We start from the raw sequence: 57,671 nt of genomic DNA on the forward strand, positions 1-57,671 counted from the left end.
TATTTATATTCGTTTATAATCGGTTTCAAACTCACGCCGTAGCAGCTCATCAAGCGCCGGATAAGATTCTTTACATAAAAATCGGGAGCGGAAAACACAATCCCGGTCTCTTCAGTGTATCTGAAACTGATACCGTCCATCATCAACACGTAAGCGACTTTGTGCTTCACGCTTTGTGTCTGCCATTCTTTAATCTCGTCATTCATATCCTTTGCCTTTTTTAAGTTTTACTTCTAATATTCGTTTATATGCTGCCCTTTTTGTATATTTGGGGCGTGTTCATATTCTGAATACACTGCAAATATAAGGACAAAATTTTAACCTCAAAATAAAAATGGGAGATTTTTTAACCATAAAGGACAAAATAGTTGCTTTTTTGCGATTGCAGAACATAAAGAAGAGTGACTTCTTTGAAGCCACAGGTATTCAACCGAGTAACTTTAAGGGGAAAAATATGCTTTCACAACCCGGAGGAGATATGCTGGTTAAAATTCTAACCATATATCCCGAACTTTCTGCAGAATGGCTTATGAGGGGAGATGGCGAAATGTTAAGAGGAAGCAGATATGCAAAAATAGTAGATTCTACATCCACTCAACATTCAGCCAATAACACCAATGAGATTTTAGATAAGCAGAATACAACATCTGGCATACTTAATAGGCTGTTTGATTCATTATCAGAAAAGGAAGATATACTGCGAAAACAAGCAGAAGAAATAGGCGGACTCAAAGAGCGTATAAAACAGCTTGAATATGAACTTAAAAAACATGCTTCGGTTGTGTCAGATTCAAGTATTGCGAATGCCGTATGAGATCTATTAGAAAGAAATATCTATAATATATTGACTAAAAGCATGATAAAGTATAAAACAGAGGATTAAATACTAATAAAACATGGTATTTTATCCCCTGCAATATTTGTAAAAATAGCATTATATCACGAAATACAAGTCATATATATAGGTGAATCCACCCTTATATATACACATTTTGTATCTCCAAATGTATCTCCTTTCAATACATTTCGTTTTTGCAGACCTCCAAATGTATCTCCAAGTATATCTCCAAGCGTATCCCCAACACCAAAAAAGCGGTATTTCCGACCGTTCAAACCGGCAGGAAACCCGCGATCACAAAAAAAGTCGTTTGAATACAACTTAAACACTAATAAAACAACTACTTACAACTTCTTATTAGGTGCGACTGGATAATCATCGCCCGTTTGGTAATCTTGCAGCCACCATCCGTCAATCCAGCATGCAAAAGGCTGCTTTTGGTAATCCCGACTTCTGCCTCCGTCAACACGTCAAAGATGGCTGAAAGACTGCCGAAATAATAGTTCTTCTTCTCATAGATCAAATGTACATGGATAACTTTTGTCATAATGTATTTAGTATTTTATTTCTCGCAAATATACCAAATAATAATTATATGGAATAATAAAAGAAATATTTTCCACCATCACAGCCAAAATCAGGCAAAAGAAAAGAGGGCGTTTAAAACCTCTTTACCACTCCGGCAATCAAATGCCCATCCGAGCCAACAAAACGCCCCTGTGCGCCTCATTTGCGCCCGTACAGGCCCAATATTAAACCGGTGTAAGCTCCAATGTAAAGCAACCGTTTAAAAACCGTTCAAAACAGGCCACCGATGTAAGCCCAGTGTAAAGCCTGTGCCACTTTTCGTTTTGCACACTCTTCTTACCCTTCACCCGTCTAACTTATTGATATTCTTATTGTATGGTCATTTTCCCTATCAGTAGGTCTTTACACATTTCGTTTTACCCCCCTTACAATAATAAGAGGTGAAAACCATTGAGCAATCAACGATTTCCACCTCTTATCATAGTTTGCTAATTATCTATCAGATAGATAATTACATTTCTTCTACGCTGGCCTGCGCCGCTGTTAATAACAGCTACTTCTGAGGTACTTGTGAATTGTCATACAACAATTTGACAACAGCGTCTTTCTACTTGATTATTTCATATTTTTCTATTGCAATTATGGTTTTTGTCCATTTATCAAAGAACTCATCGTCTGATACCTGCATATATCGCCCATTAAGGGCAAAAAGAAAGGCTACAATCAACGCAAATACGAAAAACAATACTTTTATCGTCTGCGTGATTTGAATGCGTGTAAATCGTTTATTTGAGTTCATTCGTCTGTTTCGCTTTAACCAGTTCATCATAGATTGTGTGGGCGAATTCTCCTGCGAAATATTCTGCCCAATTCTGATAGGTTAGGCAAATACCAGTTCGAGGGTCTTCGTAATCCACGGTTTCCCATATATCTTCCAACTCTGCATAAACCTCATTGGGATTATTCCCAAGAGCGTCCATCACTTCTTCTGAATAGCAATTTACCAATGTGTCTATCCAGTCTCCGCAATCATCACAGCCGTCTTTGTAGATGGCTTCAAATGCAGCTCGTTTCAGTTCATCCGTAAAAGAACCTGTTCCGCAATATGGGTACTCTCCGTTCATTGTTTTTCTAATATGCCGATATTTTTATTTTCAGGAGATAACTCCATCAATTTGCATTTATTACCATCAAGAACGGCTTCAAACATATAATCACTATTTGACAGAGTTATGTTTCTACCATTGCTTTTGCAGGAGAATATTCCCTTGTAATTTTCAGTCTCTACATCTTGTTTTGAGTATTTTTCTCCAATTGGTTCAGTACGTATTAGTGCAAATTTTTGAAGTTTACAATATGGATATCCGTTGACCGTAATAGCATTTTCTGATATTTGAATCACTCCGTAAGTTCCCTGTTTAAAAACATATTTATAAACACGAGTTGCCTCAAACATTTTATCTGTTCTTTTTTCTGTTTTTATATACAAGTCAGCTTCGAATTCTCGCATGATTAAGTCATAAGTAGTTTCTGTCTTCATAGTGTAACCACCAACTTCTACAGGCTCTCCTTTTCCTACTTCCTCTTTTTCAAACTCAACATTATGTAATATGACATCAGAAAATAAATCTTCCGGAGTAATAGCATCTATAGCCTCCATACTCAAAAACACACCCGAATAGTGTTCAGAACCCTTATCGGCATCTTCACTACAGGCAGCCAATACAAGTGAAGCAAAGAAACATAGCATTCCAATAGCATATTTCATTTTCTTCCCTCCACCATCTTTTCGTAAACTTTAATCAATCTCTCTTTCTCTGCGAGCAACTCTTCCAAATGCTTCACACGCTCTGCAAGAATAGCATCGCCACCGACTGATACATTCCCATTCATAGAGGCTGGGCTGAAATCTCCGTTTGTATGCACTGTATTATTTGCGTGTTCAAAGAGTTGCTCATCAAAGAAGACACGGATGTCAATTTTTAACAGCAACGCTATTTTTTCTAAGTCAGCAGCCTGAATTTTGTTGTTATTCACGCATCTATGCAAGTTGGCTTCACTCATGCCTATGTCGGAGGCTAATTTTCTCATGCCTCCAACTCTTTTTTCGCTCAAATTTCTAATAATAGATAAGTCCATAATATATAGCGAGTTATAAATTTTAGACTATAAGATAATACAGACAGTATAATTTTTATGACTTAATTATTTGCAAGTGTCTGTATTTTTGTATAGCTTTGCACCATAAAGTTAAACATTAAACTTCAAACGACCGAAGATATGGCTAAAAAAAAGACGATTACAGGCGAATTAGAGCCTATGAAAATCGGAGAGAGCAAGGAGTTTCCTGCATCACTCTGTACAACTGCAAGAAGTATGGCGAGTATGCTCGGTTTCAAGTGGAACAGAGTGTACAAGACAGAAACCGACCGTGAAAGACGTGTTGTCATTGTCAAACGAATAAGTTAATCAACCATGTACACATTCATCGACAATTGGTGCGGCGACCATTACGAATTTTCCACCCTCCGAGAAGCGAAAAAAGAAGCAAAGAATCACACTTGCGGATTCCCTGTTTACATCTACAAAGGTTCTCAAATCGTGGCGATTGTACCACCGAAAGAAAATCCGTTACCATAACCATTAAAAACGAAATTATATGAAATCATCAGTAAAAAACAATCTCAAACATAGGATTGAACAGGCAGAAGATTATCTGGATGACCACTTGGAAAATATCACGAACATAACCCAGCTTGTGCTGACAGTCATCATGTTTTTATGTGTTATCGCAGGTGGAATCGCACATCTCGTAATGGGAAATCTTTCACTTATCGGCATTCTTGTCGTAGCACTTTTTGCCTATCTCGTTTGGCAGATGTGCAAAATTGCGTGGACTGAGTATCAACAGGATAAAAAGTAAAAACTATGACAACCCTCGATTTCTCCGACAAATCAGTAACCTATGACACATTTGTCCACGATGTGGCAAGTTCGGTGGTTCGTATGCTTTCAGAGGCACACAACGACCCCGAAATAATCAGTCAACGACAAGCATATGAAATGTTCGGGCGTGGAAATGTTGACAGATGGCGCAGACAGGGCAAGATTGAGTCTTACAAACGCCCCGGAAAGGTGGAATATCGGACAGCGGAGTTGAGAGCCTTGCAGAAAACTCGACAGGATTATTTCAAATAACGAGATAAGGGAGTGTAGCTCAGTGGACAGAGCGGCGGTGTACACCCCAATGACCAAGATGTAGCAGGTCGCAGGTTCGAATCCTGCCACTCCCTCAACATAACAAACTGTATTAATAACTTAAAGTATTATCATTATGAGCAATGCAATCTCATTAGCGAAAGAATTGCAGTCAATGAAAGCCATTGATGTGATACGCAACGAACGTGTGCGGAGTCAGTTCATCAGCGTGTACAACTCCATTTGGAAAGAAGGAGGCGAACAGGTGTATGAACGTGAAGCTATTTATTTTAATCAACAGTTGCGTGACAAACAGAACCTCCGTGAGTGTTCCGGCACATCCATCTTCTATGCCTTTATAGACCTTGCTGTTAAGGGGCTTACACTTGCCACGGGCGCACAGGCTCTTTGCTACCTCATCCCTCGTTCTGTCAAGTTCGGCACAGACCAAAGCGGAAAGGACGTATGGGAAAAAGTCTGCAACCTCACCATTTCAGGGTATGGAGAGTTGGTACTTCGTAAGAATGCCGGGCAGATACGACATGCGGATAATCCAGTAATTGTGTACGAGGGTGACACCTTTCAATATGGCGAACAAAATGGTCAAAAGATTGTGAACTACATGTCGGCTTTTCCTCGCAGGTCAAACAAGATTATCGCCTGTTTCCTGAAGATTACACGTGCTGACGGAACTATAGACTATTCTGTGATGACGGAGCAGGATTGGATGCGTCTTAAAGGCTATTCCGACAAGCAGAACACCTACTACGATTCAAAAAAAGGTCAGTACGTAACTAAATCCAATGAACTTTACAGTAAGGATGGGCAGATTGATACGGGCTTCTTGATGGCAAAATGCGTAAAACACGCTTTCAAGACCTATCCGAAACTTAATATCGGACGTGGTACTTCGCTTGAAACAGAAATTATCGAGCAACAACCTACCGATTTTGACCCATACGGAGGAGTGGATACCAACGGACAATCTGAACAACAAGAACAGCACTTTGCACCGGCACCGGATATGTCTGCAGGAGTAACCATCGACCCTGCACAGCAATCAGATAACGATGGTGATGATACTTTCTAAACCTCTACCACTATGTCACAGGAAACAACATTCGGCGAAAGCCAATTGGCAATCATAAAGCAGGAGAACATTCAGACCATCGTATCTGCTGCTCCCCAATCATATCAAGACAATAAACTCTCTCGTGACAATTGTACGAGAGCGGGACAAGCCCTCCTTGAAACAATACAGGCACAGGGCATGACAGACGAACTCGACCAACAGGCGGCGGTTTTCATTGAGAAAGCACGTAAGACTGTCCGCAAGATGAACGAACGCCGTTCACCTGTAACCAAACTCTTTGACGATATACGCCGTGAGTTCACGGTAATGGAGAATGCCATAGACCCGACTAAAGTCGATACGATTCCATTCAAGTTGCAGCAGCTCCGCAACCAGTATGCAGCAAAGAAACGTGCTGAAGAGGAAGAACGCCGCCGCAAAGAATATGAACGCCAACAGGCGGAAGCGGCTCGCAACAAGATGAAGCAGGACATTGAAGATGATTTCAATGCGCAATTCACGACATTCCTCAATCAGACAATAAACTATTTAAGCCAACAGGACAATGGTGTGACACTCAAAAACTATCAGGCTGTATTTGATTCAATAAAAGGTTATGCTACAGAATTACCTGCTGATTGGCTGTTCAATCTTCATACGCTTATCCGCATTCCTGCCGGGGTATCGGTAGATGAGGTGCGAAAGGTGGAGATTGAAACGAAAGAACGCCTTGGCAAAAAATTCAAGGAAATGTATTCATGCGAAGTACAGGACAACAAGGATTTCATATTGGACCGCTTGCCGTCTAAAAAGGCAAATCTTGAGCGTATCGCGCAATCTAATGCCGCCGAAGCTGCACGTATCAAGGCGGAAATGGAAGCTCGTCAGCGCAAGGAGGCAGAAGAAAAGGAAGCCGAACGCAAACGCAAGGAAGAGGAAGAAAAGCAAAAAACTGAAATGGCACGTCAGCAGTCCGAAATGGAAACTCTGTTTGGTCAGCAATCCATCATGCAGCAAGGCTATCAGCCCAAAGTTAAAGTTGCTCAAAAAATCAATCTTCTCAACCCTGAAGGCATTTTGCCGATACTCTCCATGTGGTGGAGCAAGGAGGGATGTCAACTTTCAGTGGATGAACTCTCCAAGATGTTCAAGAAGCAGATTGCATTCTGTGAGAAACTTGCCCAAGAGAGCGTGTTCATCAGTGATGAGAGTGTAGAGTATGTAGAAGATGTAAAAGCCAAGTAATCATGTACGAAAGCGGATACTACCCACCCGGAGCAGAATATGACCCGCGTGCCCCGTGGAACGAGAAAGAACCTAATATGGTTAAGTGTGAAGCCTGTAACGGCAAAGGTTATCATTGGTATGCCTATAATATTGAAACAGACAAGGAAACAGAATGCACTGAAGAAACGTGGCTTTGTCTGCCCGAAACAGAAGAAGTGGCCGAAGCCAAGAGACAACACTATTGCCGAGGCGAAAAAGAAGCCTGTGAAGTGTGCGGTGGTATCGGTGAAATTGAATATGAAGAAGACTACGAACCCGATTACGATGACTATTATGAGTAACCCGGATACATATTACAGCAGAAGTGAGGTCAGCAACTCTGACCTCACTGAACTGAAAAACATTCTGCACCCACGTATGCAATACGGAGATAAGGAGTCTGCGTTTCGGTTTGGTTCTCTGGTTGATGCGATTATCACGGAACCGGCTCGGGTGGATTATTATCACCTTACGGTAGATGATGTGCAATATACTGATGACGAGTTCCGTCACGCACAGGAAATGCATAAATCCCTCCGTATGGAGGCACGTAAAGATGCATTTCTCGCCAAGGTTCTTGAATGTGCTGAAACGCAACGGTTCATGGTCAATAGGTCACAACTATTCACATATTGCGATTTTCAGTTCTCACTTGATACCCGGTGCAAATGGGATTGGTGGCTTGGTTCGTTTGGTGGAGACCTCAAAACCACATTTGCCTCTACAGAGCAGCAGTTTGAGGAAGCAGTTGATTTCTTCGATTGGGATAGAAGCCGTGCCTGGTATATGGACATCGCTCATTCAGACCATGATTTCATCTACGCTATCAGTAAGAAGAACTGCCGTGTGTTTAAAAAATTCATCAACCGTTACGATGAGGTTTACAGACGTGGACGAGAGAAATATGAAGAACTGGCATTCCAGTTTTGGTGTCTAACCCCTCAAACTTAAACTTATGGATATATTCTGCAAAGTAACCCCTTGCGGTCTTGTGCCGCTCCACGACAGCGACCTTGATTTGAAGAAACGGCTTCGTGTCGGTTCTGTTGTCAGGTGCAAAGTGAGTAACCCTCGAAACTACGAGCATCATAAAAAGTTCTTTGCACTGGTTCGGCTCACGTTCGACAATCTTCCGCTCCCTTTGGTTGAAAAATGGAACATACGCAACGAATACGATATGCTGCGTCGGTTCAAACGTGATTTAGGATATTTCACCAATACAATCAACGAATACGGAGAGCATGAGATAGAATACCTTTCAATTTCTTTTGCCGCTATGGAGCAGCACGAATTTGAGCAGTTCTACAATCAGTGCATCGACCTCGTACTGTTCAAGTACATAAAAGGAATAGACAAACAGGATTTAATAACAGAGATAGAGAACTTTAAATAATGAGCAACATACTGAAACATAACCTTCGTGTCGAACCTTACGAGTATCAGCGTGAGGGAATCTGCTTCGGGTTAGAGCATAAGCGCATAATCATCGGTGATGAGCCGGGTTTGGGAAAGACTTTGCAGTCTATTGGCATTGTCGATACTGCCAATGCTTATCCATGCCTTGTCATTTGTCCTTCATCATTGAAAATCAATTGGCAGCGCGAGTTCGAAAAGTTCACGGACAAATCAGCCCTTGTGCTTGACAACAGTGTGCGTACAACTTGGGGTTATCTTCTCTCAATGGGAGTTCATCAGGTCGCCATAGTCAATTATGAAAGCCTGCGTAAGTTCTTTGTATGGGACATCCGAGGAGGAAAGCAGTTTCGGTTGAAGGATGTTGTTTTCAATCCGCAGATACAGGCGTTCAAGTCCATAATCATAGATGAAAGCCATCGTGTCAAAGACCCGTCAGCACAACAGACAATCTTCACAAAAGGGCTGTCCGTAGGCAAGGACTGGTGCATTCTCCTTTCAGGTACTCCAGTGGTTAACCGTCCCGAAGATTTAATCGCACAGTTGTCCATCATGAACCGTTTGAGCGAGTTTGGTGGGCGTGCCAAGTTCATTGCTGACTATTGTACCGACCCTAAAGACAAGACTGCCGAACCTGCTGTTCCTCTTTCCGAACTGTCAAGACAGTTATACGATACATGTATGATACGCAGAGAGAAAGCAAAAGTGCTTCCCCAATTGCCTGACAAGACAAGGGTGGATTTATATATTGAGATTTCAAACGACAAGGAATATAATCTTGCAGCCGAAGACCTTGCCGCTTACTTGCAGGAATACACAGAGTGTACTGATTGGGAAATACGCCGTAAAATGCGCATGGAGGCTCTTGTCAAGTTTATGACTTTGCGCTCCTTGGCCACAAAAGGAAAGATTGCACAGGCGGTTGATTTTATCCGAACATTCCTTGATAGCGGAAAGAAACTCATTGTATTCTGTTCGCTACACGAGATTGTGGATGAATTGCAAAAGGTATTCCCCCGTGCCGTTACGGTTACAGGGCGTGATAGCGCAGTAAACAAACAGGCTTCGGTTGACGCTTTTCAGAACAATCCCAATGTGCAGCTTATTATCTGTTCCATTAAAGCTGCCGGTGTCGGACTTACGCTGACCGCAGCGTCCGATGTGGCATTCATTGAACTGGCTTGGACATATGCCGATTGTTGTCAATGTGAGGACAGGGCGCACCGTATCGGACAGAAAGATAATGTAACCTGTTACTATCTGCTTGGTCGTGGCACTATCGACCATACGATATACCGCCTCATCCATCGCAAAAAATCCATTGCCAACGAGATTATGAATGCTGATGATGAAATCCCAACCGATGAAATGTATTTCAATGAGTTGGTAAAATCATTCTTAAACACTTCGGGGTGATGGAGATTTGTAAAACAGATATGCAGAAGATTATCAAGTATCTCGATGACGCTGCCAAGGTATATGACACTCTCCCCGGACAACGCAACACGTGCCGGGCATGGGTTATCAGACAACATATAAAAAAGTTACAAAAGAAATTATTCACTATTAATCAAAAAAAGAAATGATAAAGACTGACATCGTTGATTATATCGTCAACAACACGACTTTGAGTCGTTCACAGGCAATTAACGCTACTGACAGCGTGATAGAGGCTATAAGCCATTCACTCATCAAAGGCGAAAGTGTGTTTATCCGTGGTTTCGCTACCATCAAGGCGATTGTTACAGCCCCTAAAAAGGCTCGTAATATCAACAAAGGAACGGCTGTTACTATTCCGGCTCGACATTCCGCTAAACTCGTGTTAAGCAAAGATTTAAAAGAACGTATGAACTTGAAAAAATGATGGCAAAATATTTTCTCTCAACAGTCCGCTACGAAAAAGTAATGGAGAACGGACTACAAAAGGCTGTCAGCGAACAGTACCTCTTTGATGCACTCTCATTCACCGAAGCAGAGGCACGCACAATTGAGGAACTCAAACCCTTTATGAGTGGCGAATTTAGTATTCCTCAGATAGTGAAACCTCGTATCTCCGAACTGTTCCTGTCTGATGATACAGCAGCCGACCGCTACTACAAGGTAAAGGTTGCGTTCATCACACTTGACGAAAAGACAGGTGCCGAGAAAAAGACCAACAGTTTCATTCTCGTACAGGCATCAGACTTCAAGAACGCATACGACTGCTTCACCGATGGGATGAAAGGAACAATGTCAGATTACGAAATAGTTTCCATTGTAGAGACACAGATATTGGATTATTACCCTGCAAAGTATGAAGAAAATGACATTTGATGAGTTGATGGAAGCGCACAGGAAAGCAGCCAAAACTCGTAAACGCCCATCGGATGAAGAACATCGTATACAATGTACATGTGTACGGTGGTTTTCTCTCCAATATCCACAACTTGATGGTAGGTTGTTCGCTGTTCCCAACGGTGGAAGACGGGATGCCGTTACAGCTGCAAAACTCAGAGCAGAGGGTGTTGTGGCAGGGGTGGCAGACCTCATCCTGTTAAAGAGCAACCGTGATTACGGAGCATTGCTCATCGAAATGAAAACCACCAAAGGCAGACAGAGTGAAAGCCAAAAGAAATGGCAAAAGACTGTATGCTTCAATGAGGAATACAAATATGTGGTGTGTCGTTCCTTTGATGATTTCAAACGAGAGGTGGACGAATATTTGAGAAACGAATAAAATAATGATAGATATGGCAAACACCAAAACAGGTCTGAATTATTTCACGGTTGATTGTGATAGGTATCAGGACCGGCGCATTAAAAGGTTGAAAAAAGATTTTTCTTGTCGAGGTATTGCTGTGTACGATTATATACTATGTGAGATATATCGGGTACAAGGCTGTTTCTTGGAATGGGATTCAAATACTGTCTTTGACGTGGCTGAGTATTTCGGGTTGAAAGAAAACGTGGTGCAAGAAATTGTTGCGTACTGCGGAACAGTGGGGCTGTTTGATAAAGAACTACTTTCTCGTGGGATTATAACATCCGCATCCATTCAACAACGCTACATAGATATGTGTACACGTGCCAAGCGTAGAAATATCATCATACCTGATAAATGCAAACTCAATATGGAGTGTACAGAACAGGTGGAAGCCTCTAAGCGTGAAAACGAAATTGACTATAGTAAGACACAGCCCCATTATGAACCTTATTCACTCACGCTTGACCAGGAAATTGAAGAACTGAAAGGCGATGAATGTTGGCTTGACCAATTACAGGTCATTCATCACATGGAAATTTCTATGCTCCGCAACAGATTGGATGATTTTCGGGTGCAATGTCTGGCGGACGGCAAAGAGAGAGGGCACCAATCATTGCAGGATGCCAAACAGCATTTCAATGCATGGTTACGTATAGTGAATAAAAACAAGACGAAAGATGATAAAGATAGAAGCACAGGACGAAATCAGCGTAGAGGCAATGTTCTCTCGGCTGATGAGCAGAAAACGTACGGCGACTCGTTTTAGACTACCATATACCGCCAAACAGGTTTATGCAATGCTCTATGCAGCTTGTCAAGTGGAGGTTGTTAACAGACATCGGGAGTTCGTTGCTACTGATGAATACAAGAAACATCTTTGGGACATTTCCCAATGGCTGACATCAAAAGATTCAACATTCGGACTGTTCCTTTGCGGTGGAGCCGGTAATGGAAAGACAACCATTCTCCGTGCCTTGCAAAATCTCACAAACTATTTGCGTAGCGATGAGTCATATACCAGTAGGCAGGATGATTATCCAGCACGTGGCTATACCTTCATCACAGCGAAAGACCTTGTACTGCTTGCCAAGGCATATAACAATCCCACTCGTGAGAACGAGAGTGAGGCGTACCGGTACAAAAAAATACGCAGCATTGAGATACTGGCGATTGACGACCTTGGTCAAGAACCCAAGGAGAGCATTCACTATGGCGACTTCGTTACGGCGGCTATGGATATTATCTCTTATCGTTATGAGGAACAATTCTGCACTTTGGTGTCATCTAATCTTTCTGCTACCGAGATTGCCACTTACTACGATGAACGTATTGCTGACCGATTCCGTGAAATGATGCATATCGTAAATTTCAGTACGGAACAATCATTTAGAAAATTAAAATCAAACAAATAGAAACTATGAACAAAGATTACAGTTATTGTTCGGGCGTTACCTGCCCCATACGAAACGAGTGCAAAAGATATTTGCCTGACCCTCCCGATGTACCGCTATGGTGGATACCACCTGCCTACAAAGAGAATCTTAAACAGTGTCCTCACTTTGAAAAAAAATTAAACAAAAAAGAAAATGAAAAGAGAAGATATTAAAGAAGCCGCTGTAAAATATGATTCAAGGCTTGTTGCTTTTAGAGCTTTCATGAAAGGTGCAGAGTGGCGCATCAACAGCGTGTGGCATGATGCAAACGAACAACCTGATAGAGGAAAAGACATCATAGTTATGTATTCTAATAAATCTTGTAGAGTGTTTCTCCCAAATGGAATATGGGATAATTTAATTAAGGTGGATAAATTTATCAAATGGGCATACATCGAAGATTTACTACCTAATACGGAGGATTGAGAAATGAGAACGATAAAATTCAGAGGGAAACGCTCAAAAGACGATGAATGGGTGTATGGGGGATTAGTTTACCGATTGCCTAAACACCCCGAAATCATCATCAATGAATATATAACGCATCAGAATGGAGAATGTGAAGATAATTTTGTGTTCTATCAAGACATCTATGAAGATACCGTAGGTCAGTTCACGGGATTGCACGATAGGAACGGGGAAGAAATCTATGAGGGCGATATAGTTAATTTTGACGATTCCCCTTACAGCGTTTATGCCCATCCATATACAGGTAAAGTTGTGTTTTACAAAGGTCAATTTTGTGTAGAACACTACGAAGATTGCTTTACGACCACATTTTATACACCGCTTTTCAAAGATGATTTTGCGGATAAGAAAACGACCGTATTGGGAAATATCTACGACAATCCCGAGCTATTGAAATGATGCAACAAGAGAATCCCTCCTATTGTTTCGGATACATTCGGTTTTATCGGTATGCGACAATCAGGTTTAACTAATAATCAAGACAAAAATAATGAAATTTAAATCAAAAATATGCACTACTCGTGAGCAGTCGGAAAGGTTACTCGCTTTGGGCTTGAAGCCCGAAACAGCAGATATGGTATATCATTATACAAAGAGTAGAGTTCCTGCATTGGAATGGGAGTTGCAAACCAAGCCGCCAACATCAAGAGGTGAGTTTTGGACACCCCAAAGAATAGCAAAGTTAGCATTTCCTTTTCATAAGCATCCAGATGGAACACCAATGACCGGTGAAGAGGTGTTCGATAAATTGTGGGGAAAGGATGTTCCTGCCTGGAGCCTTAGCCGTTTGTTGGAATTGATTCCTAAGTGCATCAAACAAAGTAACAGACCAAATGCCGATTTAAAAATAGATACCGATAATCAATATTGGTTCATTAGCTATGAAGAGCTTGGATTTGACATAAAACACCAAATAATGAACTCTGATTTATTTGAATCCATTATTTCCATGATTGATTGGCTGATTGACAACGGACACTTTAATAAAGATTATTTATTATGAACTTATTATACATTGACTTGTTTTGTGGTGCAGGAGGAACATCTACGGGTGTCAATTCTGCACGAATATCTGGCGAACAATGTGCTACTGTTATTGCCTGTGTTAATCACGACAAGAACGCTATTGCTTCACACGCCGCCAATCACCCCGAAGCGATGCACTTTACGGAGGATATTCGTACTCTCGAACTATCGCCACTTGTAAAGCATCTGCAGAGCTGCCGCCGTCAGTATCCCGATGCGTTGGTCGTTCTATGGGCATCGTTGGAGTGTACTAATTTCAGTAAGGCGAAGGGCGGTATGCCTCGTGATGCAGATAGCCGCACACTCGCAGAACACCTTTTCCGTTATATCGAGGCTATCAATCCCGATTATATTCAGATAGAGAATGTAGAGGAGTTTATGTCGTGGGGCGATGTGGACGAAAACGGTAAGCCTGTTTCAATGGATAAGGGCAAGAGTTACACACGTTGGGTACGCAATGTGAAGAAGTACGGCTATAATTTTAATTTCCGCATACTCAATGCTGCCGATTATGGTGCGTACACCTCACGCAAACGATTCTTTGGTATCTTTGCCAAGAAAGGTTTGCCTATCACGTTCCCCGAAGCCACCCACAGCAAGGAGGGTGCAACATCGCTATTTGGCTCATTAGAAAAGTGGAGACCTGTACGTGAGTGCCTTGACTTCGATGATGAGGGAGATAGCATCTTTGGACGTAAGAAACCGCTTGTTGAGGCTACATTGGAGCGTATATATGCTGGGTTGATAAAGTTTGTTGCAGGTGGCAAAGATGCGTTTCTTGTCAAGTACAATTCCGTTAATAAAAGAACAGGAAAGCATATACCTCCGTCCATTGATGAACCTTGCCCTACTGTTGCTACACAAAATCGCCTCGGATTGGCAAAGGTTACGTTCCTGTCAAAACAGTTCAGCGGCGACCCGATGAGCAAGAATGTGTCTGTTGATGCTCCTGCAGGAACAATTACCTGCAAAGACCACCACGCATTTATATCAGCGTATTATGGTAATGGGCATAACCATTCTGTTGATGATGCTTCACCAACGCTAACAACAAAGGACCGCCTTTCGCTTATACAGACAGAGCGGTTTATTGATATGCAGTACGGCAACGGCAAAGCCTCATCAGTAGAAGACCCTGCCAATACAGTAACTACAAATCCGAAGTTCAACCTTGTGTCTGTTAAGAGGCATTATCTTCTAAACCCACAATACAAGTCAGCAGGAGGCTCTGTCGATAAACCATGCTTTACGCTCATCGCTCGAATGGATAAAATGCCACCATATTTGATTGCTACGGAGAGTGGCGATGTAGATGTGATAGTGTATGACACCGACAGCCCAATGACGGCTAAAATAAAGGAATTTATGGCACTATACGGCATTATAGACATAAAGATGCGTATGCTCAAAGTTCCCGAACTTAAAAAGATTATGGGATTCCCCGAAAATTATGTGTTGGTAGGGACACAAGCGGAGCAAAAGAAATACATCGGCAATGCTGTTGAGGTTACTATCGCACGTCGTTGGTGTGAGTCCCTTTGTGCAAAGCTCAAAGAACATTTCAAAAAAGCCGCTTGATATGGACGCTAAAACATTCTTCACGAAGGTTACCCTTATGCGTAAGGCTCAAAAGGAGTATTTCAAGACACGCAACCAAACAGCCCTACGGAATAGCAAGGCTCTCGAAGCCGAGATTGACAAAGAGATTGAGCGTGTGAATAACATTATTGGTATAAAACAGCCCAAGCAGACTAAATTATTCAATGATTAAAATCGAAAAGTTATGTATTCTACAGTATTAAAGGAAATTATGGCATTTTTACTCGGACGAAAGTATTATGCAAATATAATAGCAACAAGAGGTACAACGAAACAAGAAATTTGTTCCTACATCTTCGCTACAAAAGAAGCCGCTGAGCGGCATCGGGATGAAATTGAAACAACTCTGTCATTCCGGTATATCGAAACTATTTCGTTCCGTTCCCGAAAAGTCAGTTTGGAAGCGACAGTTAAAAGTTAAACCATCCGTGTACCGTTCACTATTTATCTTTGAGCTATGATTTTCAAGAAAGTAAAAAAATGGTGGCAGTCACTTCGGTACTACGTCATTGCCGACCCTGCCGACAACTCTGTAACACTCTCAAAAGTGTTGTTCAATCATATCAAGAACGAAGCCTTTGGGAGTGATGAGGCTCGCGTGTTTGTGTTTAAAATTACGGATTCAGGATGCTTCGGGTTCATGACAAACCCAAGCATCGAGCAACCTACGCAAATGTGCAATATTCAGTACAATGGGAAATACCGTTGTATCGGTTTTGAAACACTCTGTCCGTCTGTTGGGCAAATCTTATATACATACGGATTAAATGCTTCACAGTGTGTCAAATTATCCGTTTCCGTATGCCGTACAGGGCAGGGTAAAGTTTACTATCAAATAGAACGACCCCATGCAAAGCATATTAGGAAATACACGAAAGGCTGATATTACTTTCCACGACAATGGACGTATCAATATATCTGCCAGAGTGTCCAAGTTATTGGAATTGTCACATGGTGATGTAATTGATATAATGGACGGACAGGGTGAAATATATCTGTATGTCAAGCACCGTGTGCCGGTTGTCGGTAGGCACGAGGGGATGGTATTCCGTTCCAATAAGAACGGAAATCATTGTATAGCCTCATCCGTGATGCTCTGCCGTTACATAATTACAAGGTGCGGAGGAAGTGGAAAGGTACGGTTGTGTTGTGGGACTCCTGTAGAATTGCAACACTACGGGAAAGCATTGCCGATTATAATTAAATACATATTGTGATATGATTAAAGAGATTAAATACAATGGTTATACCGCCAATCCGTCCGACTACGCATGTCCGGACGGAGATTTGGCAACATCCATAGGCGTTATTCCCGAAGATGGTTCACTTAAATCTATATTGCCACCATCTGAGGTGTTCCGGCTTGAAAGTGGGGCATCTGTCATGTATATCCATGAAACGGCAAACATAAAACATTACATCATCTTCAAAAACAATGCGATTAGTTGGTGGGACGGCACAGATGAGCATGAACAGGTATCTCTTCGTACATTCAAAGAGATATACCAAATAAATGCCATTGGAAACACACTTCTCGTTTTGTCGGAAGATGGTATGCATTATTTCCTATGGAAAGGAAATGACGATGGGTATTTGTACCTCGGTACTAAAATTCCCGAATGCCCTTTGTCATTTGGTTTGCAAGGGGAAATGGTTCGCACGGATGAGTTCTCCATATCATTTGATGCCATTAACGAAGGTAGTATTTGGAATGAATTTTCAGATAGTAATAAAACACGAATAACAGACCAAGTACTTGCACATGTAAACAAGTTTATTGCAGAGAGGTCAACCAATAAAGGAAAATTCCTTTTCCCATTCTTTGTCCGATATGCCTATCGCCTATACGATGGAACTTTGACAATGCATTCTGCCCCTATTCTGATGATTGCTTCATCTGACCTCGCACCGCAGGTTTTTTGGACGCACCTAACAGGAAAGGGGAAATATACGGATGCACAGCTGCGTGTATGCGGAATGCTACACGACCTTGACTATGCAGTCATTCATAATTCACGGCTTGAAATGATTAAGAATTGGAGAGATATTGTTCGCTCGGTAGATGTTTTTGTTTCAAAACCGATTTATACATACGACCAAAACGGGAAATGCACACGGTTTGCTCAATCAGAAAGTTATAATTCTTATTGCGTATGCAAGCATACCAATCAGGCTGCATCAACTTCAAAATACCCTCTTCGTTATCAGCGTCATACATTCAATAAGCTGTATGCTTTTACTTTTGACCCGAACGGATTGACATATCCTGCCGGACATTTGATGATTCCTCGTAGGAGCATTGATGATGTCAAAGAGGATATTCGCTCCACATCACAGTTCTATTTACTTGAGAGTATTCCTGTAGAGCAGCTTACAACGGCACGGACAAAATTGGTTGTTGAGGAAGACTATTTGCAGTCACTTGTCACTCGTGAGGTTATGACGGACGATTATGATAGCCATGATAAATTGTTGCCTAATTATTCATTTGTGTATAACTCAAGGCTCAATCTTGCCAATATCAGGAAAGAACTATATGACTTATATAATATTGGGGCAATGATACCATATACCAATGGTTATGTCGCAATCTGGAATGGAATGCCACCTACTCAAATGGATGGGACGATGGGGGCGACCGTTTACTTTTACATAAAGCAGGATGGCCGGGACATTGTGGTTAGTGGAGAATCCTATCAGGTTTCATTTTATAGTCCTCCTTTCTTATTTTTGTTCTATCCCAATATAAACGCATATAAAGCAGTCATTGTAACTCATTATGGCGTTCCTATGTATTATGAGGTCACGTTGGAACAACATAAATTCCTCAATGGTTCTTTCTATTTTGCCGGTTGGGAAAATCCGAAAGAAGGTAGTAGCAGCTATCCTACTACAAGCCCATTGGCGGAAAGAATAATTGATTTGCCCAACAAAATATATACATCGGAAGTGAACAACCCGTTTCATTTTCCGGTACTCGGCATCAATACGGTTGGAACAGGAACTATTCTCGGCATTTGCGCTGCTGTGAAAGCATTGTCTGAAGGTCAGTTTGGACAGTTTCCTCTTTATGCCTTTACTACGGAAGGAGTATGGGCGTTGGAAGTGTCTGCTACAGGAACATACTCCGCCAAACAACCGATTACTCGTGATGTGGTCATTAATCCCGACAGCATTACCCAGATTGACACTGCCGTCCTGTTTGCAACCGATAGAGGTATTATGCACATCAGCGGCTCGTCCACACAATGTATATCCGACATCCTGAATACGGAGGATTTATTCAGCATTGCCGACCTGCCTAAGTCTGATGCGTTGATAAACATCTTCAACGAAAAATCCGATGAAAGCGAAAAGATTACACTCGCAGACATCACGCTGTTGCCGTTCAACGAATTTCTACGAGGTTGCCGTATGGTGTATGACTATACCCACCAGCACATCATCGTATATAACAGTGCAGTGCGTTATGCTTATGTTTTCTCTTTGAAGTCAAAATTGTGGGGTATGATGTATTCCGATATTGTGGCTAATGTCAATTCCTATCCCGAAGCATTTGCCATGGCGGAAGGTTCGAGATTGGTCGATTTCTCCAAGTCTAATGCTGAGAATATAACAACTCTCATTATAACTCGTCCATTCAAGATGGACAACCCTGATTCGTTTAAAACTATAAACGCCGTCATACAGCGCGGTATGTTCCACTCGACCCATATTCAGCAGGTGCTGTATGGTTCAAACGACCTCATACATTGGCACGTTGTATGGAGCAGCGTGGATAACATTATGCGAGGCTTCCGGGGGACACCCTATAAAGCCTACCGTCTTGCTCTTGTCTGCCGTTTTGATAAAGCGGAAAGCATATACGGATGTACCGTTGCGTTCGAGCCACGTATGTCAAACCAAGTACGATAGTTTTCAGGTAAAACAGATTGTTTATAAAGGAGAAAGAGCCGGGATGCGTGATGCACCTCGGCTCTTGTCTATTAAAACGGCTTGCATTTCCGTCTTATCTTGCCTTTCCTTGATACAAGCGATGTCTGTATCTTGCTTTTCAGTTCTTTGAATTTCCCCTCCCAATTCGCTTGACTACCTGGATTGGTGATGCTCATCCAATCGGCAAGCACCCTGCATACAAGATATTCATGTATCAGATGATTTAGTAACTGCACGGTCGTCATTGAAAAGCCAACCGGCAAATTCAGTACAATATCGTATGCTTCAGGAGCAGTCAGTACATTATCGAAATTTTCTTGCGTCTCGCCTATTTCCGTTTTTGTATAGGGAAAAAGCATTTCCACACATTCGGCATGGGCAAGATTCAGTACCCTTGTTACCCGGTCGATATTTCCTTTCTGACCGATGTCGAATACCTGATGCCGGGCGTGTACATCGTCTGTTTTCATGATGTCGCCCTCAACAAACGAATAGTTCTCGGCATCATATATCAGTTCCGACCGTTTGAATGTCAGCGTTACAGATTTAGTCTGTAGCTGATTATCACTACAGCAATACATTATCAACTATATGTAGGGCGTTCAGGGCGACTGCGCTTATACAAAGCACGCTTCACATTCTCTAACGATACTCCTGAATGGGAAATATAGGTTTCTGCATCCTCCTTGTTTGTAATGGCGAACCAATCTCCAAGAGCCATGTCCACAAGGTAAGAATGTATGCCGTTTCCCAATGCGTCTGCCGATGAGTTGTTGTAGTTGCTTGGCAGCTCAAACGAAAGTTCAAGCACTCCGTCATTGTCAATCTGTTCGGCAATTAGGTTATCGCTCGTGGTTTTGTCTTCCGACAGATACTCTCCGAGCAGACTTTTCAAAGCCGAGAAAGCGTTGGCCAAGGAACGGCGGATTTGGTAGCTGTTCTCATCATCATCACTTGCTTGCATGTTCGAGGCAGCTTCGTATGTCTTTTTGCCTTCTGCCTCTCGTGCCTGTCCTGTCAAGTATGCCTTATTCTGAATGTCATAGATAAGTTCTTTAACTTGTTGCGTGACGGTCAATGTCTTTTTATTCTCTGCCATAATACATTTATTTAATTGTTACTCGTATCGTATGTAGGGCGCATTGGCTTTTTCTTGAAAAACGCTTTGCGCATGATGTCTTCCAAATAGGTGGCGGCTTCCGAAGCATATCCGGTTGCTTCACTCTTGTTGGTAAATGTGTACCATTTGGCCGTAATGTTCATCACAAAAAATGAAAATAGGCTGCGTTGCATACTGGCAGTCAGACTGTCATCGAATGCTGTTGATAGACCTAATGTCAAAGAATACTCACCGTTCGTTTCTTCCTCCGATATAAGTACCTTTTTCAAACTGTTGCAAACCATATTCTTGCACTCGTTCCAAAAGCGTTCAAGGATGGATTTATCCTCTTCGGTGGTTGAAATGGTCTCGTAGGCATGTTCATCGTCCATCTTTGCCCCTGTGTATTCCGTAGTCTTTGCCACTTCCTCATACACGGTTTCTTTATTTATTGTCAATACTATTTCCATATTCAAAAACTAAATAGATTATATGATATACCTACACCAACGTAGGGGGCGAACTGTGGCGTTCCTCTCAAAGTCATCCCGTAGCCCACCTGTATGCCGATGCTCCATCGCTTTGTCTTCGGGCGTTTGGTTATGGTCATGGTTTCGTGCGGCATACGTAATATCAGGCTGTCAAGACTTGCATTGTACCCGCTCACGTATGCTGTATAGGTGTCGCCCTCATATTTGGTTTGCGTGATGGGTACCTGCACCTCTACACTGTCGGCTGAAATCTTTTCGCCCATATCCTCGAAATGGTCTTTGTTTAGGAAATTCACTTCCTCATCATCGGGAACGCTTTTGCAGAAATTTTGTACACTATCCTGCAATATTTGGGGCTTTTCGGGAAATTTCTGTACGCTTTTTGGCAATTTAGGAACGCTTACAGGCAATTTTGCCGTAATGCTACCAAGCGGCTTTTCTTCTTTCGGGGCAGGTTGGTGGTAAGCGATAGTATCAAATATCGTTACCCTCATCGTGTCCGGCACAGGCGTTCCGCTTTTGTCGCCGATGATACCCCTGCCGCCGTTCCACAGAACAGAGCCGATAAGCAGCACCAACAGCACGCACAACAATATGTTTTTAGTCCTTTCCATACTTGTAATCCCAATCCATCAATGCTGCAACGTGAGTTCGCACAATAGCATCACGCCCCTTGTCTGAAGTAAGGTAAGCTACATCCTGTTCATTGTCCATGAAAAAGTTTTCCGTAAGGACGGCGGGGCATTTTGTTTTGCGTAGGATATAGAAAGCCTCTTCCCAGTCAGGGTCACCGTCCGATAAATCCTTACGGATTGTAAGTCCGGCAAAATTCTTTTCCGCTTCGGCATACAGCATGGTGGCAAGTTCATCGCTCTTGGTTTTGCCTTTGCTTGTGTAGGCACTCCAACCACGAGCCTTTCCCCATTCACCGTTTTTCGATGCGTTGCAATGAATGGAAACAAGCACCACATTCTCTGCGCCAAAACGTCCGCAAATCTCATTCACACGCCTTACTCGTTCTTCAAGGGGTATGTCTTCGCTTTCGGTTACAATGCGTTCCGCATCAATGCCCAAAAATTTCAACTCTCCCTCGATGCTTTTTGCTATTTCTCGTGCGTAGCTGTATTCTCTGAACTTACCGTCAGGACTACGCTTTCCCGTAGTATTCTCGCCATGTCCGTTGTCAATCAATATCTTCATGCTTGGTAATTTATTGGGTTAGTATTCGCTTGGTGGAATCCTGTCTGCACAACCGTGTTTGTTGCATTTTCTAAATTCCAGTGCCTGATTCTGAACGGCAAGCTCGCTGTTCTTTTCGCTTAGTTCGCGGATAGTGTCGCGATATTTGGTTATCTCAGTATAAAGGTGGTCAATCTTTGCGTCCAGTTCGGCAACCCGCTTTTCTTTCTTCTCGTACAATTCTTTCCACTCCGCAGCATAAGCTGTGATGTTGTCTGCCTCGGTTTTTTTCGCCTCGGCATCTGCTTTTTTTGCCTTGCTTTTAATCAATAGTAAGGGCAATATCACTAACGTGATGAGAGAACCGATAACTTGTATAATCGTGCTTAATTGCTCCATATCAAAGTTCCTCCAATTAAACATCCCAAACAAACTCCGGCTATCGTTAAACCGAAATCAATCCAATCCCATTTGCCGCCATGCGCCTTGTCCTTATATTCCAATGCACCTGCCGTCAATACTCCGGCATACATTGCAGTAAACCAACCGAATGCAAAAATGCCGATAATCAGTCCTCCAATGAGGTGTTTCCACCTGTTGCTCATTCCGAGCCAATCAATAAACTTTTTCATTGTCATCGCTATTTTAAATTAAACATAGTCCAATCCACACTGTCTTTTTCCCTCCATCCGTCCTGAACGGTCTTTATCACATAGGCACACACCGATTGGGAGAACGCAATAAAATCATCTGCATTCTCGAAAGTGTGATAGATGGGCGTACCATCTTCCTGTTCGTTGATTTTTAGGGTAAGCGGATAAGGGATGTTTTCACTTCGCTCTATGGCGGAAAAGTTCAGTTGGTTCTCAGGAGAAAGGTATATCGGCTTCCCGTTCCAAATAAAGCCGTTTATAATCTTCTCCTCCGTTGTCTTGTTTATAGCGGACACGACAATCTCTTTGACCTCGGAAAGTGTAGGCTTGCGGTTGAATGTATGCCTGTATTCCCAACCGCTTTCACTCTTTTCATCGTCTTTCCAAAAGCCAAAAAACAATATCCACTTGGAGCGTCCTGTACGCACAAGACAATCCTGCCGCTGCTTTGTGCCGTAAATCTTTTCCATTTTTGTGAGTTTTGATTTCAGGCAAAAATAGCGGAATCCAAGTGGATTGATATGTTATCCTTTTACCATCAGGTAAAATTGTATTTTCTCTTTCCTCCGTCAAATACCTCGCATTTGAGAACCGTTTCAAATGGGAAACCATCTTCAATATCGCTGATTTGGTCAAGAATGCCTTTCATCTCAACTGAAGCGGTAAAAAACTTTCCCCATTCTTGGGTCGTAGGATTTCGGAAAGATACGAGATAACGGTCTTCTCCCTCTTTGGTATCTATACCCGTTTCAAAATCATGTATCTCAATAGGTATATTTACGATGTCACTCAATCTCATTACTTTGCCGGGAAAGCGTTTCTTTCCGTCAGCAGGAGTATATGTAACTCCCATTTCTGAAAATTTCTTCATTTTCTTGTTTGTAAGTATATAAAACAAATGTTTGCAATCAGCATGGCAAGCCATACCTTTGAATGAGCCTATGATTTCCTGCCTCCTTTTGCGTGATTTGACTTTGGCAAGATTTCTGGCGGCATTCTGTTTCGTCCGTTTCCTTAGCAAGGAATAGTCACCGAAATTCACATAACCCAAAGCATCCATGCCGGATGAAATGGGGGCGACTTTCTCGCTGGGCTTGATGGTCAGTCCAAGTTTGGCACTTTCTTCATGTAGGCAATTCCTTAGTCTCCACAACTCCTTTTTGCTCTCGCCGAGGATAAAGGTGTCATCACAAAAACGGAAATAATATGACGCACCGTGCAGTTCTATCATCGCATGGTCAAGGTCATTTAGATACAGGTTGCCGAAAAACTGGGAGGAACGAAGCCCCTTGCTGATACCGGCATCTGCATCGGGATATAAAACTTTGACAAAATTCTCCAATATCGGTAGTAAAATCGGGTCAGCGATGTATTTTCTGATTTTGTCTATCAATATGCTATGAACGATATGGTCATAGTAACCTTGATAATCTGATTGATAGAAGTATTTTAGGTTTGGATTTGCTTTCATTGCAGCTTGAATGGCATGAAACAAGCCTTGCGGACCTCTTCCCTTGATGGAAGCCGCTGTTGTTTCTATCAAAATGGGAGTAAGTTTTTCCTCTATGATTTCCATAATGGCATTGCTGCCCATCCTTTCAAAGACAGCAGGGGCTTGGACTGTCCGTATTTTAGGACCGTCTTTCGTTTCAAAGGATTTTAGCGTGTTGACTCGGAAAGTTCCATTTCCTATCTGTTCTTTCATTTTTGCAAGTATGGTATCTCGATTGAGTACATATCGTACTTGGCGTGCTGTGTACTTCTTTCCATCTATTACAATCGAGTTCCTTTTTTCTGCTTCGGTAGAGGATTGGCTGAGGTTTGACAGCACACGCTTGAATGACGACAATAGGTTTTCTTCCGTTATTATTTCGGGGATGAGGTTGTATAAAGGATAACTGACCGAAGGTGTTCCCCCGGTCAGTCCTATAAAATTGTCCGTATCATCATAGACCGCCTTCCGGTCCCGTGAGGAGGATATGAAACCCTCCTCACTTGTGGTTAAAGATATGTTCCGGCTTTCCATAAATAATATATTATAATGCTTTTGCCGAGGCGCGAACCCCTCGGAGAATATAATTGCCCAACTCGTAGGCGTATAGGGTCTCCGATTAGTTAACCATCAGAATTTGAGCCGACCACCGTAGTTCGTGTTCGAGTTCGAAGATGCGTTGTTCGCGTTCGCATAAGCGAGACCGGAGTTCGCATTCGAGTTGTTGCCAGACCGAAGAACACAGCGGCGCGCGGGGTTGTCTGCCTTTATGTATCAAATGGCGAATTTCCCTAAACCTACTATTTCAAGGTTGATACTCATTCCCATTGCACGAAATACTTTTCTGATTGTCTGTATGGTAAGATTGCTTCCTTTCTCAATGCGAGAAATCTGCGCTTTCTTAACTCCAATCATTTCGCCAAGCTGTTCCTGAGTGATGTTTCTTGATTCACGGGCTTGTTTGATTGCCTCACCAATCAAGAACGCATCAACCTTTGCTTCATATTCATCACGTCTTGGAGTTCCTTTAACCCCAATTACGCTGTCCAGCATTTCTTTGTGAGTGTAAAGTTTCATATCTTCTGCTTTTTATCGTTAAAATACTGTTTTCTAATATTCTCTGCCTTATCAATTTCTTTTGATGGGGTCTTCTGCGTTTTCTTTATAAAGCCGTGAGTGGCAATTACCAAAGTGTCCTCTTCTGTATCCCAAAATGCCAAAAGCCGATAACAGATGCTATTGTAAAGCGTTCTGAACTCCCAAATATCCGTACCTTCCAATTTCTTAAAAAGTTCTTTGTCTATGACAACTCTACTTTTGAAGATATTATAAGCGATTTTATCTTGTACCTTCTCCGGCAAAGAATGGATAAATTCATAAGCTTCTTCTGTATAAACTATTTTGAATCTCGTTTCCATTATTAACTTGATTTCCTTTTGCAAAGGTAATAAACAGTTTACATATAAAGAAACTTTTCGCTGTCTTTTTACATGAATGATTTATAATCGACTCGCTTCGCGAGAATAAAGAAAGAGGGAGCAGCCTTACGGCTCTCCCTCTGACGCTTTTTACAAACTCACGAGTTCCGCTCTATTCTATAATGACGAATTTTCCGCGGAAGGCGAGCCGACCACCGCAGTACGTGATCGAGTACGAAGACGCGAAGTTCGCGACCGCATAAGCGAGACCGGAGCTCGCACTCGAGTTGTTGCCAGACCGAAGAACACAGCGGCCTTTGCTGCTGTTTATCCAGAATCCTGCAGCATAATTGGTCACAAACATACTGGTATCACTCGCATGTACTCTTCGCGGCAGAATGTCACATTTTGCTCCATGTACCAAACGTACAATATTATGCCCGTTTGCCGAGTTCGCAGTCATTACGGTACGCTCTGTTTTCTTTATCGGATCATAAATATGCGCTGTGTAGTCAGACGGATATGAAGAATCATTTTCCGGACATCTCGCTTTGTAGAACTGCTCATAATTACTCACATTGATGGCTATATTATCCATCCATTCTGACTGACAGCCCACATACCCTTTCAACCCCATGATTGAGTTCAGCGAGTTTCCTGTATTCTTGCTGTCTGCCATACCTATATTGTCCAGCTTGTTCAGGTTGCTGCCAAAGCCACCGTTACCTACAAGTGCCTGCTCATTTGTTGTCCCGCTTAGAGCCCACCACAGATTGCTTATTTCCTTATTCTGCTCATAGTCTATCAGCTGATACCCGTCTTCCCTGAGTCTGCACAGATTCTGGAAATCCTTGAATGTGTAGTTCAGGCTACCTTTAGGAGCCTCGATAGGATTCCCCTCGCTGTCGTACTTCCACTCACCGGAAGTGGATGAGACATTGTTGCCGACTTTCGCTGTGACATTTCCCGATAAACTTCTTGCTCTTTTCATACCGTCCGTAGTTACCGGATATATGCCTACCAGACTGTCATTGTCACCTACCTCATGCTCTGTCCATTCCGGTTCTATTGCTTCAATATTACTGCTGTCTACAGCAAGACATTCAATATCTTTAATATCCCGGAACGAAGTAAAATAAAACCATTTTGAGCCTCCGGGCACGTCACAGAACAAATAGTCTCCTGTCAGGAAATCAAAATAGGCGTGGCTCACGTTCATGATAAACGTACCGGTCACCCGGTTGTTTTCGTCTGTGAACACACCTCCTAGGCGAGCGTGATTCACCCCAGGCCATCTCACCTGTTTCATTCCCTTCACGTCCATCCTGTAGCTGTTCGTGTTCGCAGCCGTGCTTATCACGTCTTCTCCCATGAGTTCTCCAGCAACTGCATCACTTGCATATACGCCCGTGTTCTCCCTGTACAGCATTTCCGACAGCTTCTGCTTACGGGTGTTCTGTGCGGTCGACAGCGGTTCCTCCTCCGTAGTCGATGGTATGAAGTATTTTGCCTGGTTCTTATAATCATTCACTCCCTTGTACCAGTGGTGCGGTGCATGCCAGAATATGTCAAAGCCTTCTCCGGCTGAGTCCGTAATGTCGAAGCTGTTTCCGTTCTTCAGATAGTTGAAGTCTTCATCACTTAGCTGTACGCCTTCAAGCTGCTTCAGTTTGGTATTATACGAACATTTGTACGCATGACATCCTTCTCTTATTTTGAGTATGTGTCCGCTTGCCACATAGCTGTTCCCGTAGTCTGCTCCTGTCTTGTTCTCCGGATTGCTGTACCTTTCACAAGAATCACTCTCCACAACATCGCTGATTTTTACGATGGAGAATTGAGAGTTGTGAAGTTCAAGTTGGGGAAAATAGGCAGCAAACGCATTTATTTCGTCTGTTTCCACAAGTTCGCTCAATATCCAACGGCCGGTAATACCACTGCACTGTTCCTTTTCATCGTAGGCATTTCCGTTTGCATCAAGTCCGATAGCACCGCTTTCCTTGATGGAACGCAACAGTCCGACACTGGCGGTTGCATTCACATTGGGAATCCGGACGGTCTTTAGCGCACTCGCATTGACTATCTGTTCCAATAGCGTCATGGCATCTACATACGGACACTCATTGACAAATATCTTTGTTATCTTGGCTACACCACCGAGCGTCAGTCCACCGGGATAGGTAAGGTTGGGCAGGTTGTTCAGCACGAGTTCCGTTATTGTTTCCGGAAGCGTAAGTTTGTCTATCGGCGATGTTTCAGCCAGTGTGATGGCAGAAAGTCCAGTATTGTCGGCATATACGGAAACCAGACGCGGACACTTCGATGCGTTGACGGTCTGCACTTCTGTGTTGCGCACATCAAGAATGCGCAAGAACGGCATATCACCCAAATCAAGGTTGGTCATATAGCCTGTGTTACCGGGCGACATCGTCCAATTGCCATGAGACTCTCCACCCACATACAATTCCTGCAACAACGACATCTTGGGCAATGTGTTTCCAAATTGGGGGTCGATACTGACTTCACTCAAATCAAGCATACTCATTCGGTCTGCCTGATAGATGTATAGCATAATGTTTTCTCCGTGTTGAAAGTTTGTGAAAACACCTTCTTCTCCGGCTTTAAGGTAAATGCCTTCCGTGATATTTCCGCTGTCGTTACCAATGCCGAAATATCCGCTCTTTGCTGCCTTGAAGCGGATGACGGCACCTTCTTTTGCACCGATACGTCCACCGATATAACCACTCTCCGCCTTGAAGTCGCCGCAGCGGTAGTAGCCGTCACGGATGCGCCAACGTTGTTCAATAAATGCCGGTAGTGAGGTTAGACCCAAGCCTTGCAGGGCATAGAAATAAAGGTCTCTGTACCCTGTATATTTAATATACTTGCGTTCTCCGTCATAGCTTGATACCACTTTCTGCCATTTCTTCAGGCGTTCTGTCACGAAATAGTGCATAGCCCCTTTAGGTGAGAAAGGACCCGCGCCTATACCGAGCGTGTCAGGCAGGGAGCGCATGGTGTCGGCTATGGCCGGCAAGGTAATGGTATTGCCGTTTTGGTCAACTTCCATTGTCTGCTGTCCTCTTATATCGTTCCATAGCACAGAACCTCGTCCTGCGTATGCACTGTTTGTCAAATCGCCGGGGTCAACTTCCGGGTCAATGGTTTGTCCACCGTCATTATCCTTTCCGTTGCAGGTGTCGCAATCATATACCTTGTTGCAGTACATTCGTCTTGCCTCCATACCGTTTGCTCCACTATATATACCGTCTTTCACGCTGCATCCGTCCTCCAAGAAGAACATGGGCTGCATATTCTTTGCTTGTTGGTCAACAGCGGCAAGGTAGTCGGTAAACAGGTAGTATGATACCAACGAATAAGGACTGATGTATTTCCACATTTGCGTCTTCCATATCTCCTGCCATTTCCCTACAAGTTCTTTCTTGGCATAGTCGCAGCTGTCGCAGAATTTAAGTACTTGGTACAGGTCGAACGGTACTTTCCGTCCCATGGCCAGGTCTATCTGCAACTGGTCATCGTCAATCATACACTCGAAGTAACGTGTCCACATCGGGTAGGTTTCCTGTCCGAGTTTCAGTTTGGTAACCCAAGAGGCCTCGGCGGTGGTCGGCTCCATCATGTCGGCAACACTTCCCACTCCCTGCCACCAGTTCATGGCATCATAGGTCAGAAGTTCGTAACCACTCACGGGGTTAAGTACTTTCCCGGTAATCTGCCATTTGCCGCCAACCTGTTTCATTTCTCCGGTTTGTGCAGTCCATTCACCTCTCTCATATGCCATAAAGCGATAATCCTGTCCGCAATACAATGATAAAAGATATAGTTTATCCTTATTTGTTGTTCCATCATTCTTGAAACGAGTTTCTATCTGGTCAAGATTCTCTTCTTCTTTACCAAAGTATTCTACAAAGTCTCCATAATTGATGCAACCTTTATTGTATCCGGGAGTATCTTTAAAACCAAGCGCAACCTGCTCGCCTTTGTCTTCTTTCCAGTTTCCTTTGGCGTGAAACCATGCATCGGTAAGGCTTTCTTGTGTCGCACGGAATGCGGCAATGGGATGATTGGCTGTCGAATGGTTCATCTGCAATCCTTTCAACGAGACATCGCTTTTTGTCCAAGTGCCGTCAAATGCACGCTGTGCCGGAGTAAGGTAATCACTTCCAAGAGCACGGAAAGTGGCATTCATCAGGTCGCATACACCGCAGTCGTTTGCCCCGGAACTGTCAGAATAGTCCACCTTTACTGTGATAATCTTCACAGGAATAGTATTTTCTCCTACACGCACATAGCCTATTTTCATAAGTTCGTATGAAATTCGGGCATCTTCGTTGTCATAGTCCGGGTAGATAGGTGTAACTTCCCAACCTTCATTTTTCTGAAGATAGAAGCGGTCGTTCTTGATAGGTCGCTTTGCCGATGTTGTTCCCTGTCTTCTCCATTGTACATTGATTGCCTTGAAACTTCTCCATGGTCGTTTCGGGTCATAGTAGAATAGTGTACATTTGAATTTCTTGCTCGTATCTATGTCACCGTCAAATGTGTCAAAGGTCTGCTGGTCTGCCACCACTACATAATAAGGCATTCCCTTGGCAGAAAGGGCTTCTATGGTGGGGCGGTTTTGCGTGTCAAGCACGTTCTCTTTCTCGTATTCCACAACCATGGCAGTGGTGTCTGTCAGTTTGCACAAGTAGTTTTGGAACGCCTGTGCCCATTCATAATGACTCTCGTAGGCAAGCATATAGTACAGGTATAGGTCTCCTTCCGTACCGTTGAACGTAACGGTTCTGTTGTTAAGGATTGCACCACTGTCACTGATATAACCGATACAGCCCACTTCTTCTCCGTTCAAATACAACTTCATGCAGGAGTAATTGCTTCCACCCCGTGATACATAAATGGTGGACGGTTCGACAACTACTGCCATCGTGATTTTCTCGCCAGAGCGAAAGCTGCGCTCAACTAAGGCAGGCTGTCCTGTTTTACAGTAGATAGCAGCTTTGTTGCCGCATACATAGAAACCTGCACCGCTATCAGCATCATAGCACTCTATGAGTTTTGCATCCGCTTCCTTGATGTTCTTGGTGGCAAATGCGAATTGGACGGCACAACCTGTAGTCCGTTCGGTGGCGGAATTCCCGAAAGGGTGGTAGTCCAATATCTCCGCTTTTACATTCTCTGCTATGCGTAGGCATCGTTCGCCCAAGTAGTCCGTAAAACCGTTACTTGACCAGTTTGCACCCCTTACATCCATCGTTATGCCGTTGTTCTCTATGGTATGGTCGCTCTCGCTGTTGCTGCGTGCGGAAAAATCATATCCGAACAAAGCCCCGTCCTTGATTGCCATGTCAATGGCACTCCCTTTTACAATCACCTTGATTTCATTGGTGGACACGTTTCCACTTTCTGCATGTACGGTAATGCTCTGGCTTCCGTCCGTGCTGTATCCGCTTATCTGCTTGTTCACGGTAAGCGTTTCGGCAATCATGGCTTCCACGGATGTCACTTTCTCATCGTCATAGAAGACATCCACGTGCGTTTCCGTCTTGCCCGATGTGTATGCGGCGACTTCTACAGTCAGGTTGTCATACAGACGGAGCGTACCGTTGTTGGTGTCGTTGAACCGGATTGCCACAATAGGAGTGGTGTTGTCAGCATCAACGCACATGATGGCGGAGTAAATGGTATTGCCCCTTACCCCGGATTTGGCTTCCGTTCCGTAGATGCGTACCTGGTATGCTCCGTGTGTCATCCGCTCGCCGCCGCCGAACACGTTGCTCGGATTGACGGATATGCTTTTGGTGTAACTGTCATTGACTGTTGCTTCGCCCAGTTTCTTCCATTCCCCGTTGTAAAGCATTTCCACCGTGGCACGTATGGATGAGGTGTTGTTGGGAAACTTGTAGAATTGTCCTATATTCTTTGCCGTACCTCCTACGGTCAATGCGGTACTGCTTGTGTAGTTGAGCGGCATAGGCTGTTCCACGGTAATATCCACAGCTACAATGGTAATGGCTTTCTTTTTGGTATTGCCGTCCGCATCGGTAGCCTGAACAAAGAAACTCTTGGATGCGGCACTGCTGAAGTACTCAGTAAAGTCAAGTTCAAACTTGTAGTCCGTTGCACTTGCTGAGCCGGTTTCGTTCATTGCCTCGCTATACAGGGTAAGTCCTGTGCTTGCATCAATGATTGAAACATTACGGATAACGCCAAGCACTTCGTTACCGTCCGGGTAACTGACACTACGCAAGGCTACATTGATTTTTATCTCAGAACCGAACGCCACAATGGGGGCGGCTTCCTCAAAGTAGATGGATAGGGTGCTGTCTTCGCTCGAACCGCCGCCTCCGCCGTTCTTCGGAATCTTAAGTACTACATCTTCTATTTGTCCTCCATTCAGATTCACGGCTTTGTAGTAGATATATTCCTCATCACTTTCTTCATCAAATCCACCGATTGATTTTTCCTGCATGGCGTATGCGCCTCCTGTGGAAAGGGCATCTTTTCCTCCTTCTTCCGGTTTATCGGATGTTTCCACGTTGCTTCCTCCGCCACCGAATGCTACCCATGGTTTCAAGTCCTCCGGTGTTATGTCGCTCGCTTCACGTGTAAATTGGTAGGTGAGCCACACGGGTGCACCGTTCTTGTCGCTTTCTGCAGTCTTGAACGTAAGGATGATACCGCTTTTAAGATAAACTTCCCCATTCTCCTTTTCAAAGTCTGACACGGCTTTGATGGCTGTTGACAAAGTGTATTCCACATTTCCGCACAGGGCATTTACATTGATTATATCGCCTATGCCCTTGCCTCCACCTGCGCCGAAATCGCTCCAGTTGTTTTCTTTAAACCAGTCCGATGTATCAGTCCATTGTTTGGAAACCCATCCGGATTCCGTCAGGAAGGTCAATACAACACCTGGTATTTTCAATGCCGGTGAATATTCGGAGGCGGAACATCGGTCAAGGGCAACGGAAAATGTTATCTCCCTGTCTGCAAGGTCAAACAGCTGGTTGACATTTACAATACTACGTGCCACGATTTGCTTGTTTTGCGAAAGAATGTTTTTTCTGTTTTCTTCCACCTGCTTCATATCCTCCTGCAGCTTTGCACCTTCATCGCCGGGAAATGCAGTAGAACTTGTGTGACCAAGTGCAAGGTCTGAACCAATTGAAGTCAGTTGCTTACCGCTCCAACGATAACTTTTTCCATCTTCTTCACATAGAAAGACTTTGCCGGAAGAGGGTATTCGCCCGTTTGTACTTGCCGTACCGAAAACATCTGCATTCAACCAGTTGTTATAATAAGTAGCAGCCTCGGATTCTCCGATTGTCGGAACGAATGCAAGCACAAAGCAACCATGTTCCTTATCATATACAACTTTACAACCCTCATCGTTGGAATTTTTGTCTATGGATTCATTTTTTACAGTAATGCCTACGGAAATGCCATAAAAATCTACCACGTCATCAATGTATCCGGGCAAGTGTCGACTCGGTACTTTCCCTTGTTCGTCAAGAGGGGCGATTCCTCCGTTTTCACCTTTTGAATCTTTGAAAGAGTTCAGTTGGCTTCCAACTTCATTCGCCTTGTTGTTTGCCTTGTTTGCGGTATCCTTGGTTGTGTTTACTTGGTCTTGCAACGAGTTGACGCTATCACCAAGCGTGGTGAGGTTGGTGTCTTGCGCTTTGTTGCGGGCCTCTATATCCGTAATGTCGTCCTGCAGTTTGGTTATATCCTCTTGCAGTTTTTCCACAGCCTCATTATATTGACCGCTGTCTATAGTTGGGTTGCCTCCACTTTGTCCGGTAGGCACCCATTCTCCACCATCTGCAACATAAATGGGGGCCGGCAATGAAACTCCTACAAGTGCCCACCAGCCATCATGCGGAAAAGGATAGGCTGCTTTTAGTTTTTCAACGGTAGTGTACAGACCTTTTCCTGCTCCTTTGATATTTTTGGCTTCAAGCCAACCATCTACGACAACATTTCCTTTCAGATGGGTTTTTCCTTGGACAGTAGCATCGCCTCCTATTGCCGTATTGCGACCTACTGATACATCACCATCTATATGCTTTGATTCGTAACTCATATTAATACAGATTTTGCCAATTCGTTCAATGCGGCACTTTTCTCCGCATCACCGAATGTAGTTAATACTAATGCTGCTATGGTATATACCACAGCGTTGTAACATCGTCCGCAAATTTCTATCGCGCCGTATTTGTCAATCTTCGGATAAGGTAGATACACGGCACGGCTTACTTTTGCTTTTGTCGTCTTGCATGAATAAAATTCCATCACTCTTCCTTCCGGGCGTATGGAAATGGCACAGACAGGGCGTTGGTACGTACCCCTGATACCTTTAAATCTGGAAGATTGTCTTGCATATTCCGGGTCATCGGTATTTATGGGATAAAATACCGCACGTTCCCAGTCATCCATTTGGAAAACGACAAAACGCATGAAATCCTCCGGAAGCAGTATCCATCCGCTTTCATGCTCTTTCCAAAATACAGCATCACCGAAGTTGTGTCCGCCGTCAAGCAGATAGGGAGGTGCGGAACTGTGTACACGCTTTACGGCTTCCACAATCTTGGACTTGATGATGTCGTTGAGTGCAAGCGTGTCCACGTCACCGATTGCTGCCAATGTGTCACTTGCCATGTTTTGGTCAAGTGCGATACGGACATCTTTCGCTATGTCGTCAAGTTGATAGACTGTCATGCTCTTTTATCCGGTTATGACAATCCTTCAAACTCAATTCCGTTTGCGGCTGCCTGTTCAGTAATTGCTTTCATGCTGCGCATGGCTGTTCGGCTGATGCCGAATGTATCGGCAAGATAATCTTTTGCTGCGGACAGGTCGCTCACTTTCACTTTTTTCAGGGTTGGGTCATTCCCATCTGTGGTTTCTCCGTCCTGACAGTCTTCTCCTGTTACTTGGTTATCGACAGTTGGAATTTCTTTATCTTGCAGATTTTCTTCTGTTTTTGCATTTATCTTTTCACTTTCATCCTGCATACTGTGTAGCCGGAACAACTTTCCAAAATTGTAATGTTTTTCGATGGCACGCATTATGTCCTCGTTGTCTGTTGTAAACAGGCTGCTACCGTTGGACAGAGGTGTGAACGAAATATGCAGGTTCTTCTTACTTGGAAGCACTACGTTGATACTCACGTTGGTGTTCGCTTTATAGGTTTTAATCATATACTTGTAAATTAAAAAAGGGATGGGACTCCTTATCCCATCCCCGGTTATTGATTTCTTTTTGTGGATTATTAAGGCTCTTCAACAGGAGCTTTGGCAAGACGCATTCTTGCATGTGCTTTTGCATAGCGCAAGTACAAGCAGCTTACTTCTTGGATTACTACTGCATCGGTACGGCGGATACCGGCTTTCTGCAAGTCAAGTACGTTTCTTGCCCAAGAGATATGTGTTTTCTTCGACAGGTATTCCGGGTCCATTGCAAAGCCGCAGTCGCTCATGCCATTCACGTCAAATAGTTCGTGATGAATGGTCAGTACCTCTCCGAAATCGGTATCCCAAGATTTGAATTTCAAATTCCAAACCTCAACAGTGTCTTTCAGGCGGAACTTCTCACTCTTGATTTTCGAGAATGCAGACAGCATATCGCTACCGCAGAAAAGGATTTTGCGTTTGTTGCCGATACCTGTACCCACAAAGAGGTCTTTGGTAATATCCACAAGGTTTTCATCGGTAATGATGGCGCACTGCTTGTCCGCATTCCATTCGCCCACTTCGATGTCTTTGCCAGCCATCCACCATATACCGCCTGTAAACCAAGTGTTCATACCGTCCTTGGCAATATGCTTGATGACATTCTTGACACCGAACAGATAGGTATTCTCCATGGCGAGGCGCATATCATATACACCGTCCTCCTCAATGTCCGAGAAATTCCAGTTCACTTCCTTGGCGGCAATCTTGTCAAAGGTGGACTGCTCTACCTGAATCATGAAGTTCTGACAATACTGGGTTTCAGGCATCGGGATATTGTTGAAGCGTCCTGTCTGTACATCCAACTCACCACAAGCCTTACCCATACGAACAAGTGTTGTTCCTGAAGGAATCTCCGGTACAAGGATTGGTTGCTTACTCGAACTGTCCATGTCACCGTTAACAGCATACACGGTTGGTAAGTTTGTTGAGCTATCTTTACCGCATACACATAATACAAGGTCGGGAACATTGCTGTCTTCCAGCCCGTATTTTGTTCCATCCGGCTTCGTAATGGCTTTCACACCTACTACTCGAATGGTATCATCCAGAGTAAACATGTTCAGGTCATCTACCGGAAGGGAGGTGCTGGCTCCGTTCAGCATCTTTTCTACTTTCTTGTTGGTACTGCACTTGATTTCTCTTGTGCCTACGCTGTAATACTTAACTTCGAAAGAGTTTGTACTACTTGATTTTGCATAACGGCTGATTTGGTCGATAGGAGTTGCCATCGGACGTATCTTCACGATACGTTTGTCCACATCGCTCAAATAAAAATTTGAGTCACCATCCGTTCTGCCTGCGGTTTCCGTTGCGATACCGTCTGTTCCGCCCGTACCGTCAGCTCCGGCTGTTGTTTTACCTGCATCAGGGAGTTCGGAGGCGTTGGCCATGAACACACCGCTTGATGCGCCTGTCACAAATGCCAATACCATCAGCATGATGCGACACAGAAAACTTGTTGCTTTCTTCATTGCTCTTTTAATTTTTGAAAAGTGAATAAATAGAATTGATTTTACTTGTTTGTCCTGCGTTTTTCTCCGCCACGTTCCCAAATGTTCTGAGTTCCGTAGTTTTGGTCAATGACACCCAAATCTGGCATTTCTCTTGTGCCGCCTTTGCCTCCTCCGTTCTTGCTGCTGAGATTGGCCGTGCCGTCATTCTTGCTGCCCTTGCGCAACTTTTCTTCAATCTTGGTGTTGCGGCCTCTTACTTCGCCTTCTCGGTCTGCCTGTTCCACATCGCTGTCATGCCGGATGGCTTTGAGTGCCATTGCCACGCTCTCACGTGTGAACTTGCCCATGATTCCGTCACGCACAATGCCGACAAGGAAATCCATTGCACTGTCAATGTCCTCATCAGATAGTCCTTCATCTTGCTGCATGGTTTCAAGGGTGGTCAAAGTCTCGTTGAGGTTCTTCTGATACTCTCCCTCGTACTCTTTCTCTTGGGCGATGCGTTCTGCAAACTCCTTATTGGCGGCTGCAAGTGCCTCCTGCTTTTCGGGGTCTTCAAGTGCGGCCTTGAAATCATCCCCGAATTTACGTACCATACCGATGATAGGGTCTTCGCCCTTTCTCCAGTCGGTAAGAAAAGCGGCACTGCGCGGGTTGCTTGCAAATAAGTCCGAGAGAGCTTTTTCTCGCTCACGGTATCCAGACAATTCGTTGTCGTAACTGTCGTAATCGTCATTGGTTTGACCAAATAACGCTTCATCATCGGCAAACTCCTTGTCGGGATACTTTGTTTTCAACCGTTCCATGTATCTGTCCCGGTTGCTTTTAACTTCCGTATTCTTAGGCATATACTGTAAAAAATTAATGTTGTCTGAAACTTTGAAGCAAAAATAAGCTAAGATACACGCATTCTATGTTTATCTTTTTACGCTCCAATAGGTAACTTTGGTACACGGTTAAAGCTGTAATCTGTTGTAGGAATGAAACATAAAGGGGCATTGATGGAGTACTTTCAAGAACGTTCAGACGACTTGATGAGGGCGTACGATGAATATATTGAATCGTGCGACTACATCCGTATGCCTGATGTGTACAACAACATTGTCAATATGCCTTCACGCCGTTTTTGGGTAAGCGATATTCGGGCAGCTCTTGTGGTATCAGCGATGATGAAGGGCAAGGCGCATTTGGAGAAGATGTGTCCGTCCAAACGTGAAATGTACGAAGAAATCTATAGCCGTGTCATGGTAATGTACACCGATTATCCCGATAAGACTGTTTCTGAACTATGTTCTATGGTTGTCATGCAGCCCGCCCCTAAATTCTACCTCACGCCTGGTAGTGCAAAGATTATGGTTTGTAAAGCAAGGAAAGAATGGGTAAGACGAAAACAACAAAGGCTGTTTCGCTTTTAATTTCAATCATTGTATGCTGCTTGGCTTTGCAGGATATTCAAGATTGGTCAGAAGTCGGTATCTTCAAAGATTGCGGACCGGGGTGTCGTATGTCATATCCATTTTATCATGTGAATATAATTCACGCCGCACTTAATGCGTGGTGTCTGCTTTCGGTCGTATTCATATACAATGTGTCATTATGGCGCTTGGTATTCGCATACATTTTCGCCGTATCTGTTCCAGTATTCTGTCTATCCAATATTCCTACGGTTGGACTTTCAGGACTTGTATTTGTACTGTTCGGTTCTGTTTCTTTCGAGGTAGAAAGAAAGGTCTATTATCAATTATGGATGGTTGCCTATCTCGTCATCGGTTTTCTTTTTCCCGGCACCAATGCGTGGGTACACTTGTACTGCTATGTCGTAGGGTGTTTGGCGGCATTGTTGAACAAACCTGTAAAAATCGGTTAATATGCAGGAGGAAATAAGACTTATCATCGAAGAAAACAACCGCCGAAACGCAGAGGTGTATGCACGCTTTGACCCAATTGGCGGGTTCGGTTCGGTTGGGGAACGTGTAAAGGTCTGTATAGAGGACTTCCCGATACGCATCCAATGCCTGCCTGTCGAAATGATGGATGTACCGCTTGTTCGGCAACTTGTCGAATGTGGCTCTGTCAAGGCATTCTTGCAGGAACTTGGAAATGCCAATGAGGAAAATTATGAAAGCGACCGACTCAAAGTAATAAGTCAGTTTGTGCGCATACGTAACAAATATGACTTCCCTTTTTGGGCGGCAACATTCGTCTATATCAAGAACAAGGGGGGAGGCGAAGATGTGTTATTTCGCCTTACTCGACCGCAACGTCGTTTCGTTGAAAGGTTGGAACGATTGCGAAAAGCTGGTAAGCCTATACGCCTTGTTTTGCTGAAAGCACGGCAATGGGAAGGTTCTACTACTTCGCAAATATATATGGCATGGTTGCAGTTGGTTCATAAAGTAGGACTGAACTCACTTATCATCGCCCATCAAGGTGCGGGTTCGGACGAAATTAAGGATATGTTCGACCGTATGATAAAGAACTATCCGGTGGATATGCTGCACAAGCTGGGTGAAACCTACAGCGAGAATGAGCCTAAAATGGTTGGGGTCGGTAAGTCGGGCAGTATTCATCGTGTACCGCAACGCAACTGTAAGATTAAGATTGGTACTGCCGAACGACCTGACTCCTGCCGTGGTGGAGACTACAACCTTGTGCATCTGTCCGAGGTCGGACTATGGAAAGCGACAGATGGGAAGAAGCCCGAAGACATTGTGCGCTCTGCCTGTTCGGGAGTGCTGCTGCGTCCATATACAATGATTGTATATGAAAGTACAGCCAATGGTACAGGTAATTTCTTTCAAAAAGAGTATGACGATGCTAAGAACGGAAAATCCCAGTTCGAGGCAATGTTCGTGTCGTGGTTTGACATAGAACAGTATTCGTTGCCTCTTGACGATGTGGAAGCTTTTGCACAAATGCTGTATGCAAACCGTGAGAATGACGGCATACCTTCATCCCGTGAGGAAAACGGCAAATATCTGTGGTGGCTGTGGGAGAAGGGCGCAACGCTTGAAGCTATCAATTGGTACATACAGGAACGTGCCAAATATACCGAACACGGATTGATGGCGGCAGAGTTTCCTTCCGATGATGTTGAGGCGTTCGTTCATTCCGGCGCACGTGTGTTCGACAAATACAAGGTCGAGAAACTTAAAGCATCATGCAAGCCTCCACGATATGTAGGAGAAGTATATGCCGATGGTGATGAGGGGAAGAAAGCATTGCAAAACCTCCGTTTTGTTGGTGACAGCCAAGGCTTGCTACATATTTGGGAAATGCCTGAGATTTACGATGACGAAGTGGTAACCGACAGATATTTGACGGTGGTCGATGTCGGTGGGCGTTCCAATAAGGCTGACTGGTCTGTCATTGTCGTGTTCGACCGTCTCTTCATGAATGACGGAGGAAAACCCACTGTTGTGGCGCAATGGTACGGACATATAGATATTGACCTCTTGGCGTGGAAAGCGGCACAGATAGCGGCTTTCTATGACAATTCCATGCTTGTGATTGAGAGCAACACACTTGAAACACATGACAAGGAAAGGCAGGTGGACGGAGACCAATCCCAATTCATTCTCAATCAGATTAAGGATGTTTATCCCAACCTGTACGCACGCAAGCAGTCGGAGGAGGCTATTCGGGAGGGCTTGCCTGTAAACTACGGCTTCCACACCAACATAGCTACAAAACCGATGGTAATCTCAACCCTTGTGAAAGTCATCCGTGAGAGCCTGTATGTTGAGCGTGATGCCCGTTGTCTGGACGAATATCTGTGTTATGAGAAGAAACCGAACGGGGCGTTCGGGGCGATTATCGGTAAACACGATGACTTGTTGATGACCCGTGCCATTGGTCTGCACATCTGTTTCTTTGAAATGGATATGCCTAAATTCGTACCTCGTGTGGGAAGATATATCAGCAGGAAGAAAAAAGCGGTATCTGCCGCAACAATATAGTTTAACAATTTAACAATAGGAAAGATGAACATCTTTAAGAAAATCCGTGCTTCACTCCGTTTGCGTGAGGCAGTAAGACAAGCCGACAAGGCACATCGTGAGAATGGACAACGCTACTATGTAATGCCGACAAGTGGCGTGAGTGGACAACTTGTAATTATGGATAGGAACAATTTCCGTAAACTCAAGCAGAAGCACTATATCAACCATAATACATTCGTCAGAGACCTCGAATTTGAGTGTTTCTATTGCACTCCGTACAATAACGGGGCAGGTAAATTATCTTCGGCTGTAATGGCGAAAAAACGTAATCAGTATTACTCATGGTTGGAAGCAATCGGCAAATCAAGAAAAAATGGGAAAGTACGGAGATATTGACGGTATAGCAACACTTACCAACGACCCGCTCGCACTTGACAATATCAATAAGTTTAAAGTCGGGGACCGGGTGATGTGCAACGATAATGGTGTCATTGGTACGGTCAAGGAATTGGATATTCCGAACGAAGCCTGTATTGTTGATTTCGACAATGGAGAGGAAGATGTCTGGATAGAGAAATTCCAACTGTCCAAAGAATAATAAATAGACATGAGGGTGTATCAAATTGAATATATTTGGTACACCCTCATTCTTTATCCGCTAAGCATGGGCTAATTTGATTCTTTTCTCGTTGCCTCTTGACCAAATGTCATCTTCGCTTTGTCCATATGTCGCAAGCTGTTCTATTTCTTTCTTTTGTTGTTCCTGCCAAGGCTCAAACTCTATAATATCTCTCATAAGCCATGAATCCCACCGTCCTCTGAAACAGATACCCCGGTCATCAAGGTACACATCGGCTATGATTTTTCCGCTTGTATGTTCCGGTTGATTCGGGTTTTCGTTTATATGGTCGTATGAAATATTGTTTTCTGCCAACCACTTTTCCAATTTTTCAGTTTTCTTGCGTGTCGTGAAGATGATGATAGTCCACCCGTTTTTCTTTAGGGTGGCTGTACCTGTATCTGCGTTCGGTATCATCTGCCCAAACACATCCTCGCCTTGCCAACCTTTACTGTAGTCATGAATGACACCGTCAAAGTCTATACAAATAGTTTTCTGTTCCATGATGTCGTTAAATTAAAATTATTGCCTTATTGCATTATTCAGTTTGTTCACGGCCTGCATGTTCGCACCTTGTTGCGCTTGCGCCATCAGTTCGGGAGAAAGACCGTCAGGCATTTTACCCTGTTCCAATTGCTCTTTCTGCGACTTGATGCTCTGTAATAGTTCATCGGCAAACGGGAAGTCGCCATGTTCAAGTAGTTGTTCCACGCTGATAGCTTGTGCTTGCCACAACTGCATGAGTATGTCGTTGGCAAGATGCCTGTATGCAGGGGTAGTTGTACTTTCTGTGATGCTCAAGTCAAACTCCACGTCTCGTATCTTTTTCGGGTCGTATTCAATTTGCGCACCGCTCCGTCCGGCAATGTTGAACACGCGCTTACTGTCATAGAACTGCTGTATATTTTTTACATCCTTGTATGCACCATCTACCACAAAACCGCTGAAACATTCCAACAGGTCAAGCAAAGTGGTAGTGGCATTCTGCGTCTGTTGTTGGAAATGGGCGGCACTTTCACCCGAAAATCCAGGCTTGCCTTGTAATGCTCCTGTTACACCTGAAATGTCTTCAAAGAACTTCAATTGAATATTCAGCAGTTCAGCAATGCCGATGTTGGTCGAATTGTTGGCCACTTGTTCCGGCACACGTCCGCTCTTGCTCGGTCTATAGACAATCACACCGTTGAACTCAGCCCAGCTTTCCGCAATGTCGTCAATGCTCACTCCGTCCGGCAGACAATCATCGGGCATCATCAGTACCCCTTTGGCACTCGCACGCATTATCCAGTCATAAAGGGTTATCAAACGGTTGGTATATCGCTGTTGGTCGATGACATCAGATACGAACGAATGGATTTCACCGTCAATGAACGGATAAGCCTTGAATACGTATGGGTGGCTGTCGTGTTCGTATGGCGTTTCTCCCTCTTTCAGAATATCTCCGAATGGCGACAGGTAATAGAAATACCAATAATCGTCAATAAACCACGTGGCTTTAATGAGCGGCACTTCTTCTTCGGGCATACCGACAGACTTCGCCATTTCAATACGTTCGTCATTGACGGCGACCACACACTTTTGGTAATCCTTCACATCTATCTTGAAGATGTCCCCGTTTTGATAGTCATGGCACCGGTATCTTGGTTTTTGCTCCTTGCGCCAGACCTCAATGACTCTGCACCGTCCCGGCTCGCTCGTAAACAGAAAATCGTAGTTTTCCAAACGGCTGTAGCCGAAACGCTCTGCATACGAGGCGATGTATTCTTTCTTTGCCGCCCACTTGTAGATGTCTCTAAGTCTGCGGTAATCTTCGGGTGAAGAGGCGAACTGTTCGCAAAGCTGCCCGAATGAAATATCGTGTATCTCGCCAAGAACCGATACATCCCAACCTCTGAAATCACGCATATTGTTGTCTATGAAGAAATTGTTCGGCTGTACATAGTCCGTCCAACAATCCTCTTTTCCGTTGCGCCAACCGTATGATTTGCGATGTACAATGAAGCCGCTGATAAGAAACTCCTCCATTGTCCGGGCATATACCTCCGTCATCCGGTTCAGTTGCATATTGCATTGCAGGATGGTACTCATCGTTTCGCCCAATTTCTGCTCGTCTCGGTCGCGTGCTGTACAGGTCGGTTCTTTGCTCTGGCTTCGATACACGCCGAGTACGCTTTTTACCAATCTGCGGATAAGGTTGTTCTTCAATGGCACATTGCCCTGCCTTTTGATATACTCTTCTTCCGTCATGGTCTCACCGTCCACACATATTTTGTCATCCCACTGAAAACCGTAGGTATATCGCTTGTTGCGCTCTCTGTCCTTTCGGAAATCCTCCATCTGATTCCAATAGTGCTGTGCCTCCATCAATATATCAAACGCCCTGCGGTCGCCCGACTGCTGTGAAGACATTATTACGGTATCCATTTCCTCCGTATCACGTTTGGGTGCGACACGACTCATGGACAGCAGTCTTTTATTTCCATTTTTTGTATTATGCATAATCGTTGAATCGTTGAATATTATCAGAATGCTTTGGATAGACACAAAGGTACTATCCAAAGCATTCCTTTCAAGTATAACTATTTATCTCCATCCAATCCTTTCAACTTATCAAGCATTTCAACTTTCAAGTTCATAATCATGGTTTCAACTTCTTCTCGCTGTGTCGGGTCAATGAGTTTTAGAGCCTTGCTTGCTTTTTGTATGGCATTGTGATAGCCTTTAACTAAAGCGTACCGTTTGAATACCTCTGAATTGATAAGTTCATCTATCTTTTCAGCATACTCGATGTTCCCCACTCTGACCTGATTCTTGTATCCGCTTAAAGAATGCTGGACATCTTCCATTTCATCAACTGCTTTAGAATACTCACGGTTGATTTGGCTGCCTGTTGTCCGTTCATCTGCGGTTTGATAGAAACTGCTGATGACAGGTACATTGCGCCATTCCTGCAAATCTTCATTCCATAGCATTTCCAATGTCTTTTGGGTCTTGTTCAGTGTTTTGCCGACACCGCCAAAGTAGCTTTCAAACAGATGTTCTATCAATGCAGGATTAATGTTTATTGTGCCTGCATCGACATTGTTACCTCCTGTTATCTCGTTCAACCATCTTGTACCGTCAACAAGCCAAGGGGCGGTACTCTTGTACGCCTTTGTCCACTCTGGATCCATTTCGTTCCACGTGTGTTTACGGTAAATAGGTTTGCCAAAATAATCCTTATTGGCTATAATCTGCGCAAAAGGTTGTCCGATAGTCGGTGTAAGGCTTACTGCAACATTTCCTCCGTTGCCTGTCAGGTCAATAGGTAGCATGGACGAGAATCCGGTTGCTGCCTTGCTTAAACCGTCTTCAATATTTTCCTTTCCGGCAAGGACTGAATATGCTATTTCTCCCATACTGTAGAAAGGTCTCATTTCGTGTGGTAATGGAAGCGTCATATATCCGTTTTCACTCCAAGGTACATAAAGGACGAGGTTGTTCCTGCGTACCCATTCCGGTAAATCCCAATAACCGTTGTCATCGTCATCTCCACCAAGCAGAGCCTGTATAGCCAAGTTCATCATCGGAACAAGGAAGCCTGCCGATGAGAATATGGTTAATGCCATAGTGGTTTTGGCAGGGTGTTTTGCCATAAGTTTGCCGAAGTTCGCTACACTCTGAATGGCTGCATTGAAAAAGATGTAACTGAAGTTCATGACACTTGCACCCAGTCCGCCACTTCCTTTCTTGTTGAAGTTGACGGTAATCTCTTTCGCGTCATATATGGAGTGGGCCACATCCCTGCCCATTTGGCGGCTTGTCATATACACCATGAAGCGTGTCGTGTCCTCTGCGCTTCTATTCAGAAACTCCACACTGTTCCACAAACCGTTCCATGCTTTTTGGGTAATGGAACTTTTACCCTCTGCTTCTTTTATGAAACGCTTGATGTTTCGTTTGTAGTCTTCAACTGTATTCAGTTGGGTAAATCCTGTTTCGCCTCCATTACGGATAAACTCGTCAAAATAACGTTCCAAATCGTTATTCCTATCAAGCCTGCCGTTTTTGTATTTTACAAGCAGACGCGGCAGTTGAGCCTTAACCAGGCATTCTGTTACATTTTTGTTATACCTGGCTGTATATACAGCGTTTTCTTTAATGGCTACTGCCGTACCTGCCCAAATGATGTCTCTTGACAGGTTGCTCACGACAAAGGCAGGGTTCATTGAAGTAAATGCTCTTGCCATAAGATTCTTCACCGCTTTTGCAGCCTTGTACAGACTGCTGTCGTTTACATCCGGGTTGGTCAATCCGTTGATGGCTTGTGCCGCTCTTGGATTTCCATTGATATAAAGGCAATATTCCTTACCGGCTCTTTTTACCCTTACAACGTGTTCTTGACCCTCGCGTTTCGTAATATGCATACTTAGTTTCAGCCCGTCCTTCTTTTTCGTGGCATTATCTCCGAGGGCTTCCATTTCCTGCTCGAATTGTTCGACAATGGAAGCCACCTCATCACCTGTTGCATCTTCCGGGATTATTGGGTTTCGTGCTTCCCATTCACCGGTGGCATTGTCAAGCACATACCATTGTTCGCTGATACTTACAAGTTCATTCGGATTATTGAGAATGAAGTTCAGAAATTTCTGCTTCATCAAGTTCCTGTTTCCTTGAACGATGCTACTTTCCGCCATGAATCCAATGGTGGCCAAAGGGTCGTCAGCCAGACTTGTGCGTCCTTCCGCTGTCTTCAATGTCGGAGAAAGCATCAGACGGTTGCTTGTCATATATTCGTATTCGTTGGAAGCGACTTCGCAATCCCAACCTCTTAATGGCACATAATATTTGAACATTCCACGAACTTTGTCATAAGTGGATTTACTCATCAAGCCGCTATTGTAACTTTTGCGTAACGTTTCTTTGGTCGCAGCGTTGATTTTATCCCACAATTCGGACACGTTAAACTTGCTCTCGAACTCATCAACTATCATTTGTGCAGCCTCGGTGAAATTATCTTTATCACCGGTTAATTCGGTCAAACCCGAATAATCACGTGTAATAGCACCATCCCAAGTGTCGCCATCCTGCTCTGCATCTCGTTTGGAGAATTCCTCATTACGCTCCAGACCATGCTTTGCTATGATGTACGACTTCAACTCTTCATAAGATGCACCTAATTTGATAAGTTTCTGAACAACTTTCATCATCGGTTTATAGAAATCCCTTTCATATATCTCCGCTTGCGACTTATTTTCTGCCGACATACTGTTTTCTGCAATATAGGCATTTTCAAACGAATGGATTGGATTCCCTGTTTCTTCTGAAATCATGTCCTGCAATGTTTTCAATGCGGACATACTGTCTTGATACGCCTCTTTCAGTCTGTACAGGAGATTTTCTTTCCATTTGACACTTCTGCTTTTATTGGGTGTACGGACTTTCCTGTCATAGCGTCTCCTTAAAGAGTCGCCGTCACGGTACAGGGTATCATCGTTTTCTGCAATGTTCTGATGATGTGGTTCGGCAACTGCATAATTGCCTACTTTCAGTTCATACTGCTTTGCCACATCGGCGGCTTCTCCCAATATACTTCTGTATCTGCCCGGTTCTGCAAGATTCTCGTAGCTGCGCCACAATACATAGCGTAGTTCGTTGTCAGTCAGAGTAACCCCTCCGAAATCCTCAAAGCCTATCTTGTGCAGCATATTCAGGAAGAAATCCTTTATCTGCCTCCACCAGCTTGCATTGATGTTTTCAAATTCAGTATCTTCTGCAAGCGAAGCAAGATATTCTTCGGTAGCCTTACTGAAATCCCAACCGTTTTTTGCAGCCATATCTACAATGCGTCTACGAATGCTTTCTTCTGCATTGTTGAGTACATTATCAAGGAATGTATCAAAATGTTCGCCGAACAGCTGACGCAATCCGTAGTGGGCTACCGCTTCATGAAGCAGGGTCTGCTCTATGTCAAATACGCTTGAATGGTTGGGAACAACAATGGTAATCTTGCCTGTACTCTTTGAGTAGAAACCTTTTGCACGCTGTTTCTTACCCTCCAATGTGTAAGCATCGGTTACTATATCCACATTGTCCAGATGCAGCTTTTCTGCAAGGCTTTTCACGCGCTCTGTCATTCTTTGGCGTTCACGCTGTGCAAATTCTCTCCGTTGCTTTGCCGTTCTCCTTGACCGCCCGAGCAGTTTTGCCGCAGGGTCATTCTCATAACTGACTTCATCATCGGTGTATGCCCCAATGCCGTTACGTTGGAGAATATCAGTTGTGTCATCCTTTACTTTTACTCCCAACTTGGTCAATTCTTTAACAATCTCATCAATATGGTCGGCAGGAATATCCGCACGCAACTTCCCTCGGTAAGGGTAGAAGTTTTCACCTGCGGCACGAAGCAAGGTTTTGTTCTCGTAGTAAACTGCACCATCTTTCTTTGTCTTTGGGACAGTTAGGTAGAACATCTTTGCCCAACTGCTACCCATAATCTCTACCTTTCCATCGTGACTTATTATAGGAGTATAGTCTTTTATCTGTTGTAAACGACTGCTCAATGGCGCACCGCTCGTTTTCAGCATAGAAGCATTCCATTTGTCGGGCATTAAGATGCCATCGTGAACATTACCGTCAATGTCAGTATAACTAATGAGTTGTCCCGGATAGCCTCCATATTCATCTTGTGTATCGGCTATAGCCTGCAAGATATTACCTGTCATAATGAAACCTGTCTTTCGTGTCTCACTTGGTATCTGACTATCCCAATTATCAAGTGTGGTGGCACGTGCAGCATCCCAATTGTCATTGGTCATTTTATCAATGCTTCGCAACGCATCAATCTGTGAAAGTTTAATCTCAATGCGTCTGCGACCGTCAAGGGTTGCAAATACCGCAAGTGTTGTTGAGGCTGTAATCTTGCTATCCTTTGTTTTGTATCCACAGAAGATAGCAGGAGTGGCAAAATCAAATACCATCGCTTCAAGGTTGTCAGGTACGAGATATGACTTGCCAACTTCAAACATTCTCAAGCGGCGCATTATCTGGTCACTGCTTTGGTTGAGGCGTAGAATATTGTCATTGTGCTTCGCTTCAACCTTTTCGTTAGTCTCTGCGATAAAGTTTTCTATGGCAACACGCTTTTCCTCTTCGCTACGTTTCTTCTGTCCGTTGATTTTGTCTGTCTGTTTGGCAATATCCTCTACGGCTTTCGCTTTTGCTTTCTCGTAACGTTCTTCCTCTACGGCAATTCTCGCTTCGTCCTCTTTACGGATTATCTCGATGACACTTTCCAAGTATTCAGCAGGTGCAACACCTCGGTTTATCTGCTCAATAACCTTGCGTATTTCATCGGCTTTCATCGGTTTTCTCAATACGTCCATTTCCACCTTTTCCACAAAGGAATTGCGTGCAAAAGGATTACTGCCGTTCGGGTCAATGCCTTCTGATGATACACGTCTCTCTATCGTCTTGGCACGAAGTGGCATTACGTTTATCTTCAAATCGTTGCTACCTGTATCATTGAGGTACTTAATCAATTCATTGTAACGTCTTACTACATCATCGTAAAACTCCTCTTGCTCTTTGGCTGTCAGCAGGGCTACATATCCTGTAACTTTTCGTGCATCGTCTTCCTGTGGCTTGTACTCATCAAGTTCGCTTGCTTGCACACGACCGCCTCCAAGTCCGCCTTTGTTCAAAGGTGCGCCCATTTTCTCGTAGATTTCCACATTATCACGTAGATATTCTACAACAACCTGGCTACCATACTTATTGAGCAAGTCCGGTGCTTCAACATCGTTGCTTTCACTATCCTGCGAGGTGGTAGTATTGGCGTTCAAAGACTTCAACTTGGTAGAAAGCATCATCAAGAAACGGTTTTCAGCAGGAACAGGCAAGCCGAGGTTGATGTAATAACCCCTATGTACCTGTCCTGTGCGGTCAATACGACCTATCATCTGCATATAGTCGTTGATGTCGCTCAATGGCTGTGCAATAATCATCGAGCGTTGACGCTGGTCGCTGAATTTCTCTGAAGCGTGCAGGCTGATACCTGTTGATGCAGATTTGTTGAGGATGAGTACGTCAAGAACACCACTGTTGAACTCTCTCTGCATTTTCTTTTTGTCCTTGTCAGTTCTACGCTTGACAACGACACGACCGTCATCGTTGCGTTCAACATACATATTACGTCCTGTCAATTCACCTACTTTGTATCCTTTATCGTTCAGACGCTCGATAATGGCATCAAGTGGACTGATAAAGATGCCACTTGTGCTTTCACGAATGAAATCCTGCAACTCGTAATATGCTTTTTCTCCTGCCGGACCTAATGCCTGTGGAGAATATCTCTCGTGGCGTTCGTTACCGTCCTCATCTTTAACGGTATACTGCATAACAGTGTCAAGTCCTTTTAGTAGGCTTGCGCTGAATGTTGGCTCATCAATGGTTTCTCCTGCGGCATAGTCCTTAATACTGCTCTCCATTGTGCTTTCCAACGCAATAACAGGGTGGCGACCTGCATTGATTTCGGCTTCCACTTCATCTGCAATAGCATCGACTTTGAGGGCAAGCATAAGTTGCTTGGTGTAGTTGTAGGTCTTGCTTGCAAATGGCACATTCTCTACGCCCATTTTATCTGTGCCTCGCTTCACACCTGCGCTCTCAGCCATAACAGCAAGTTCCATATCCAATGCTTCAATCATCGGCTTTACATAATCCTCTTGGAATTTGATGATGGCATTGAATGCTGCTATGGTACGGTCGTAATTTTCTCTTGCTCGTCTAACAGTTTCGGGGTCAGTAATTGTTTTCCAATCGGTAACAACATCGCTCATATCTCGCTCTCTGCGTACCATTTGCCCTGCATTGGTTAATTCACGGCTCATAATTTCTTGCAGAGTTACACCGCCTTTCTCAATGATACTAATCATCTTATTCGGCTCAACCTTTGCTTGGCTCATCGCTGTACGAATTGCATACAAAGGCATTGTGTCGGGACGCTTTGCGAACGTAGCACTTGCAAACGTGGCAGCTTTCGCCCCACGAAGAATACTTTGCAGATAGGCTCCTGTATTGCTCGAACCTGCCGCCGTATGACTTTCATCAAGGAACAGATAGTTATCCTTTGCAATGGCACGTAAGAATGTGGCTTTCGGGGTAGCCTTGCCATTCTTTACGTTTTTGCTTTTCTTAGTGCGTGCGCCACTTTTTTTGGCTGCTTCCTCCATTTCTTGTTGACTGACAGCATCACCAGTGTTTACCTGCGAATAGGTGAGTACAGCAAAGTCGCAGTCTTCGGGAAGTTTGCCGGTTTCCATTACTTTTTTCATCTTGGAATCCGACAAACCTTTATATACCACTTTACCATTGGCATCTACCATTTCACCCTTATTTTCCTTTGCCGATGGGGAGTTGAAAATAAATGGAACAAGATCACCGCTTCCAATATCCACCAAGTCCCGGTAAATATCGGAGAATAAGTCTGCTTTCTGGGTGATGAATACAGGTTTCTCGCCTCGTTGCACTGCCCAACGAATAAGTGCTGCCATTTGGCGACCCTTACCAACACCTGTTTGGTCACCTATAATGAGTGCTTGACCTTGCTTCATCTGATAGATAGCCATAGCAACACTATCCATCTGCTCTGCAGCAAGTGCCTGATGCGCTTCCTCAATGGTGTCATATCCGAGTTCTGTCTTAATAAATTCGTCTATGCTGCCGTGCTGTGCTTCAATTTGAGTAAGCACATTATCCATTGCCTCTACCATAGCAGCAGGAGCAACGCTTTCAAGCCTGAATGCTGTATTATGAGGACGATAAGGAAGTTTTTCTTCCGTCAAATCTCTTTTCTTAGGTTCTTCACTTAATCCCAGTCCGCTTCGTTGAACGTCCACTCCATCCACTGGCTGAGTCCCATTTCCCACAGTTCGTTGTTCAAGTCTTCTTCGGTCAGTTGAAGACTCTCCAATGGTATCAGTTCCTCTCCCGGTCTCGCCAACTGTATCATTCTGTCCACGTTCTCCCAATACAGGTCGTTGGTCGCTCTCAGAGTTTCTCTCCAATCCGGTTCTTCCTCTCCGTTCTGTTTGGCTTCCACTCTCATCATTCGCCTCAGATTGTCTATTATGTCCTGCTCCGTCAGTTTCCCCGGATGCGTTGTCAGCGACAGACAGATGTCGCCCTCCTTGGCTACGTAATACTTCTGTTCCATTTGTCTTTTCCTTTGAATTCAATACTTCGTTAATAATCTCATATAGGTCATCAAAACTTTCAGCCTTGCGGATAGCCTTACTCTCCACAGGTGGATATACGGCTGTCTGCGCTCGCTCCTCATTGCTTCTGCGACCATCTATAAGTATCATACGAGTAGGGAACGTAGTACCTTGTTTTGCATACAGTCCGCCACTCATATCAATAACACCTTTCACGTTATAGTGGTCGTACAGATACGTAAAGAATGGCTTCATACTTTTTATAGCACCATTACTTGCATATTCCATATTCCCACCAATGATAATGGCTGCTCTGCCATCATCTTTCATACTTGTAAGAGCGTTTAACGTAATCTGTGGGTCAAGTCCGGGTATCATCTTTCCGTCATACTCTACAGCCTCACGTTTCCCAAATGGAGGATTGGCAATAACAACGTCATACTGCATACCGCCTGCAAAAGGCTCTGTTGCATCCTGCTGTGTTACCTCTGCAAAACCCTGCTCGCGAAGATTATCCAATCGCGTCTCGTCAAGTTCATTTGCGCGTACTTGCTCAACAGGGACAGTGAACACCAGCATTCCGTTACCTGCCGTAGGCTCCAACACCTTACCGTCAGCTTTGTTTGCCATTGCAAAGCGGTTAGCAATCCAAGCCATCGGAAGAGGAGTGGAGTACTGCTGCATCTTGATACGATTACTGCTTCGTGCGGCAATGGTGGGTTGCATTTCATAAAGTTTGCATATCAAATCGTATGATGCACGGCTATCTCTACCTTTGCTGCTTACAACCTCTCGCGCGGCTCTTACCAATCCGTCCTCAACAAGTTCCTGCAACAAAATGTCAGTTCTTCCGTCATTATCTACCTCCATTCCCAACTCACTTGCACGCTTGCGTAGGTCTAAAATGCTTCTGTATGGCTTTGTCCCATTGTCAAGAGCCGCAAGCATATCAGCCTTTACTGCCATTGCAAATTGGCGATGCAGTTCTGCATCAGCTCTCTGTAATCCATGTTCGCCGTTTTTATTGTTATCAGTCAGACCGTCAAACAAACCCAACTCATTTGACTGCTGTGAATTTACTGCTTTTTTCTCGTTCTTTTTACGTTCAGGGCGGCTTTTTTTGATGCGTTCTTGTGCAATCTCTGCCTCTTGTTCCACCTCTGCCTCTCTTGTTATGGTTTCGGCAGTGGCAAGTGCATCAATGCTTGTCTTGTCGAAATTCGCCACATCAAACTTCTGTACCTCATCGTATGGGGTCATGTCGGCATCCAATCCATTTTCTGCCACCTCCGGTAAATCCCTCGCACCATTGTAGAATGCTTTGAGGTATGGGCGTATGGCATCGCCCAAGTCTGCAATCATGGCTGTTGCATACTCGGCAAATTTGCGTGCACCTTTCTCCAAATGGTAAACAGCCATCTCCGTACCAATGGCAAGTATTTCAGGGTCTATGCCCATGTTCATTTGACCGAGCAACTTCTTGCGCATACGCTCACGGAGTTCTGCATAGCGTTCATCGGTAACAAGACGGTTGCCACTCGTATTATTTTCAGGCTTAGATTCTTGCTCTGTGGCTGCCGCTTTTTCTGTACGTACAATCTCCCTAATCTTAACCTTGTTTTCAAGAATGGTTTCAACAGCGTCACGCAGTTCCTGATTAAAATTCTTGGGATTACGTACAATCTCCAACATTTCTTCAGGACTGTTTGCCGTATAATTGAAACGTCCATCCCCGATAGGGATAGGTCCGCTCACATCATCACGCCTCAATGTGGTTAATCCCGTTTCCTTATCAACAGAAACAGAATATTGCCATACAGGGGTGTATTCCTGTCTTTCTTCCGGCTTTGATGTTTCCGAAAGTTGAGGTTCTACAAACTGTACATTACCGTCATTGAGAGCCTGCATATCAGACATTGAGACTGGCTGTTGTGATTGTGCATCAGTTGCATATTCTGCCAAGCGTTCAGCATCTTCCTTGCTCCGCATCATGAAGCCTTGCTTTTCCTTATCCCACCAGCCTTTCAGTTGTTTGGCAAACATTGTGGTGTGCTTCCGAACAGTATCTCTTAATTCATCATTGAACTTCACAAGGTGCATATCCAACACCTTACCTCTTTTGGTGGTGTATTGTGTCTGAGTAATGGTGTATGCAGCATCAGTCGGTGTTGTCGTTTCTTCATTGGAATTGTTTTGTTCCAATTTCCGCTGTTCAGTAAAGAGGTCGTTTATTTCGGAAATAATGCGGGCTTCCTCAAATATATCACTCTGACCATGTGCGGCTTCTTGTTCCTTGTGCAGTTCTTCAATGCGTGATTTGATTTCAGAAAGTCTGTTGACTTGTGTACTTGAACTCTGTTCCTCAACACTTTTAACTGATTTGTATTCAGCAAACGCTTTAGTCTTACGGTGGCTACTATCTATCCACTTCTCGAAATCCTCTAAGTTGACACCGGTCACCACTGTCTTGTGTTTCTTCGCCCAGTCGTTGTCATAATTCGCAAAGTAAGCTGCTTCGGCATCGTCAGTCTCATTGAAGCCAAGCATTACCTTATGCTCGTCAAAGCTGCCGTCCTCGTTATACTGGTCAACCACGAACACCCTGCGTCCGTTCCAACCGTCAATGTCATCAGAGAGGAACACGTCTATATGGTCACCGTCCACGCCCTCCGTGCCACGAATGTAGCCGTAGGTGTTCTGCATGGTTGTTTCCCACTTATTGCCATTGGCATCCACACCGCTGCGCACACTGCCTTTAGGTTGCTCGATAGTAATATCGAACACCCCGACCTGTACATGACCTTTCTTGTAATTTCCGGCTTCTTTCTGCTTGTCGGTCGGATTTACATCAACTTCCGCCTCTGCCTTGGCTATTTTTTCTCCTAACTCACTGCTTTTACGAGAATTATTTGTACCTTTGTTGTCAGAAAGCATAGTGGTTTGAGGCGCATCCGTGCCCTCGGTAGCGAGGTCAGACACATTCCCTTGCGGCGAGTATAAGCCTTGTGCCATGTCTGAGGCATCAGAAACATCATCGGCGTGTTTCCAAACCATTTTTCCTTTAGTAAGGAGGTTCGCAATGGCGTTCCTCCTTTTTTCTTGGTTGGAAACAACTACCTCTTTACCGTCTTTGCTGACTGTTATTGAAGTGAAGTAATAATACCGAGAACCGTCAGCTTTTTTAAATGAGCGTATAAATACATAGGAAGATGCACGTTCTGTTGTATCTCCCTCTTTGGCTTCACTCACATCTGAAACTATTGCATGTGGGTGTTCAAGCGTAGGTTTAATCATGCCCAATTTACCATTTCTGCCTTGTCGCATCAATTTTGTAAATTGGTTTTCACCCATTTTTACATTGCCTATCGGAGTTGAAACGATACCATCTTCACCGAATAGGGCATCCCAGTTTTCAATAGTGAGGTCTATTTCAGGAGCAATTTCAGCACTCAATTCCATATCTGCAATGAAGTCTTGTGCTTCATCCGCAGTCATGGAACGGCCAATTACTTCCGTTTCATCATTTTCCTCTTCTTTATTTCCTCTATCTTCGCTCTCAACTCCGCTTCTTCCACCAATGCTTTCAGTTCTTCCTGTATCATCAGTTGTCCCATTTCTGTTCTCAACTCGTTCTCTTGGCGCAAGAGTTCCATTGCTTCCTTGCTGCCCTCGTTGGCTTGTTGCAGTATCGCCAACCAATACATTGCTTCGCTGTTGTCCATCGTAGATAATGTTTAATGTTTCGTAAATAGCCTGTGTAAGCGTCCGCGGAGTATTATCCGGTTGCTCGAACAGGGTTGCTTCCTGTGTGCCTTGGATAAGGTCATAGATTTTGTTAAATGTATTTTGGATAATGCCTTGGGGTTCTCCCTTGTACATCGTTGCCAAAAGCAATGCGAAGTTACTGAAATTATCGGCAGGGAGATAACTTTCGCCCGTTGCATCATCAATCTGGTATTGGTGTTTCCAGCTTTCAACGGCTATTCGTGCCTCTTTGAAATTTTTTGCTTCAGTAAATTGTTTGTCCTGCGACAAGGCATAATAAGCCCGGATTGAGTTCTGTATCTCCTCAACCATACGCTCTGCATTCGGACTGTCATAATCCCGGAATGCCGTTGCGAGAATAGCCTTTTGAGCCTTTACAGGCAACGCGTTGAACATTTCCTCAAGACGGACACTGCCACCCTTGAAAATGCTCTGATACATGATTCCACGCAAATCATTCTTGGCTTCGGCGGTCAGGTTACCCTTGCTGTCAAATGCGCTGCTGTATTGGGTCGGTGTGATGTAGCCTTTCTGCATCATCCATTTCAATACATTTGTACCGTTGGTATCCACAAGTCCTGCAAATGAAGTCTCCTCATCGCTCGAAGCAAGCAATAGGTTGGCGAACGAACGCATATCATTGCCCATCTTCTGCATGATGTTCTTGGGCTTTATACGTTCTATCCCTCCGCTTTCTGTGTCCTGTGCGACAAACTGACCGAGATTGATAGCCTCGGTATCGTCCACTTCAAGCATATTAACGAGGACAGGACGTTCCACAGAATCAATATCCTCGGCACGCAATCCAAATTCGTCTGCGTGGTCTTTCAGATACTGCTTGTACTGCTCTGCCTGGTCTTTGTGACCATACCACATCTGACGGAGTGCGTCACTTCGGTTGTTGCCCTGTATGACTTCCCCTCGTGCATTTATGGTAGGTGCGCCTGTATATGCAGTGACAGAAGATGTGATTTCTTCGGGACGAATGTTTCCGGCAATCTTTCGGGCAGACAATACGCTTGCTTCATCATTACGCTCCTTTGGCTGTGCCTCATCAATGAAGTGAAGCGGATTTCGCACACCTTGAACGTGACTCGGTTGCAACAAGTTTGCATCAATCACGGATATACGACCGCTTACAATAGCATCATCACTGAATTTTACGGATACCTCCTTTCCCATCAATGCCTGTACAGGCTCTTGGCGGTCTATCTTATGACCGTTCATACGTCTGTAACCTCTTGCCCGTGCATCCTGCGGCTTATCATCCACCATATCCGGCACTCCGTTCAAGGCTTCACGTTCAATGCGCTCTGCCTCCTCACGTTCCGCACGTAACTTTTCCTCTTCCGCCTTACGCAATGCGGCGGCTTCATCGGCAATGCGTCTGCGTTCAGCATCCGCTTCCATTTTTCTGCGGCTGGCGGTACCGGCTATCTTCTGCCAAACGAGCAATTCCTGTTTGGCTACATCAATCGCCGCCTTGCGTTCTTTCTCGGAAGCAATCTTTTCGGCAATGGAGTTGCCACCTTTTGATTTTGTTTTCTCCAACTTTTTCAAAGCAGCTTCCTTGTCAGCTACCATACCATCAGCCACAGTCTGTGCCATAGTCTCATCACCCTCAGTCTGCTCCACAATAGCATCCCAAGCTGTGTCGCTGTCGGCCTGCTCATATAATGGATTTCCCTGCTCATCCTTTGGTATTCTCTGCATGGCAGGAATTGCCAAATCGGCAGAGCCAATATTTTGATGAGCATTGTTATCATTTTCGGGAATATTTTCCACACCATTGTTGTTCTCATTTTCGGCAGGATGTTCAAATGTCACTCCGTTATGCTCCAACAGCATATTGTCAAGTTCATCACGAGTGAACAGGTTCACACGCTTGCCGTTGATAGGAGCTTCGGTAAATACCTCATACTTGCCGTCCGCATCGGCATCTGCTGTGATATTGCCACGGACGGTAACGCCGTTCTCATCGGTAAGCGAAACAATGTCATTGAGGGCGTATTGTGGTCTTTCAGCCTCTTGCATTTCCTGTTTCCGTTCGGTATTCTCAATGGTTCTCTGCTGCTCGAACTGCGCCACACGTGCCAAATTTGCCGCATCAGCCTGTTGCTGTATGGTTTCTTTTGCCAACGGGAAGATATTCACGCCGTCCGATACGTTAACTGTGCCGTCCCCATTATCCACAATACCGTCTTCGTTGGCTACAATCTGAACCTGTATCTGTGCGTCATCTCCTGTAATGGTGTATGTATCGCCGGGGTTGAATGTAACCACACCGTCAATCTTGTCGGATGCTTCCTGTGCGAACTGCTGAATGATAGCCCCCTCCGCTGTCATTTTCTCATCGGACGGGTTCAACGGCTCATCAATGTTCAATACGGCATCGGGCGATACCTGTTCGAGTGCGCCTGTTTCCGCATCACGGACAATGATGCTACCGTCCGAAGCCTTATTGTCAATGCCGCTGCCGTCTGCATATAACACAAGGTTTCCGCTAACGACATACACGCGGCGGTCGTCCTGTTTCATCGTTGCGCCCTGTATCATGCCAGTGGTGCGGTTGGTACGGGCATCG

The 57,671-nt window shown here is 44.2% G+C and carries 51 protein-coding genes and 1 tRNA gene (1 of these 52 running past the window's edge); 28 read left to right on the forward strand and 24 right to left on the reverse strand.

Translation table 11 applies throughout. The features are described from left to right. Positions 1 to 206, reverse strand: a 206-nt coding sequence (locus tag WKT20_RS04350) for a hypothetical protein (RefSeq protein ID WP_122291303.1), incomplete at its 3' end; no start/stop codon positions are given. 128 nt (positions 207 to 334) lie between these two features. On the opposite strand from WKT20_RS04350, the gene WKT20_RS04355 reads away from it, so the two are divergent. Then, positions 335 to 814, forward strand: coding sequence for a hypothetical protein (locus WKT20_RS04355; protein WP_340416897.1), 480 nt, complete (start codon positions 335 to 337; stop codon positions 812 to 814). Between the two features lie 364 nt (positions 815 to 1,178). Here WKT20_RS04355 and WKT20_RS04360 read toward each other — a convergent pair whose 3' ends face one another. The 4 genes from WKT20_RS04360 to WKT20_RS04375 all read right to left on the reverse strand — a co-directional run bounded on the left by WKT20_RS04360 (position 1,179) and on the right by WKT20_RS04375 (position 3,457). Then, positions 1,179 to 1,385 carry a hypothetical protein gene (locus WKT20_RS04360; RefSeq protein ID WP_340416898.1) on the reverse strand — a complete coding sequence of 69 codons (207 nt, stop codon included), beginning with the start codon at positions 1,383 to 1,385 and terminating at the stop codon, positions 1,179 to 1,181. A gap of 766 nt (positions 1,386 to 2,151) precedes the next feature. Continuing rightward, positions 2,152 to 2,490, reverse strand: coding sequence for a hypothetical protein (locus tag WKT20_RS04365; RefSeq protein WP_340416899.1), 339 nt, complete (start codon positions 2,488 to 2,490; stop codon positions 2,152 to 2,154). After that, positions 2,487 to 3,134, reverse strand: a complete 648-nt coding sequence (locus WKT20_RS04370) for a hypothetical protein (RefSeq protein WP_340416900.1) — start codon at positions 3,132 to 3,134, stop codon at positions 2,487 to 2,489. The genes WKT20_RS04365 and WKT20_RS04370 overlap by 4 nt, the downstream gene beginning before the upstream one ends. Next, complete coding sequence (locus WKT20_RS04375) at positions 3,131 to 3,457, reverse strand: hypothetical protein (protein WP_340416901.1); 327 nt, start codon at positions 3,455 to 3,457, stop codon at positions 3,131 to 3,133. Before WKT20_RS04375 ends, WKT20_RS04370 begins: the two co-directional genes overlap by 4 nt. A 568-nt stretch (positions 3,458 to 4,025) precedes the next feature. Between WKT20_RS04375 and WKT20_RS04380 the strand changes: the two genes are divergently transcribed. From WKT20_RS04380 to WKT20_RS04485, 22 genes are all read left to right on the forward strand, one after another. Continuing rightward, positions 4,026 to 4,289 (forward strand): hypothetical protein, encoded by a 264-nt coding sequence (locus WKT20_RS04380; protein WP_340416902.1) that lies wholly within the window; start codon positions 4,026 to 4,028, stop codon positions 4,287 to 4,289. Positions 4,290 to 4,294: 5 nt separating this feature from the next. Beyond that, positions 4,295 to 4,564 (forward strand): hypothetical protein, encoded by a 270-nt coding sequence (locus WKT20_RS04385; RefSeq protein ID WP_340416903.1) that lies wholly within the window; start codon positions 4,295 to 4,297, stop codon positions 4,562 to 4,564. A gap of 8 nt (positions 4,565 to 4,572) precedes the next feature. Beyond that, a tRNA-OTHER gene (locus WKT20_RS04390) sits at positions 4,573 to 4,659 on the forward strand. A 41-nt stretch (positions 4,660 to 4,700) separates the two neighbouring features. After that, the gene (locus WKT20_RS04395; protein ID WP_340416904.1) at positions 4,701 to 5,654 is read left to right on the forward strand and encodes a recombinase RecT; all 954 of its coding nucleotides are present in this window, start codon (positions 4,701 to 4,703) and stop codon (positions 5,652 to 5,654) included. Between the two features lie 12 nt (positions 5,655 to 5,666). Next, complete coding sequence (locus tag WKT20_RS04400; protein ID WP_340416905.1) at positions 5,667 to 6,881, forward strand: hypothetical protein; 1,215 nt, start codon at positions 5,667 to 5,669, stop codon at positions 6,879 to 6,881. A gap of 2 nt (positions 6,882 to 6,883) precedes the next feature. Next, the gene (locus WKT20_RS04405) at positions 6,884 to 7,204 is read left to right on the forward strand and encodes a hypothetical protein (RefSeq protein ID WP_340416906.1); all 321 of its coding nucleotides are present in this window, start codon (positions 6,884 to 6,886) and stop codon (positions 7,202 to 7,204) included. Beyond that, a complete protein-coding gene (locus WKT20_RS04410) occupies positions 7,197 to 7,853 on the forward strand; it encodes a hypothetical protein (protein ID WP_340416952.1) in 657 nt (218 codons plus the stop codon). The genes WKT20_RS04405 and WKT20_RS04410 overlap by 8 nt, the downstream gene beginning before the upstream one ends. A 4-nt stretch (positions 7,854 to 7,857) precedes the next feature. Continuing rightward, on the forward strand, positions 7,858 to 8,295 hold the full coding sequence (locus WKT20_RS04415; RefSeq protein WP_117817542.1) for a DUF1367 family protein: 438 nt from the start codon (positions 7,858 to 7,860) through the stop codon (positions 8,293 to 8,295). After that, positions 8,295 to 9,731 (forward strand): DEAD/DEAH box helicase, encoded by a 1,437-nt coding sequence (locus WKT20_RS04420; protein ID WP_340416907.1) that lies wholly within the window; start codon positions 8,295 to 8,297, stop codon positions 9,729 to 9,731. Before WKT20_RS04415 ends, WKT20_RS04420 begins: the two co-directional genes overlap by 1 nt. A 166-nt stretch (positions 9,732 to 9,897) precedes the next feature. Then, positions 9,898 to 10,179 (forward strand): HU family DNA-binding protein, encoded by a 282-nt coding sequence (locus tag WKT20_RS04425; protein WP_340416908.1) that lies wholly within the window; start codon positions 9,898 to 9,900, stop codon positions 10,177 to 10,179. Continuing rightward, on the forward strand, positions 10,176 to 10,628 hold the full coding sequence (locus WKT20_RS04430) for a DUF4494 domain-containing protein (RefSeq protein WP_340416909.1): 453 nt from the start codon (positions 10,176 to 10,178) through the stop codon (positions 10,626 to 10,628). The genes WKT20_RS04425 and WKT20_RS04430 overlap by 4 nt, the downstream gene beginning before the upstream one ends. After that, complete coding sequence (locus tag WKT20_RS04435) at positions 10,618 to 11,031, forward strand: VRR-NUC domain-containing protein (RefSeq protein ID WP_340416953.1); 414 nt, start codon at positions 10,618 to 10,620, stop codon at positions 11,029 to 11,031. Before WKT20_RS04430 ends, WKT20_RS04435 begins: the two co-directional genes overlap by 11 nt. Positions 11,032 to 11,044: 13 nt before the next feature. Beyond that, positions 11,045 to 11,824: a DUF4373 domain-containing protein gene (locus WKT20_RS04440; RefSeq protein ID WP_340416910.1), complete on the forward strand. Its 780-nt coding sequence runs from the start codon at positions 11,045 to 11,047 to the stop codon at positions 11,822 to 11,824. Beyond that, a complete protein-coding gene (locus tag WKT20_RS04445) occupies positions 11,736 to 12,470 on the forward strand; it encodes a hypothetical protein (RefSeq protein WP_340416911.1) in 735 nt (244 codons plus the stop codon). Before WKT20_RS04440 ends, WKT20_RS04445 begins: the two co-directional genes overlap by 89 nt. Before the next feature lie 174 nt (positions 12,471 to 12,644). Then, on the forward strand, positions 12,645 to 12,917 hold the full coding sequence (locus WKT20_RS04450) for a hypothetical protein (protein ID WP_340416912.1): 273 nt from the start codon (positions 12,645 to 12,647) through the stop codon (positions 12,915 to 12,917). A 3-nt stretch (positions 12,918 to 12,920) separates the two neighbouring features. Continuing rightward, positions 12,921 to 13,358 (forward strand): YopX family protein, encoded by a 438-nt coding sequence (locus tag WKT20_RS04455; protein WP_130076468.1) that lies wholly within the window; start codon positions 12,921 to 12,923, stop codon positions 13,356 to 13,358. Positions 13,359 to 13,449: 91 nt separating this feature from the next. Further along, positions 13,450 to 13,962, forward strand: coding sequence for a hypothetical protein (locus WKT20_RS04460; protein WP_340416913.1), 513 nt, complete (start codon positions 13,450 to 13,452; stop codon positions 13,960 to 13,962). Next, positions 13,959 to 15,563, forward strand: coding sequence for a DNA cytosine methyltransferase (locus WKT20_RS04465; protein ID WP_340416914.1), 1,605 nt, complete (start codon positions 13,959 to 13,961; stop codon positions 15,561 to 15,563). The genes WKT20_RS04460 and WKT20_RS04465 overlap by 4 nt, the downstream gene beginning before the upstream one ends. A gap of 1 nt (position 15,564) precedes the next feature. Further along, positions 15,565 to 15,756: a hypothetical protein gene (locus WKT20_RS04470; protein WP_340416915.1), complete on the forward strand. Its 192-nt coding sequence runs from the start codon at positions 15,565 to 15,567 to the stop codon at positions 15,754 to 15,756. A 285-nt stretch (positions 15,757 to 16,041) separates the two neighbouring features. Further along, positions 16,042 to 16,467 (forward strand): hypothetical protein, encoded by a 426-nt coding sequence (locus WKT20_RS04475; protein ID WP_130076451.1) that lies wholly within the window; start codon positions 16,042 to 16,044, stop codon positions 16,465 to 16,467. Next, positions 16,433 to 16,801, forward strand: a complete 369-nt coding sequence (locus WKT20_RS04480; protein ID WP_340416916.1) for a hypothetical protein — start codon at positions 16,433 to 16,435, stop codon at positions 16,799 to 16,801. Before WKT20_RS04475 ends, WKT20_RS04480 begins: the two co-directional genes overlap by 35 nt. A gap of 1 nt (position 16,802) precedes the next feature. Beyond that, complete coding sequence (locus WKT20_RS04485) at positions 16,803 to 19,499, forward strand: hypothetical protein (RefSeq protein WP_340416917.1); 2,697 nt, start codon at positions 16,803 to 16,805, stop codon at positions 19,497 to 19,499. A 71-nt stretch (positions 19,500 to 19,570) separates the two neighbouring features. On the opposite strand, the gene WKT20_RS04490 is transcribed toward WKT20_RS04485, so the two are convergent. The 16 genes from WKT20_RS04490 to WKT20_RS04565 all read right to left on the reverse strand — a co-directional run bounded on the left by WKT20_RS04490 (position 19,571) and on the right by WKT20_RS04565 (position 37,414). Then, complete coding sequence (locus WKT20_RS04490) at positions 19,571 to 20,101, reverse strand: hypothetical protein (protein ID WP_340416918.1); 531 nt, start codon at positions 20,099 to 20,101, stop codon at positions 19,571 to 19,573. 2 nt (positions 20,102 to 20,103) lie between these two features. Continuing rightward, positions 20,104 to 20,619 (reverse strand): hypothetical protein, encoded by a 516-nt coding sequence (locus WKT20_RS04495; protein WP_130076421.1) that lies wholly within the window; start codon positions 20,617 to 20,619, stop codon positions 20,104 to 20,106. Between the two features lie 11 nt (positions 20,620 to 20,630). Further along, positions 20,631 to 21,089 (reverse strand): hypothetical protein, encoded by a 459-nt coding sequence (locus WKT20_RS04500; protein ID WP_340416919.1) that lies wholly within the window; start codon positions 21,087 to 21,089, stop codon positions 20,631 to 20,633. A 2-nt stretch (positions 21,090 to 21,091) separates the two neighbouring features. Next, positions 21,092 to 21,724, reverse strand: a complete 633-nt coding sequence (locus tag WKT20_RS04505; protein WP_340416920.1) for a DUF6808 domain-containing protein — start codon at positions 21,722 to 21,724, stop codon at positions 21,092 to 21,094. Further along, complete coding sequence (locus tag WKT20_RS04510) at positions 21,711 to 22,310, reverse strand: N-acetylmuramoyl-L-alanine amidase (RefSeq protein ID WP_340416921.1); 600 nt, start codon at positions 22,308 to 22,310, stop codon at positions 21,711 to 21,713. The genes WKT20_RS04505 and WKT20_RS04510 overlap by 14 nt, the downstream gene beginning before the upstream one ends. An 18-nt stretch (positions 22,311 to 22,328) precedes the next feature. Further along, the gene (locus WKT20_RS04515; protein ID WP_340416922.1) at positions 22,329 to 22,688 is read right to left on the reverse strand and encodes a hypothetical protein; all 360 of its coding nucleotides are present in this window, start codon (positions 22,686 to 22,688) and stop codon (positions 22,329 to 22,331) included. After that, complete coding sequence (locus WKT20_RS04520) at positions 22,676 to 22,921, reverse strand: hypothetical protein (protein ID WP_340416923.1); 246 nt, start codon at positions 22,919 to 22,921, stop codon at positions 22,676 to 22,678. Before WKT20_RS04520 ends, WKT20_RS04515 begins: the two co-directional genes overlap by 13 nt. A gap of 8 nt (positions 22,922 to 22,929) precedes the next feature. Then, on the reverse strand, positions 22,930 to 23,412 hold the full coding sequence (locus WKT20_RS04525; RefSeq protein WP_340416924.1) for a hypothetical protein: 483 nt from the start codon (positions 23,410 to 23,412) through the stop codon (positions 22,930 to 22,932). A gap of 68 nt (positions 23,413 to 23,480) precedes the next feature. Continuing rightward, a complete protein-coding gene (locus WKT20_RS04530; RefSeq protein ID WP_340416925.1) occupies positions 23,481 to 24,968 on the reverse strand; it encodes an RNA-directed DNA polymerase in 1,488 nt (495 codons plus the stop codon). 240 nt (positions 24,969 to 25,208) lie between these two features. After that, the gene (locus WKT20_RS04535) at positions 25,209 to 25,511 is read right to left on the reverse strand and encodes a helix-turn-helix domain-containing protein (protein ID WP_340416926.1); all 303 of its coding nucleotides are present in this window, start codon (positions 25,509 to 25,511) and stop codon (positions 25,209 to 25,211) included. Next, entirely contained in the window at positions 25,508 to 25,852 is a 345-nt protein-coding gene (locus WKT20_RS04540; RefSeq protein WP_340416927.1) for a type II toxin-antitoxin system RelE/ParE family toxin, read from the reverse strand. Before WKT20_RS04540 ends, WKT20_RS04535 begins: the two co-directional genes overlap by 4 nt. A 172-nt stretch (positions 25,853 to 26,024) precedes the next feature. Beyond that, positions 26,025 to 33,962, reverse strand: a complete 7,938-nt coding sequence (locus tag WKT20_RS04545; RefSeq protein WP_340416928.1) for a hypothetical protein — start codon at positions 33,960 to 33,962, stop codon at positions 26,025 to 26,027. Continuing rightward, a complete protein-coding gene (locus tag WKT20_RS04550) occupies positions 33,959 to 34,597 on the reverse strand; it encodes a hypothetical protein (protein WP_340416929.1) in 639 nt (212 codons plus the stop codon). The genes WKT20_RS04545 and WKT20_RS04550 overlap by 4 nt, the downstream gene beginning before the upstream one ends. 14 nt (positions 34,598 to 34,611) lie before the next feature. Next, positions 34,612 to 35,079 carry a hypothetical protein gene (locus WKT20_RS04555; protein ID WP_340416930.1) on the reverse strand — a complete coding sequence of 156 codons (468 nt, stop codon included), beginning with the start codon at positions 35,077 to 35,079 and terminating at the stop codon, positions 34,612 to 34,614. A gap of 71 nt (positions 35,080 to 35,150) precedes the next feature. Further along, positions 35,151 to 36,584 (reverse strand): SU10 major capsid protein, encoded by a 1,434-nt coding sequence (locus WKT20_RS04560; RefSeq protein ID WP_340416931.1) that lies wholly within the window; start codon positions 36,582 to 36,584, stop codon positions 35,151 to 35,153. Positions 36,585 to 36,625: 41 nt separating this feature from the next. Further along, complete coding sequence (locus WKT20_RS04565) at positions 36,626 to 37,414, reverse strand: hypothetical protein (protein WP_340416932.1); 789 nt, start codon at positions 37,412 to 37,414, stop codon at positions 36,626 to 36,628. Positions 37,415 to 37,546: 132 nt separating this feature from the next. Between WKT20_RS04565 and WKT20_RS04570 the strand changes: the two genes are divergently transcribed. Genes WKT20_RS04570 through WKT20_RS04590 form a run of 5 tightly spaced genes read left to right on the forward strand, consistent with a single transcriptional unit; the run spans position 37,547 to position 41,105 of the window. After that, positions 37,547 to 37,981 carry a hypothetical protein gene (locus tag WKT20_RS04570; protein WP_340416933.1) on the forward strand — a complete coding sequence of 145 codons (435 nt, stop codon included), beginning with the start codon at positions 37,547 to 37,549 and terminating at the stop codon, positions 37,979 to 37,981. Then, complete coding sequence (locus tag WKT20_RS04575) at positions 37,942 to 38,433, forward strand: rhomboid family intramembrane serine protease (protein WP_340416934.1); 492 nt, start codon at positions 37,942 to 37,944, stop codon at positions 38,431 to 38,433. The genes WKT20_RS04570 and WKT20_RS04575 overlap by 40 nt, the downstream gene beginning before the upstream one ends. A 1-nt stretch (position 38,434) precedes the next feature. Then, the gene (locus WKT20_RS04580; RefSeq protein WP_340416935.1) at positions 38,435 to 40,525 is read left to right on the forward strand and encodes a terminase; all 2,091 of its coding nucleotides are present in this window, start codon (positions 38,435 to 38,437) and stop codon (positions 40,523 to 40,525) included. Positions 40,526 to 40,549: 24 nt separating this feature from the next. Continuing rightward, positions 40,550 to 40,903 carry a hypothetical protein gene (locus tag WKT20_RS04585; protein ID WP_340416936.1) on the forward strand — a complete coding sequence of 118 codons (354 nt, stop codon included), beginning with the start codon at positions 40,550 to 40,552 and terminating at the stop codon, positions 40,901 to 40,903. Next, positions 40,881 to 41,105, forward strand: coding sequence for a hypothetical protein (locus WKT20_RS04590; protein WP_340416937.1), 225 nt, complete (start codon positions 40,881 to 40,883; stop codon positions 41,103 to 41,105). The genes WKT20_RS04585 and WKT20_RS04590 overlap by 23 nt, the downstream gene beginning before the upstream one ends. Before the next feature lie 60 nt (positions 41,106 to 41,165). On the opposite strand, the gene WKT20_RS04595 is transcribed toward WKT20_RS04590, so the two are convergent. From WKT20_RS04595 to WKT20_RS04605, 3 genes are all read right to left on the reverse strand, one after another. Beyond that, a complete protein-coding gene (locus WKT20_RS04595; RefSeq protein WP_117817597.1) occupies positions 41,166 to 41,630 on the reverse strand; it encodes a hypothetical protein in 465 nt (154 codons plus the stop codon). Between the two features lie 18 nt (positions 41,631 to 41,648). Then, positions 41,649 to 43,586, reverse strand: a complete 1,938-nt coding sequence (locus WKT20_RS04600; RefSeq protein ID WP_202975695.1) for a portal protein — start codon at positions 43,584 to 43,586, stop codon at positions 41,649 to 41,651. Positions 43,587 to 43,705: 119 nt separating this feature from the next. Next, positions 43,706 to 57,671, reverse strand: partial view of an LPD38 domain-containing protein gene (locus WKT20_RS04605; RefSeq protein ID WP_340416938.1) — the 3' portion only. Its footprint extends 2,456 nt past the window's final position; only the last 13,966 of its 16,422 coding nucleotides appear in the window; the start codon falls outside the window, past its right edge; the stop codon is at positions 43,706 to 43,708.

Source organism: Phocaeicola sp. ICN-14070 (genome assembly GCF_037892625.1).
Lineage (GTDB): Bacteria > Bacteroidota > Bacteroidia > Bacteroidales > Bacteroidaceae > Phocaeicola > Phocaeicola plebeius.

What these genes read in the sequence shown, in the direction of transcription:
- WKT20_RS04355 (WP_340416897.1), top strand. Translation starts at nt 335, where the DNA reads ATGGGAGATTTTTTAACCATAAAGGACAAAATAGTTGCTTTTTTGCGA.
- WKT20_RS04360 (WP_340416898.1), bottom strand. Translation starts at nt 1,385, where the DNA reads ATGACAAAAGTTATCCATGTACATTTGATCTATGAGAAGAAGAACTAT.
- WKT20_RS04365 (WP_340416899.1), bottom strand. Translation starts at nt 2,490, where the DNA reads ATGAACGGAGAGTACCCATATTGCGGAACAGGTTCTTTTACGGATGAA.
- WKT20_RS04370 (WP_340416900.1), bottom strand. Translation starts at nt 3,134, where the DNA reads ATGAAATATGCTATTGGAATGCTATGTTTCTTTGCTTCACTTGTATTG.
- WKT20_RS04375 (WP_340416901.1), bottom strand. Translation starts at nt 3,457, where the DNA reads ATGAGAAAATTAGCCTCCGACATAGGCATGAGTGAAGCCAACTTGCAT.
- WKT20_RS04380 (WP_340416902.1), top strand. Translation starts at nt 4,026, where the DNA reads ATGAAATCATCAGTAAAAAACAATCTCAAACATAGGATTGAACAGGCA.
- WKT20_RS04385 (WP_340416903.1), top strand. Translation starts at nt 4,295, where the DNA reads ATGACAACCCTCGATTTCTCCGACAAATCAGTAACCTATGACACATTT.
- WKT20_RS04395 (WP_340416904.1), top strand. Translation starts at nt 4,701, where the DNA reads ATGAGCAATGCAATCTCATTAGCGAAAGAATTGCAGTCAATGAAAGCC.
- WKT20_RS04400 (WP_340416905.1), top strand. Translation starts at nt 5,667, where the DNA reads ATGTCACAGGAAACAACATTCGGCGAAAGCCAATTGGCAATCATAAAG.
- WKT20_RS04405 (WP_340416906.1), top strand. Translation starts at nt 6,884, where the DNA reads ATGTACGAAAGCGGATACTACCCACCCGGAGCAGAATATGACCCGCGT.
- WKT20_RS04410 (WP_340416952.1), top strand. Translation starts at nt 7,197, where the DNA reads ATGAGTAACCCGGATACATATTACAGCAGAAGTGAGGTCAGCAACTCT.
- WKT20_RS04415 (WP_117817542.1), top strand. Translation starts at nt 7,858, where the DNA reads ATGGATATATTCTGCAAAGTAACCCCTTGCGGTCTTGTGCCGCTCCAC.
- WKT20_RS04420 (WP_340416907.1), top strand. Translation starts at nt 8,295, where the DNA reads ATGAGCAACATACTGAAACATAACCTTCGTGTCGAACCTTACGAGTAT.
- WKT20_RS04425 (WP_340416908.1), top strand. Translation starts at nt 9,898, where the DNA reads ATGATAAAGACTGACATCGTTGATTATATCGTCAACAACACGACTTTG.
- WKT20_RS04430 (WP_340416909.1), top strand. Translation starts at nt 10,176, where the DNA reads ATGATGGCAAAATATTTTCTCTCAACAGTCCGCTACGAAAAAGTAATG.
- WKT20_RS04435 (WP_340416953.1), top strand. Translation starts at nt 10,618, where the DNA reads ATGACATTTGATGAGTTGATGGAAGCGCACAGGAAAGCAGCCAAAACT.
- WKT20_RS04440 (WP_340416910.1), top strand. Translation starts at nt 11,045, where the DNA reads ATGGCAAACACCAAAACAGGTCTGAATTATTTCACGGTTGATTGTGAT.
- WKT20_RS04445 (WP_340416911.1), top strand. Translation starts at nt 11,736, where the DNA reads ATGATAAAGATAGAAGCACAGGACGAAATCAGCGTAGAGGCAATGTTC.
- WKT20_RS04450 (WP_340416912.1), top strand. Translation starts at nt 12,645, where the DNA reads ATGAAAAGAGAAGATATTAAAGAAGCCGCTGTAAAATATGATTCAAGG.
- WKT20_RS04455 (WP_130076468.1), top strand. Translation starts at nt 12,921, where the DNA reads ATGAGAACGATAAAATTCAGAGGGAAACGCTCAAAAGACGATGAATGG.
- WKT20_RS04460 (WP_340416913.1), top strand. Translation starts at nt 13,450, where the DNA reads ATGAAATTTAAATCAAAAATATGCACTACTCGTGAGCAGTCGGAAAGG.
- WKT20_RS04465 (WP_340416914.1), top strand. Translation starts at nt 13,959, where the DNA reads ATGAACTTATTATACATTGACTTGTTTTGTGGTGCAGGAGGAACATCT.
- WKT20_RS04470 (WP_340416915.1), top strand. Translation starts at nt 15,565, where the DNA reads ATGGACGCTAAAACATTCTTCACGAAGGTTACCCTTATGCGTAAGGCT.
- WKT20_RS04475 (WP_130076451.1), top strand. Translation starts at nt 16,042, where the DNA reads ATGATTTTCAAGAAAGTAAAAAAATGGTGGCAGTCACTTCGGTACTAC.
- WKT20_RS04480 (WP_340416916.1), top strand. Translation starts at nt 16,433, where the DNA reads ATGCAAAGCATATTAGGAAATACACGAAAGGCTGATATTACTTTCCAC.
- WKT20_RS04485 (WP_340416917.1), top strand. Translation starts at nt 16,803, where the DNA reads ATGATTAAAGAGATTAAATACAATGGTTATACCGCCAATCCGTCCGAC.
- WKT20_RS04490 (WP_340416918.1), bottom strand. Translation starts at nt 20,101, where the DNA reads ATGTATTGCTGTAGTGATAATCAGCTACAGACTAAATCTGTAACGCTG.
- WKT20_RS04495 (WP_130076421.1), bottom strand. Translation starts at nt 20,619, where the DNA reads ATGGCAGAGAATAAAAAGACATTGACCGTCACGCAACAAGTTAAAGAA.
- WKT20_RS04500 (WP_340416919.1), bottom strand. Translation starts at nt 21,089, where the DNA reads ATGGAAATAGTATTGACAATAAATAAAGAAACCGTGTATGAGGAAGTG.
- WKT20_RS04505 (WP_340416920.1), bottom strand. Translation starts at nt 21,724, where the DNA reads ATGGAAAGGACTAAAAACATATTGTTGTGCGTGCTGTTGGTGCTGCTT.
- WKT20_RS04510 (WP_340416921.1), bottom strand. Translation starts at nt 22,310, where the DNA reads ATGAAGATATTGATTGACAACGGACATGGCGAGAATACTACGGGAAAG.
- WKT20_RS04515 (WP_340416922.1), bottom strand. Translation starts at nt 22,688, where the DNA reads ATGGAGCAATTAAGCACGATTATACAAGTTATCGGTTCTCTCATCACG.
- WKT20_RS04520 (WP_340416923.1), bottom strand. Translation starts at nt 22,921, where the DNA reads ATGAAAAAGTTTATTGATTGGCTCGGAATGAGCAACAGGTGGAAACAC.
- WKT20_RS04525 (WP_340416924.1), bottom strand. Translation starts at nt 23,412, where the DNA reads ATGGAAAAGATTTACGGCACAAAGCAGCGGCAGGATTGTCTTGTGCGT.
- WKT20_RS04530 (WP_340416925.1), bottom strand. Translation starts at nt 24,968, where the DNA reads ATGGAAAGCCGGAACATATCTTTAACCACAAGTGAGGAGGGTTTCATA.
- WKT20_RS04535 (WP_340416926.1), bottom strand. Translation starts at nt 25,511, where the DNA reads ATGAAACTTTACACTCACAAAGAAATGCTGGACAGCGTAATTGGGGTT.
- WKT20_RS04540 (WP_340416927.1), bottom strand. Translation starts at nt 25,852, where the DNA reads ATGGAAACGAGATTCAAAATAGTTTATACAGAAGAAGCTTATGAATTT.
- WKT20_RS04545 (WP_340416928.1), bottom strand. Translation starts at nt 33,962, where the DNA reads ATGAGTTACGAATCAAAGCATATAGATGGTGATGTATCAGTAGGTCGC.
- WKT20_RS04550 (WP_340416929.1), bottom strand. Translation starts at nt 34,597, where the DNA reads ATGACAGTCTATCAACTTGACGACATAGCGAAAGATGTCCGTATCGCA.
- WKT20_RS04555 (WP_340416930.1), bottom strand. Translation starts at nt 35,079, where the DNA reads ATGATTAAAACCTATAAAGCGAACACCAACGTGAGTATCAACGTAGTG.
- WKT20_RS04560 (WP_340416931.1), bottom strand. Translation starts at nt 36,584, where the DNA reads ATGAAGAAAGCAACAAGTTTTCTGTGTCGCATCATGCTGATGGTATTG.
- WKT20_RS04565 (WP_340416932.1), bottom strand. Translation starts at nt 37,414, where the DNA reads ATGCCTAAGAATACGGAAGTTAAAAGCAACCGGGACAGATACATGGAA.
- WKT20_RS04570 (WP_340416933.1), top strand. Translation starts at nt 37,547, where the DNA reads ATGAAACATAAAGGGGCATTGATGGAGTACTTTCAAGAACGTTCAGAC.
- WKT20_RS04575 (WP_340416934.1), top strand. Translation starts at nt 37,942, where the DNA reads ATGGGTAAGACGAAAACAACAAAGGCTGTTTCGCTTTTAATTTCAATC.
- WKT20_RS04580 (WP_340416935.1), top strand. Translation starts at nt 38,435, where the DNA reads ATGCAGGAGGAAATAAGACTTATCATCGAAGAAAACAACCGCCGAAAC.
- WKT20_RS04585 (WP_340416936.1), top strand. Translation starts at nt 40,550, where the DNA reads ATGAACATCTTTAAGAAAATCCGTGCTTCACTCCGTTTGCGTGAGGCA.
- WKT20_RS04590 (WP_340416937.1), top strand. Translation starts at nt 40,881, where the DNA reads ATGGGAAAGTACGGAGATATTGACGGTATAGCAACACTTACCAACGAC.
- WKT20_RS04595 (WP_117817597.1), bottom strand. Translation starts at nt 41,630, where the DNA reads ATGGAACAGAAAACTATTTGTATAGACTTTGACGGTGTCATTCATGAC.
- WKT20_RS04600 (WP_202975695.1), bottom strand. Translation starts at nt 43,586, where the DNA reads ATGAGTCGTGTCGCACCCAAACGTGATACGGAGGAAATGGATACCGTA.